The organism is Blastococcus sp. MG754426 (genome assembly GCF_021699055.1).
Lineage (GTDB): Bacteria > Actinomycetota > Actinomycetes > Mycobacteriales > Geodermatophilaceae > Blastococcus.
The window spans coordinates 1-57311 of record NZ_SSXC01000005.1 but is presented as its reverse complement, the minus strand read 5'-3'; the positions used below and the strand labels follow the sequence as shown (position 1 = coordinate 57311).

The 57311-nt window shown below is 72.6% G+C and carries 54 protein-coding genes and 1 pseudogene (1 of these 55 running past the window's edge); 40 read left to right on the top strand and 15 right to left on the bottom strand.

Going from position 1 to position 57311, the window contains the following annotated elements:
* Positions 1–263: the beginning of a SulP family inorganic anion transporter gene (locus E9549_RS04030; protein ID WP_236825296.1), read on the bottom strand. Its footprint begins 1228 nt before the window's first position; 263 of the gene's 1491 nt are visible here — the first part of the coding sequence; it begins with the start codon at positions 261–263; the stop codon falls past the left edge of the window.
* 316 nt (positions 264–579) lie between these two features.
* On the opposite strand from E9549_RS04030, the gene pgi reads away from it, so the two are divergent.
* A complete protein-coding gene (gene pgi / locus E9549_RS04025; RefSeq protein ID WP_236825295.1) occupies positions 580–2211 on the top strand; it encodes a glucose-6-phosphate isomerase in 1632 nt (543 codons plus the stop codon).
* A 92-nt stretch (positions 2212–2303) separates the two neighbouring features.
* Here the strand turns inward: pgi and E9549_RS04020 are convergent, their stop codons facing one another.
* The 3 genes from E9549_RS04020 to E9549_RS04010 all read right to left on the bottom strand — a co-directional run bounded on the left by E9549_RS04020 (position 2304) and on the right by E9549_RS04010 (position 5842).
* Positions 2304–3635: an MFS transporter gene (locus E9549_RS04020; RefSeq protein WP_236825294.1), complete on the bottom strand. Its 1332-nt coding sequence runs from the start codon at positions 3633–3635 to the stop codon at positions 2304–2306.
* Between the two features lie 174 nt (positions 3636–3809).
* Positions 3810–5426 (bottom strand): peptide chain release factor 3, encoded by a 1617-nt coding sequence (locus tag E9549_RS04015; RefSeq protein ID WP_236825293.1) that lies wholly within the window; start codon positions 5424–5426, stop codon positions 3810–3812.
* Positions 5423–5842 (bottom strand): MerR family transcriptional regulator, encoded by a 420-nt coding sequence (locus E9549_RS04010; protein WP_236825292.1) that lies wholly within the window; start codon positions 5840–5842, stop codon positions 5423–5425. Before E9549_RS04010 ends, E9549_RS04015 begins: the two co-directional genes overlap by 4 nt.
* A gap of 122 nt (positions 5843–5964) precedes the next feature.
* Here E9549_RS04010 and E9549_RS04005 point away from each other — a divergent pair, with 122 nt between their 5' ends.
* The 9 genes from E9549_RS04005 (at position 5965) to E9549_RS03965 (ending at position 11679) form a co-directional block, all read left to right on the top strand.
* Positions 5965–6888: a hypothetical protein gene (locus E9549_RS04005; RefSeq protein ID WP_236825291.1), complete on the top strand. Its 924-nt coding sequence runs from the start codon at positions 5965–5967 to the stop codon at positions 6886–6888.
* A 112-nt stretch (positions 6889–7000) separates the two neighbouring features.
* The gene (locus tag E9549_RS04000) at positions 7001–7339 is read left to right on the top strand and encodes a hypothetical protein (protein ID WP_236825290.1); all 339 of its coding nucleotides are present in this window, start codon (positions 7001–7003) and stop codon (positions 7337–7339) included.
* A gap of 24 nt (positions 7340–7363) precedes the next feature.
* Positions 7364–7570: a DUF2795 domain-containing protein gene (locus E9549_RS03995; protein ID WP_236825289.1), complete on the top strand. Its 207-nt coding sequence runs from the start codon at positions 7364–7366 to the stop codon at positions 7568–7570.
* 124 nt (positions 7571–7694) lie between these two features.
* On the top strand, positions 7695–8225 hold the full coding sequence (locus E9549_RS03990) for a hypothetical protein (protein ID WP_236825288.1): 531 nt from the start codon (positions 7695–7697) through the stop codon (positions 8223–8225).
* The gene (locus E9549_RS03985; RefSeq protein WP_236825287.1) at positions 8222–9013 is read left to right on the top strand and encodes a GGDEF domain-containing protein; all 792 of its coding nucleotides are present in this window, start codon (positions 8222–8224) and stop codon (positions 9011–9013) included. The genes E9549_RS03990 and E9549_RS03985 overlap by 4 nt, the downstream gene beginning before the upstream one ends.
* A 27-nt stretch (positions 9014–9040) precedes the next feature.
* Positions 9041–9325, top strand: coding sequence for a hypothetical protein (locus tag E9549_RS03980; RefSeq protein ID WP_236825286.1), 285 nt, complete (start codon positions 9041–9043; stop codon positions 9323–9325).
* Between the two features lie 203 nt (positions 9326–9528).
* Complete coding sequence (locus E9549_RS03975) at positions 9529–10029, top strand: phosphatase PAP2 family protein (protein WP_236825285.1); 501 nt, start codon at positions 9529–9531, stop codon at positions 10027–10029.
* 218 nt (positions 10030–10247) lie between these two features.
* On the top strand, positions 10248–10586 hold the full coding sequence (locus E9549_RS03970) for a hypothetical protein (RefSeq protein WP_236825284.1): 339 nt from the start codon (positions 10248–10250) through the stop codon (positions 10584–10586).
* Between the two features lie 163 nt (positions 10587–10749).
* Entirely contained in the window at positions 10750–11679 is a 930-nt protein-coding gene (locus E9549_RS03965) for an ADP-ribosylglycohydrolase family protein (protein ID WP_236825283.1), read from the top strand.
* Between the two features lie 306 nt (positions 11680–11985).
* Here the strand turns inward: E9549_RS03965 and E9549_RS03960 are convergent, their stop codons facing one another.
* Both E9549_RS03960 and E9549_RS03955 read right to left on the bottom strand, forming a co-directional pair.
* Positions 11986–12222 (bottom strand): helix-turn-helix domain-containing protein, encoded by a 237-nt coding sequence (locus E9549_RS03960; RefSeq protein WP_236825282.1) that lies wholly within the window; start codon positions 12220–12222, stop codon positions 11986–11988.
* A complete protein-coding gene (locus E9549_RS03955) occupies positions 12219–12413 on the bottom strand; it encodes a hypothetical protein (RefSeq protein ID WP_236825281.1) in 195 nt (64 codons plus the stop codon). The genes E9549_RS03960 and E9549_RS03955 overlap by 4 nt, the downstream gene beginning before the upstream one ends.
* Positions 12414–12902: 489 nt before the next feature.
* Between E9549_RS03955 and E9549_RS03950 the strand changes: the two genes are divergently transcribed.
* The 27 genes from E9549_RS03950 (at position 12903) to E9549_RS03820 (ending at position 38579) form a co-directional block, all read left to right on the top strand.
* Positions 12903–13355, top strand: coding sequence for a helix-turn-helix domain-containing protein (locus E9549_RS03950; protein WP_236825280.1), 453 nt, complete (start codon positions 12903–12905; stop codon positions 13353–13355).
* Positions 13356–13551: 196 nt separating this feature from the next.
* Positions 13552–14148 carry a hypothetical protein gene (locus E9549_RS03945; RefSeq protein ID WP_236825279.1) on the top strand — a complete coding sequence of 199 codons (597 nt, stop codon included), beginning with the start codon at positions 13552–13554 and terminating at the stop codon, positions 14146–14148.
* An 11-nt stretch (positions 14149–14159) separates the two neighbouring features.
* Positions 14160–15044 (top strand): ATP/GTP-binding protein, encoded by an 885-nt coding sequence (locus E9549_RS03940; protein ID WP_236825278.1) that lies wholly within the window; start codon positions 14160–14162, stop codon positions 15042–15044.
* Positions 15044–15730 carry an SAF domain-containing protein gene (locus E9549_RS03935; RefSeq protein WP_236825277.1) on the top strand — a complete coding sequence of 229 codons (687 nt, stop codon included), beginning with the start codon at positions 15044–15046 and terminating at the stop codon, positions 15728–15730. Before E9549_RS03940 ends, E9549_RS03935 begins: the two co-directional genes overlap by 1 nt.
* A 9-nt stretch (positions 15731–15739) precedes the next feature.
* Entirely contained in the window at positions 15740–16543 is an 804-nt protein-coding gene (locus E9549_RS03930; RefSeq protein WP_163206294.1) for a hypothetical protein, read from the top strand.
* Entirely contained in the window at positions 16533–17954 is a 1422-nt protein-coding gene (locus E9549_RS03925; RefSeq protein WP_236825276.1) for a CpaF family protein, read from the top strand. Before E9549_RS03930 ends, E9549_RS03925 begins: the two co-directional genes overlap by 11 nt.
* A complete protein-coding gene (locus E9549_RS03920; protein WP_236825275.1) occupies positions 17951–18856 on the top strand; it encodes a type II secretion system F family protein in 906 nt (301 codons plus the stop codon). Before E9549_RS03925 ends, E9549_RS03920 begins: the two co-directional genes overlap by 4 nt.
* A complete protein-coding gene (locus E9549_RS03915) occupies positions 18853–19767 on the top strand; it encodes a type II secretion system F family protein (RefSeq protein WP_236825274.1) in 915 nt (304 codons plus the stop codon). The genes E9549_RS03920 and E9549_RS03915 overlap by 4 nt, the downstream gene beginning before the upstream one ends.
* A gap of 34 nt (positions 19768–19801) precedes the next feature.
* On the top strand, positions 19802–19999 hold the full coding sequence (locus E9549_RS03910) for a hypothetical protein (protein WP_163206302.1): 198 nt from the start codon (positions 19802–19804) through the stop codon (positions 19997–19999).
* A gap of 85 nt (positions 20000–20084) precedes the next feature.
* Positions 20085–20471 carry a TadE/TadG family type IV pilus assembly protein gene (locus tag E9549_RS03905; protein ID WP_308113044.1) on the top strand — a complete coding sequence of 129 codons (387 nt, stop codon included), beginning with the start codon at positions 20085–20087 and terminating at the stop codon, positions 20469–20471.
* Entirely contained in the window at positions 20468–20893 is a 426-nt protein-coding gene (locus tag E9549_RS03900) for a TadE/TadG family type IV pilus assembly protein (protein ID WP_236825272.1), read from the top strand. Before E9549_RS03905 ends, E9549_RS03900 begins: the two co-directional genes overlap by 4 nt.
* Positions 20890–21330: a TadE/TadG family type IV pilus assembly protein gene (locus E9549_RS03895; RefSeq protein ID WP_163206306.1), complete on the top strand. Its 441-nt coding sequence runs from the start codon at positions 20890–20892 to the stop codon at positions 21328–21330. The genes E9549_RS03900 and E9549_RS03895 overlap by 4 nt, the downstream gene beginning before the upstream one ends.
* Positions 21327–24566 carry a LysM peptidoglycan-binding domain-containing protein gene (locus E9549_RS03890; RefSeq protein WP_236825271.1) on the top strand — a complete coding sequence of 1080 codons (3240 nt, stop codon included), beginning with the start codon at positions 21327–21329 and terminating at the stop codon, positions 24564–24566. Before E9549_RS03895 ends, E9549_RS03890 begins: the two co-directional genes overlap by 4 nt.
* Positions 24567–24614: 48 nt before the next feature.
* The gene (locus tag E9549_RS03885; protein WP_163206310.1) at positions 24615–24869 is read left to right on the top strand and encodes a helix-turn-helix domain-containing protein; all 255 of its coding nucleotides are present in this window, start codon (positions 24615–24617) and stop codon (positions 24867–24869) included.
* Between the two features lie 123 nt (positions 24870–24992).
* Positions 24993–25685, top strand: coding sequence for a hypothetical protein (locus E9549_RS03880; protein WP_236825270.1), 693 nt, complete (start codon positions 24993–24995; stop codon positions 25683–25685).
* A 294-nt stretch (positions 25686–25979) separates the two neighbouring features.
* Complete coding sequence (locus tag E9549_RS03875; protein WP_236825269.1) at positions 25980–26852, top strand: hypothetical protein; 873 nt, start codon at positions 25980–25982, stop codon at positions 26850–26852.
* 29 nt (positions 26853–26881) lie between these two features.
* Positions 26882–27232, top strand: a complete 351-nt coding sequence (locus tag E9549_RS03870) for a hypothetical protein (RefSeq protein WP_236825268.1) — start codon at positions 26882–26884, stop codon at positions 27230–27232.
* Positions 27232–28041, top strand: a complete 810-nt coding sequence (locus E9549_RS03865; RefSeq protein ID WP_163206318.1) for a hypothetical protein — start codon at positions 27232–27234, stop codon at positions 28039–28041. Before E9549_RS03870 ends, E9549_RS03865 begins: the two co-directional genes overlap by 1 nt.
* A gap of 85 nt (positions 28042–28126) precedes the next feature.
* On the top strand, positions 28127–29644 hold the full coding sequence (locus tag E9549_RS03860) for a hypothetical protein (protein WP_236825267.1): 1518 nt from the start codon (positions 28127–28129) through the stop codon (positions 29642–29644).
* Entirely contained in the window at positions 29641–31155 is a 1515-nt protein-coding gene (locus E9549_RS03855) for an SCO6880 family protein (protein ID WP_374201388.1), read from the top strand. Before E9549_RS03860 ends, E9549_RS03855 begins: the two co-directional genes overlap by 4 nt.
* Complete coding sequence (locus tag E9549_RS03850) at positions 31152–32660, top strand: ATP-binding protein (RefSeq protein WP_236825265.1); 1509 nt, start codon at positions 31152–31154, stop codon at positions 32658–32660. The genes E9549_RS03855 and E9549_RS03850 overlap by 4 nt, the downstream gene beginning before the upstream one ends.
* On the top strand, positions 32657–33826 hold the full coding sequence (locus tag E9549_RS03845; protein ID WP_236825264.1) for a M23 family metallopeptidase: 1170 nt from the start codon (positions 32657–32659) through the stop codon (positions 33824–33826). Before E9549_RS03850 ends, E9549_RS03845 begins: the two co-directional genes overlap by 4 nt.
* A gap of 64 nt (positions 33827–33890) precedes the next feature.
* Positions 33891–35801 carry a type IV secretory system conjugative DNA transfer family protein gene (locus tag E9549_RS23975; protein WP_163208247.1) on the top strand — a complete coding sequence of 637 codons (1911 nt, stop codon included), beginning with the start codon at positions 33891–33893 and terminating at the stop codon, positions 35799–35801.
* The gene (locus E9549_RS03835; RefSeq protein ID WP_236825263.1) at positions 35798–36370 is read left to right on the top strand and encodes a hypothetical protein; all 573 of its coding nucleotides are present in this window, start codon (positions 35798–35800) and stop codon (positions 36368–36370) included. The genes E9549_RS23975 and E9549_RS03835 overlap by 4 nt, the downstream gene beginning before the upstream one ends.
* A complete protein-coding gene (locus E9549_RS03830; RefSeq protein ID WP_236825262.1) occupies positions 36367–36960 on the top strand; it encodes a hypothetical protein in 594 nt (197 codons plus the stop codon). Before E9549_RS03835 ends, E9549_RS03830 begins: the two co-directional genes overlap by 4 nt.
* A complete protein-coding gene (locus E9549_RS03825; protein ID WP_163208253.1) occupies positions 36957–37253 on the top strand; it encodes a hypothetical protein in 297 nt (98 codons plus the stop codon). Before E9549_RS03830 ends, E9549_RS03825 begins: the two co-directional genes overlap by 4 nt.
* A 3-nt stretch (positions 37254–37256) precedes the next feature.
* Positions 37257–38579 carry a hypothetical protein gene (locus E9549_RS03820; RefSeq protein WP_236825261.1) on the top strand — a complete coding sequence of 441 codons (1323 nt, stop codon included), beginning with the start codon at positions 37257–37259 and terminating at the stop codon, positions 38577–38579.
* Positions 38580–38687: 108 nt separating this feature from the next.
* Here the strand turns inward: E9549_RS03820 and E9549_RS03815 are convergent, their stop codons facing one another.
* The 7 genes from E9549_RS03815 to E9549_RS03785 form a co-directional block, all read right to left on the bottom strand.
* Positions 38688–40598, bottom strand: a complete 1911-nt coding sequence (locus E9549_RS03815; RefSeq protein WP_236825260.1) for an AAA family ATPase — start codon at positions 40596–40598, stop codon at positions 38688–38690.
* A gap of 326 nt (positions 40599–40924) precedes the next feature.
* Positions 40925–46420 (bottom strand): MobF family relaxase, encoded by a 5496-nt coding sequence (gene mobF / locus E9549_RS03810; RefSeq protein WP_236825372.1) that lies wholly within the window; start codon positions 46418–46420, stop codon positions 40925–40927.
* A 608-nt stretch (positions 46421–47028) separates the two neighbouring features.
* Complete coding sequence (locus E9549_RS03805) at positions 47029–48627, bottom strand: ParB N-terminal domain-containing protein (protein ID WP_236825259.1); 1599 nt, start codon at positions 48625–48627, stop codon at positions 47029–47031.
* A 62-nt stretch (positions 48628–48689) separates the two neighbouring features.
* Positions 48690–49043, bottom strand: a complete 354-nt coding sequence (locus E9549_RS03800; protein WP_236825258.1) for a hypothetical protein — start codon at positions 49041–49043, stop codon at positions 48690–48692.
* A gap of 14 nt (positions 49044–49057) precedes the next feature.
* Entirely contained in the window at positions 49058–49618 is a 561-nt protein-coding gene (locus E9549_RS03795) for an ImmA/IrrE family metallo-endopeptidase (protein ID WP_236825257.1), read from the bottom strand.
* Entirely contained in the window at positions 49552–50085 is a 534-nt protein-coding gene (locus E9549_RS03790; RefSeq protein ID WP_236825256.1) for an ArdC family protein, read from the bottom strand. The genes E9549_RS03795 and E9549_RS03790 overlap by 67 nt, the downstream gene beginning before the upstream one ends.
* A gap of 575 nt (positions 50086–50660) precedes the next feature.
* Positions 50661–51086, bottom strand: coding sequence for a heavy metal-responsive transcriptional regulator (locus E9549_RS03785; RefSeq protein ID WP_236825255.1), 426 nt, complete (start codon positions 51084–51086; stop codon positions 50661–50663).
* Between the two features lie 87 nt (positions 51087–51173).
* Between E9549_RS03785 and merA the strand changes: the two genes are divergently transcribed.
* Together merA and E9549_RS03775 are read left to right on the top strand one after the other, a co-directional pair.
* Positions 51174–52541, top strand: coding sequence for a mercury(II) reductase (gene merA, locus E9549_RS03780; RefSeq protein ID WP_236825254.1), 1368 nt, complete (start codon positions 51174–51176; stop codon positions 52539–52541).
* A 186-nt stretch (positions 52542–52727) separates the two neighbouring features.
* Positions 52728–54254, top strand: coding sequence for an MFS transporter (locus E9549_RS03775; protein WP_236825253.1), 1527 nt, complete (start codon positions 52728–52730; stop codon positions 54252–54254).
* A gap of 95 nt (positions 54255–54349) precedes the next feature.
* Here the strand turns inward: E9549_RS03775 and E9549_RS03770 are convergent, their stop codons facing one another.
* Positions 54350–55669, bottom strand: a complete 1320-nt coding sequence (locus tag E9549_RS03770) for an alkaline phosphatase (RefSeq protein ID WP_236825252.1) — start codon at positions 55667–55669, stop codon at positions 54350–54352.
* Positions 55670–55884: 215 nt separating this feature from the next.
* On the opposite strand from E9549_RS03770, the gene E9549_RS03765 reads away from it, so the two are divergent.
* Positions 55885–56688 carry an STAS domain-containing protein gene (locus E9549_RS03765; RefSeq protein WP_236825251.1) on the top strand — a complete coding sequence of 268 codons (804 nt, stop codon included), beginning with the start codon at positions 55885–55887 and terminating at the stop codon, positions 56686–56688.
* A gap of 179 nt (positions 56689–56867) precedes the next feature.
* Here E9549_RS03765 and E9549_RS03760 read toward each other — a convergent pair.
* Positions 56868–57311: pseudogene (locus E9549_RS03760) on the bottom strand (hypothetical protein); the annotation flags it as partial.

Here is a 57311-nt window from a genome sequence, read left to right as displayed (position 1 = left end):
ACGACCAGGGCGATCGCCCCCGTGGCGGCGGTGATCATCGCCGGCCGGCCGCCGGTGAAGGCGATGACCACGGCCATCACGAAGGAGGAGAACAGGCCTACCCGCGGGTCGACACCGGCGAGGATGGAGAAGCTGATCGCCTCGGGGATCAGCGCGAGGGCGACCACGATGCCGGCCAGGATCTCGGTGCGGGCGACCTTCGGCGAGAGCCACGAGGGTCGGGTCAGGCGTGGCTTGGGCAGGGCAGGCAGGACTGAGGACATGGATCCGTCTCGTTCGGTGCGCCGTCGTCGGCGCAGGCGGGAAGCACCGGAGGGCGGTGCCGAGTCAGGGTGGGTGCGGCGGTGCACCCGGAAGATCGACGCTCGCTCCGCTGACCACGATGTCCGTCGGGATCGCCGGCGGGATCATCGGTGCGCTCGGGCGGCGTCGATGGCGTCAGGGACAGTCTGCCGGTAACTCGCCCTTCACGTCAGTGTTGAGTGGTGAGCCGTTGGTCACGTTCCCATCACTCGACGCGACGACGGCCACCACGACGGAGGCGTCAGTGACGTCGGACCACACCGAGACGGAGGCACCATGGACATCACCGCGACAGCAGAGTGGCGCGCTCTCACCGATCACCACAGAGCCCTCGAAGCCATCCATCTCCGCGCCCTGTTCGCCGACGACCCCGGCCGCGGCCGGCGGCTGACCGGCCGGGTCGGGGACCTGCACGTCGACTACTCCAAGCACCGCGTCACCGACGAGACGCTGCGCCTGCTGATCGCCCTCGCCGAATGTGCGGGGCTACGCGAGCGCATCGCGGCGATGTTCCGCGGCGAGCACATCAACACCACCGAGGACCGCGCCGTGCTCCACGTCGCGCTCCGCATGCCGGCGGACGAGGACCTGGTGGTCGACGGCCAGCAGGTCGTCCGGGACGTGTACGAGGTGCTGGGCCGGATGCGGACCTTCGCCGACCGGGTGCGCTCGGGGGAGTGGCGCGGGCACACCGGGCGGCCGATCCGCGCCGTGGTCAACATCGGGATCGGCGGCTCGGACCTCGGCCCGGCGATGGCCTACACCGCGCTGCGGCACCACGCCGACCGCGACCTGACCGCCCGGTTCGTCTCCAACATCGACCCGACCGATGTCGCCGAGGCCACGCGCGACCTCGACCCGGCCGAGACGCTGTTCGTCGTGAGCTCCAAGACCTTCACCACACTGGAGACGCTGACCAACGCCACGGTCGCCCGCGACTGGCTGCTCCGCGGGCTCGGCGGGGACGAGTCCGCGGTGGCCAAGCACTTCGTGGCGGTGTCGACCAACACCGAGGCCGTGCGCGCGTTCGGCATCGACCCACAGAACATGTTCGAGTTCTGGGACTGGGTCGGGGGCCGATACTCCATGACCTCGGCCATCGGCCTGTCGCTGATGGTGGCGATCGGGCCGCAGGCCTACGACGAGATGCTCGCCGGCTTCCACGCCGTCGACGAGCACTTCCGCACCGCTCCGCTCGAGGCCAACGTCCCGGCGCTGCTGGGCCTGCTGAACATCTGGTACCGCGACTTCTTCGGGGCCCAGACCCACGCCGTGCTGCCCTACAGCCAGTACCTGTCCCGGCTGCCGGCCTACCTGCAGCAGCTGACCATGGAGAGCAACGGCAAGTCCGTCCGCGCCGACGGGCAGCCGGTCACGACCGCCACCGGCGAGGTCTACTGGGGCGAGCCCGGCACGAACGGCCAGCACGCCTTCCACCAGCTGCTGCACCAGGGGACGACGCTGATCCCCGCCGACTTCATCGGTTTCGGGGAGCCCGCCCACGACATCGGCGAGATGCACGACCTGCTGATGGCGAACATGCTCGCGCAGGCAGCAGTCCTCGCCTTCGGCCGCACGGCCGATGAAGTGGCCGCCGACGGCACGCCAGCGTCCCTGGTACCGCACAAGGTCATGCCCGGCAACCGGCCCAGCACGGTGATCCTCGCCCCGCGGCTGACCCCGGCGACCCTGGGCCAGCTCGTGGCGCTGTACGAGCACGTCGTCTTCACCCAGGGCGTGATCTGGCAGATCGACTCCTTCGACCAGTGGGGGGTCGAGCTGGGCAAGGTGATGGCCCGCGAGCTGGCCCCCGCGCTGACCAGCCGGGAACCGATCGCGCTGGAGCAGGACGCGTCCACGGCCGCGCTGGTGGCCGAGTACCGGCGGATGCGGGGCCGGACGGCCTGACGGCTGCTCGCGGTGGCGACCGACGTGGGTGGTGACCGGGAGCGGCCGCGCGTCGAGCAGCGACCGCCCCGGGAGCTCGAGGGTCGGCTCCGTCAGGGGAGAGGACTCGCGGCCGGCCGGCGTTCGTCGACGGCGTGTCCGGTGGCGGTAGGCGCCGGAGCGTCGACCGGTGGTGGCGCCGCCTCTGCACCCGGCGGCGCGTCGCCGCTCTGGGGTCCCCGGTCGGTGGACGTGCCGTCCAGCGGGCGGGGGACCGGCAGGAACAGCGCCGCGGCGGCGACGAGCAACGGGAGGGCGGCGGAGCCGAGCAGCGCCGCGGTGTAACCGCCGGTCGCCTCGTGCACCAGCGCGAACGCCACGGGACCGAAGGCGGTCGAGCCGACGCTGACCGCCGCGACGACACCGCGGATCGACCCCAGGTGCGTGGTGCCGAAGTAGCGGGGGAAGGCTGCCGCCTCCAGGGTGCGGATGGCGCCGGCGGAGCCCCCCAGGAGCAGGCCGAATCCGATCGCCGACCAGCCCGGGTCCACGGCCACGCCCCAGACCAGGCCTCCCGCCAGAGCGAGCATGCACGCCGCGGTCAGCCAGCGGGGGCTGACCCGGTCGATCAGGGCTCCGACGGCGAGGGTGGCCAGCAGGGACGCGGCGGTCTGCGGGAGGAAGTTGGCCGCGGCCTCGGTGGCCGACAGGCCGCGCTCGCCGAGCAGATCGATCTGGTGGAAGGCGACCGCGGTGCCGAGCATGCCGGCGACGGCGACGCCGGCCACGACGACCCAGAAGAACGCCGTGTGGGCGGCGTCGCCGAGGGTCGCGCCGACCGGCGGGGTGATCTGTCGGTGATCGGTGGGTGTGTCGCCGTCGGTGCGCTGACCGAGGTCGGCGGGGGAGTTGCGGACACCGAACAGCGCGAGGGGGATCACGATCGCCCAGACGGCCAGTCCCTCGATCGCCCAGGCGGTGCGCCAGTCGGTGGCCGAGATGAGCGCCTCCAGGCCGATGGGGGCCAGGGAGATGCCGGCGGCGCCGACGGCGGACACGAGGCCGACGGCCACGCCGCGGCGGCGGGAGAACCAGACGGCGACGGCGGTGGTGGCGGTCAGCCCGAGGGCACCCTGGCCGGCCATGCGCACGCCGACGAACCCGGCGGTCAGCCCGACCAGGTTCGACACCGCCGACAGCGCGAGCAGGATGGCGCCGAAGGCGGCGCCGATGGCGGCCATGGTGGCGCGGGTGCCGTAGCGGTCCAGCGCCCGGCCGACGACGGGCATGGCTGCGGCGCCGAGGAGCGTGCCGATGAGGTAGGCGGTGGAGATCGCCGAGCGGCTGATCCCCAGGCCCTGGGTCATCGGGTCGATGAAGGCGGAGATGGCCGCGGTCTGCCCGGGGGCGGTCATCGCCAGGGCGAGGGCGGAGACGCCGACCATGTGCCAGCCGTAGAAGCCGCCGGGACTGCGCGCGCCGGAGCGTGGCGTGGCGGCGGGAGCGGGGGAGGGGGGCGATGCCGGCGTGGAGCGGTACGTGGGAGGTCCTTCCGAGGTCGTGCCGGCGTCGCTGGCGGCGGTGCGGGGACGGGAGCGGCAGGTGGGGGGTCTGGCCCGTCAGGCGAGCTGGGCGGCCACCAACGGCTCGAGGGTCAGGTCGGGTTTGCCCTCGCGCACCACACCGGCGACCCATTTGGTGGTGAACAGCGCGAGGAGTTCGCCGTCGGATCGTCGCATGACCTCGGTGCCGCTGCTGGCGGTGATCCCGGCGACGGAGGCCTCGTCGGTGCGCATGGCGAGGCTGTACGGGAGCGGCTCGAGCTGCACGGGCGCGCCGAACTCGTGCTGCATGCGGTGGGCGGCGACCTCGAACTGCATCGGGCCGACGACGGCGAACACCGGGGCGGCGTCGCCGCGCCGATCCGACCGCAGCACCTGGACCACGCCCTCGGACTCCAGCTGGGCGATGCCGCGGCGGAACTGCTTGTGCTTGGCGGTCTCGAGGCTGCGGGCGACGGCGAAGTGCTCGGGGGCGAAGGTGGTCAGCGGCGGGAAGGTGACCGGCCGCTCGGCGTAGAGGGTGTCGCCGACTCCCAGCGCCGAGGCGTTGACCAGACCGACGACGTCGCCGGGGTAGGCGGTGTCGATGCTCTCCCGCTCCCGGCCGAACACGTGCTGGGCGTACTTGGTGGTGAACGGGCGGCCGGTGGCGGCGTGGGTGACGACCGCGCCGCGCTCGAAGACGCCGGAGCAGACGCGGATGTAGGCCAGCCGGTCGCGGTGGGCGGCGTCCATGCCCGACTGCACCTTGAACACGAAGGCGCTGAACGGTGCGTCGACCGGTCGCACCGTGCCGTCGGCGTCGGGACGGCCGGTCGGGGCCGGTGCCAGGTCGACGAGGACGTCGAGGAGCGCGCCGACGCCGAAGTTGGAGATCGCGGAGGCGAAGAGCACCGGGGTGGTGACGCCGGAGAGGAACAGCTCCTCATCGTGCTCGCCGGCGGTGGCGGCCAGAAGGTCGGCCTCCTCGTGCGCCTGCTGCCACGCCTCGGGCTCGCGGGCGGCCGCCGTGTCGGCGGAGAGGTGCTCCTCGGGAGCGACGGTGGCCCCGCCGGCGGTGCGGGTGTAGCGCCGGTAGGTGCCGTCGCGCCGGTCGAGCACGCCACGGAAGTCGCCGGCGATGCCGACCGGCCAGGTGAGCGGTGTGGGGGTGAGCCCGGTGCGTTCGGTGATCTCGTCCATCAGCTCGAGGGCGTCCTTGCCCGGGCGGTCCCACTTGTTCACCACGGTGATCACCGGGATGCCGCGGTGCTTGCAGACGGCGAACAGCTTCATCGTCTGCGCCTCGAGGCCCTTGGCGGCGTCGATCAGCATCACCGCGGCGTCGACGGCGGTGAGCACCCGGTAGGTGTCCTCGGAGAAGTCGGCGTGGCCGGGGGTGTCCAGGAGGTTGATCACGGCGTCGCGGTACTCGAACTGCAGGGCTGCCGAGGTGATGGAGATGCCGCGGGCCTTCTCCATGTCCATCCAGTCCGACACGGTGCCGCGGCGGCCGGCTTTGCCGTGCACCGCGCCGGCCTGGCCGATCACGCGGGCGTGCAGGGCCAGGGCCTCGGTGAGGGTGGACTTGCCGGCGTCGGGGTGGCTGATCACGGCGAACGTCCGCCGACGCGCCGCCTCGCCGACCACGTCGGCGGCGGCGTCCGCGCCGGGGCGAGTCGGGGCGACGGTCATGAGCGAATCCTCCCGGGGTGGCGCAGTCTCTCCTCCTGCCCGCGCAGGTGAGCGGCGAACTCGGCGGCGTTCGACCAGCGCGCGTGCAGAGCGGCCACCCGTTGATCGGCCAGCTCCCGGTACATCGCCAGCCGCTCCAGCAGCTCCGGCCGGGGCTCTCCCGCGGAGTGCAACCGGTCCACCAGTTCGTCCAGCAGGAGCAGCACCTCTCGCATTTCCTCGATCGTGAAGTCCAACGGCTTCAGCCGGCGGATGAGCTCCAGCCGGGCGACGTCGTCGTCGGAGTACAGCCGGAACCCGCCCGGGCTGCGGGTCGACGGCGCCACCAGGCCGCTCTCCTCGTAGAAGCGGATCGTGCGCACGCTCAGGCCGGTGCGCTCGGCCACCTCGCCGATCTGCATCCGTCCCTCGGTCATCGCTGCCCTCCTGTGGGGATGTCCCCGGGTCGTTCACTCGACTCTAACGTAAGGTTAGAGTAATTGCCGCGCGACTGACTCGGTCGTGGACCCCGGCACCTCGGACCCTGACGGAGAAGCCCATGGACGACCCCGCCTTCCCACGACGGGCGGCCAGTCGCTACGAGGACATGCGCCGGGAGGCGGAGGGGCTCGTGCACTGGTGGCGCAAGCGCCTGGCCGACGAGATGGCAGGGGCCGACCCGGTGGGCGGCGCTGCCGGCGAGGCCCGGATCGATCCGCGCGCCGAGGAAGCGCTGGTGCGGATCCTCGGCGACCTGGAGATCGTGGCCGAGGTCTGGACGCGCCCCTCGGCGGACCATTCCGAGCGCCCCGAGGATGGGGGTGGCGCGATTGTGGGCGGTGTGCGGTCGTGGGCCCCGGCGGGCCTGCTGCCCGACGACCCCGACCTCTATGCCCTCCTGGACCGGGTGGAGCACCGTCTTCTCCAGCCGCTCGCGCTCGCCACCTCCGATTCCATGATGGCCCGGTCTTTGCCCGCTCCGCTTTCCGATGGTCGGGCCGTTCTGGCGGCCTACCGCTCGGCGCGGCGGGCGATCCCGGTACCCGGTTCCTCACGGGCCATCACGGCCGCGAACGGTCGATGGAGACTGGTCGGCCTGCACGTCGTCGATCCACCTGAGGACGCGCTGGGCGTCCTGCAGGCCGCCCTGATGGAACTGTCGGCCGCGTTGGCCTGGCCGTCCATGGACGAGGCCGGCGACGCCGCCAGGCGCATCCTGCTGCGCTCGGCCGCCCGCGCCGCGACCACCCCGGACGCGCTCGTCGGCGATCTCGCCCGCGTGCTGGCCCTGCTGGACATGCCGGCGGACCGGGCAACGCTGGAGTTGAGGTCCCTGCTGGCCGCGGATCGCTGCGGTGAGGTTCGGCTCGACCTCCGGCAGGCGGAGCTCTATCGGTGCTTCGCCCAGCGCACCATCCCGCTCGTCCTGGACTTCCATCGGGTGACGCCGTCCCTGTTCGACGACCCGGGTCCCGGCTGCTGAGCCCGCGGCTCCAACCCGACGTGAAATCAACCCTTACGTCAATGTAGAGTTATCGGGGATGAGGATCGCTGCCCGACGGAGCGCGGCTCACCTGCACGAAGGAGGACCGGCCATGCCCATGCACATCGAGTGCCCGCGCTGCGGGGAGACCGAGGACTTGATCGGCGCCCGCGGAGTCGACGGCATCCGCATCGCCTGCGGATCATGCGGAGCGTCCTTCCTCCGGGACCAGCGGCTGCGCTGTGCCAGCTGCCACGGCACCGACCTGGTCCTCCGACCACAGGTGCTCACGCAGTACTCCCGCGGAACACAGCTGTCGGTGGTCGGCTGGACGCAGACCCACTGCTGCACCGCCTGTGACGCCGACGCACTGCTGCGCTCCGAGCGGGCCAACGCGCCGATCCCCGCCGAGTACCGCCCCCGTGCGGTGACCGCACGGACTGCTCACTGAACGACCAGCCAATCGGAGGAAGCCATGGCACTGACCCGGATGCAGATCCTCGACTTCGTCGGGGACGCCTTCGACCGCGGCCCGATCACCACCGAGGAAATGCGGAAGGTCGCCTCTCGCAACGGCGCGGACCCCGACATCTTGATCCTGCTCGAAGAATTGCCGGCGCGGAGCTTCACCAGCCCGCGGGAGATCTGGCCGTACCTGCCCGATCTACCGGTCGGGGCCTGAGGGACGTCCTGCCGCCCACCTGTCCATTCACGTCATCCGACAAGACCGGAGCCGACCCATTCCACTCGATCCGACCACGCGAATCATCCGAACGGCCGGCGGAAACGCCTCCCGGCGTGCCGGCGTGAAGCTACCCGGCGACGCCTCGGCTCTGGCAACGGAGGACATCCAAGCCCTCCACGACCTGGCCGATCAGGCGGTCGAACAGCTCACCGCGCTGGACGTCCGGCCCGACAAGGCAGTCATCGGGATCTATCGCCAGTTCAACCGCTCCAGCCGGATCGCCGCGCGCATCCTCCGCACCCTGCTGGGCCCCGCGACCTGCCACACCCTGACCGTCGCCTCCTCCTCGACCGGAACCGCCGAGGCCGGTGGCGCGGCACCGGGTGGGGTCCGTCCCGAACGGCTGGACCTGGTCGTCGACGTGAGCCGCCTGCCCCACCCGCAGGCACGCACCATCGCCGACGCCGCCGGGGCACCCCTGATCACTCGGGCCTTCCCCGGGATGCGGCAGGAGAGGCCCGACCGGCCGCAGCGCACGGCGCTCGAACACGGCACGGCAACGGGAAGAGCCATCGCCCTCAACCGCAGTGGCCTCACGGCCCGCGTGACCTCGGTCATCGCGCGCGGTGCCGTCGCCCCCCAGGGCCGGTGAACCGCACCGCGACCGCGCGGCTGGTCGGTGGGCGATGGCCCATGGCGGCGCTCGCCATCGGCCAGCTCGTGGTGGCCGCCGCCCGTCCCGGTGGGGGCCCGGGGGCCCGCACCGGTCGTGGTGACCGCCCCCGGCAGCGGCAGGTCCCTCTCCGCCTGTCGCTGCCGGCCACCGTCGCACTGGTGAGCCTGGTGCTGGAGGTCCGCCACGGCCGCGCCGTGCAGCGCGTCATCGCGGAGCTCGAGCACCGCGGGCACACCGATGCCCTGACCGGTCTGGGAAACCGCTGGGCGTTCGACGACGACCTCGCCGGCCGCCTGTCCAGCACGGCGACCAGCCGGCGCCGCCGCTGCGATCCGGAGCCCGCCACTCTGCTGCTGGTCGACATCGACCACTTCAAGCGCTACAACGACCGGCACGGCCACCCCGCCGGTGACCAGGCTCTCGTCCGCGTCGCAGCCGCCATCCGCGGCGTCTGCCGCCGCGGCGACGGCATCTACCGACTCGGCGGCGAGGAGTTCGCCGTCCTGCTCACCGCGGATCACCGGGAAGCCGTCGTCGTCGCCGACCGGATCCGGCAGGCGGTCACCTCAGCCACGGGCGGAGCCCTCACGGTCTCCCTCGGCGTGGCCGGCGCGGAAACGGACGGGCCGCAGGCGCTGATCGCCCGGGCCGACCGGGGCCTGTACGAGGCCAAGAGCCGTGGCCGGAACCGCATCAGCGTCCAAGTGCCGGAAGCGACCGGCCCAGGGCCGGCCCTCGAGACGTCGTCCCCTTCCCACGCCTGAACCACCATCCCCGCAAGGCGGCGTCCGATGTGCCCCCTTCCGCAGAAACCGCTCGTCGGCGGCCGCGGCGTGCTGCTCCCCGACCTGCACGGTCAACGGTCACAGCCCCTGGAGGTCCTGGTCGACCTGCTCACCGACGTCCGGACCTGGAGCGACGAGCAGCGAGGCGTGCCGACCACGGTCGTGCTGCCCGGGATGCCCATCGCCCACAGCACGCTGCAGTCCCCCGAGGAGGCGGCATACCGGGCGGCGCTGGACCACAGCAACCTGCTGGGGACCGCGAGCAGTTCCAGCCACCGCCCGCTTCGGTGAGCGATGCAGGCTCGGGTGATCGCCTGGCTCGCCCCGTCCCGCGTTCGGTCGTGGGCCAGGGGGCACTGCTGGGGCTCGCGGCCGCCGGTGCCGCGCTCGTTTTCTGGCTCGCGACTGCTCCGGCGGCAAGTGTGATGGTGCAGCGGTCCGTGGTCAGCCACACCTCCGGCTGGCCGGCTGCGGGGCGGACGACGGTGCAGCTGGTGAGTGAGCTGGGCGTGCCCGCGCTGCTGGTGCTGCTGATCGCCGGCGGAGCGACCCGGCGCACCGGATCAGGTGCGTGGGTTCGTGTCGCCGCAGGGGTCGCCGCCACGCTGTCGGCCTACCTCGTCAGTGAGCTGCTGAAGACCGTCGTCGACCAGCCCCGCCCGTGCCACCGGGCGATGGCGCTGCGGAGCCTGGTCACCTGCCCTCCCGACGGTGACTGGTCCTTTCCCAGCAACCACGCCACGCTGGCGGCGGGCCTGGCCGTCGCAGCCGTGGCGGTGGCTCCCCGGCTGTGGGTCCTCGCCCTACCGGTGGCGGCCATGGTGGCCCTCAGCCGCGTGGCCCTGGGCGTCCACTACCCGCACGACGTCCTTGCGGGCGCCATGATCGGCACGGTCACGGTGGCGGCCACGTACCTGATCCTTGGACGGTTCCCAGCCGGTGGGCTGCGGCGGACATTTCCGGCGCGTCCATCAGGAAGGGGCAGTCCGCAGTGACCGGACCTCGGCGCCGGCGATCCATCCGCCCTCGCCACGATGGTGTCGGTGTCCCGCCCATCTGCACGGCGAAGGCCACGACAGCCATCGGGCCCCGCAGGTGGGGGAGCACCCCGGGGGACGCGCTGCTCGACCCTCACGTGAGGGTAGATTATGGGACTCGTCGCGAGGGTCGCTGCCAGCGCGGCGTTCGCTCATCCTCGAAGGAGGTTGATCCCATGCCCTTGCACTTCGAGTGCCCCCGCTGCGGCGAGACCGAGGAACTGGTCGGCCGACGCGGCGCCGGCGGCATCGAGCTGCACTGCGAGCGCTGCGGGCGCACCTTCCCGCGCGACGAACGGGTGCGCTGTGCCACCTGCGGGGGCGACGACCTCGTGGTGCGCCCCCAGGTGCTGACCCAGTACTCGCGGGGCACCCAGCTGTCGGTCGTCGGGTGGACCGACACGCACTGCTGCACGGTTTGCGACGCCGATGCACTTGCCCGATCCGAGCGCGCCAACGGACCGATCCCGGCCGACTACCGGCCCCGCGCCGTCACCGCGCAGCCCACGACCTGACCGCAATCGCCACCCCTGGAACGGGCGAGCTCGCCGCCCGGCTGCTGATCGTGCAGCGGTGTGGACGGCCCGCCCGTCCTCACCGCGGAGGAGGGAGCCCGCTATCCCGAATCGCAACCGTCGGGAGGAACAGCTGACCGAGCAGCCCAACGAAGAAGCCTGGTTGGACCGGATCCGCGGACTGCTCCTCGGCGGCGCCCTCGGCGACGCCCTCGGAGCCCCGTTCGAGGGCTCCACCGACATCGACCCGCGCCGGCTCCACGGGTTCCTGGAGTCGGACGAGGTGCTGTGCTGGACCGACGACACCGCCATGCAGCTGGCGTTCGCCGAGCACCTGGCCGACTCGGCGGGCAGCAACCACGTCGACGACGACCGACTCGCAGGAGCGTTCGCGCAGGCATGGCAGGCGGAGCCGTGGCGCGGCTACGGGGCCAACCCGCCGCGGATCTTCGCCACCGTGCTCTCCGGTGCCGACTGGCGCACCGAGGCGGGACGGTCCTTCGGCGGGCAGGGGTCGCTGGGCAACGGTGGTGCGATGCGGGCCGCGCCGGCCGGCGCCCTTCCCGGCGGCCTGCCCCGTGTGGCCGAGGTCGCCCGCCGCGGCGCGGCCATCACCCACGCCCACCCGGTCGGCCAGGACGGAGCCGCGGTGGTCGCCGTGGCGGTGCACAGCGGCCTGCACGACACAAACCGGGGGGAAGTGACCCCCGAGATCGTGCTGCAGGACTGCGGCCGGGCGGCGACCACCGCGGAGCTGCGCGCCGCCGTCGCCGCGGCCGGCGCCCTCCTGGACACCTCCGACCCGGCCGAGGCCGCACGCCGGACCGGCAACGGGATTGCCGCGCACGAGGCGGTCGGTGCCGCTCTGTGCGCCGCCGCGCGCCACCCCGACGACCCACTGACCGCCGTCCTGTTCGCGATCCGCATGGGCGGCGACACCGACACCATCGCGGCCATCGCCGGCTCCATCGTCGGCGCGTGGGCGGGCGCCACGGCGATCCCGGAGCGACTGGTCGCCCGGATCGAGCAGCACTCCCGCATCGAAGCGGTGGCCGCACGCCTGGCCGACGCCACACTCAGCGCACGCCGCTGAGCGGACCGCGACGGCGCACAAGAGCCGGTGGCCGCGGTCGGCACCTGGTCACCGTTTTGGCCCTCTTTAGAGACGCCGAGACGACCTAGAATTGCATCCAGATACCCCCGAATGCGCGGGCGGCAGTATCACGCGGAGTATCACGCGGCGATCCTTCGCAGACCCGACTGCCGACCGGTCGGCCAGCTCAGTCACGGGTATGCCAACCCTACCCAGACGACGCGTTGTCGGCTGGGCGGCGACTTGTCGGTACGGGGCCGCTGGGCGTCCTCGTAGCGATCAGCTGGGTCGTTGTGGAGTGCGTGGCTAACGGCTACCAGCAGAGGTGTCGTTCAAGCCTCCGACAGCGTCGTCGACTGCCACGCCCAGGACGGCCAACAGGGGCAGGCGTGGGATCAGTACTCGTCGACCCAACCGGATCACCGGCAGCTCGCCGTTCTCGATGGCCCGGGTCACCGTGCGGACGTCGACACCGAATACCGAGGCCGCCTGCGCGATGGTCACAACGGCGGAGCCGCTGGCCCTGAGGTCCTCAAGGTTCACCGCAATCCCTCCCAACCAGCGATGACGTCGGGCTGGAACGGAAGCGCCTTAGCACCGGCATCCGCCCGTGCCGGAGGCCTTTGACGGATGGTCGTCCCACAGCCGCCCTGGAGCAGGCGCACCGCCTCCTCCGGCGTCAGCAGCAGGGAATCGGCGCCCAGCAAGTCGTGGAGCAGCTGCGCATCGCCCATGTCGCTATCCTCCGGAACTGTCCCGCTCCGCAGCCACGGGCTCGAACCGTGCTGGAGCGGTTGCTGCCTGCCGTCCAACGGTCGCGAACGAGGCTCCAGAAGTTCTCTCGTTCCAGTGAACGGGAGCACCGCCCGGCCCGCTGTCATCAGATGGGCCGGCGCCTCGGATGGGTCTTCGGCTACTGGGGAATCCCTGGAGAAGTACCGGAGCTCAGCCTCGTGTACGGGGCCAGTAGCTACTGCCCGGGTGCTCCTCAAATGGTGGGGCGCCCTCACGGACAGCGCAGCGAGCTCGGCCGCGCAGTCCCGCCCGCATGACCTCGACCCGCTCCGCTCCGAGCGCGTTCTCCGGTAGTGCTCCTGTAGTTCTCCGGTCAACGAAAGTGGCCTCGTGCCACGACGAGGCCCGTCTGACGGAGTCGAGGTTGCGGCTAGGGTTCAGCGCCACCGGCGGGGTCCACCGAACGGGTGATGTGGGGGAGAGCTGCCATGGCGCGGCCACTGCTTCGAGGTGACCGCTTGCAGGCTGCCCGTGAGGCCGTGGGGCTGACCAGAGAAGAACTGGCCATGAAGCTTGAGCTCTCCGGCCCGGCGCGCATCCGGGTCTGGGAAACCGGGCTTGAGCGCCCGCGACCCCGCTTCGTGCCGCGGCTGGCGGCTGCGCTGGGCGTCGACCCGTTGTACCTGCTCGACGTCGATGCGGATGACCCGCCCTTGGCCGCCCTCCGCCTGGCGGCCGGATTCGCCACGAACCAGGTGACTGCGCCCGGCCTGTCAGTCATGACCTACGTGCGCCTGGAGGACGGTCGCCCCGGTGTGGATCACTCAGCCAAGGTGATCGCAGCCGTCGCCAAAGTCCTCGGTGTGGACGTCGCTCGTGTGGAGGCGGCCGTCCGTCGTTCGCGCAGCGACCACGCGGCCTTGGCGTCTCCTGGCGGCTGAACAGGAGACTTACGGGAGGAAAGGCTTGTCTCCTCGGGCGATCTCGGTGGTAATTTCCCCCACCACCGCCCGGGAGGTGCCCATGGCCCGCACGACAGAGTCGAGCGTGACAGCGGCCAGCGTGCCTGCAGCCCGCCCGCTTCCGGGTCATGCTCATGCCGAAGCGTGGCCTGCGGCCCCGGCGAGGGCAGTCGCGATGACCACACGGCGGTGGACGGTCGCCGTACTCCTGTCGCTGCTGCCCCTCGCCGGCTGCGCGGCAAGTGACGCCAGTCCGGACTCCTCGCCGAGTACGACGACGTCCTCGTCTTCGCAGACTCCGTCGCCCTCTCCGCTGACGAGCGACGCGCCGACCGCCGAAGACGAGGCGGCAGAGGCCGCGACCACGGTGGTCAACGAGATGCTGCGCGTGACAGACGCGGCCAAGCAGGACCCCGGTGCCCGGGACTGGGAACCGGAGATCCGGCGGTTCTCGGGCGACCCCGCCGCGCTGCTCGCGGTCACGGCAGTACGGGACTACGCGACGATCGGCCTCCGCCAGGAAGGCGACACCGTAGTCGAGCTGGAGGTGACCGACGTCGATCTGGCGGCTCCCGGCGGGCCGACCGTGAGGATCACGGGCTGCTACGACAGCCAGAGCACGCGCGTGGTGAGGGTGGAGACCGGCGAGGTCGTGCCACCCGGGACTCCGTCTCGCTACGTCTGGGACATCACCGTGACCCGCTACGAGGCCGAGCCCGGATCCCCGTGGCTGGTCAACCAGTTGGATCCGCTGACGGACCGAGCATGCTGAGGACGGTCGGCGTGGTCCTGCTGGTGGCCGCGATGCTCGCGGCCCCTGGCGGGGTGGGCAACGCTGTGGCAGCACCCGCCGCGTGCGCCAAGCAGGATGCGCAGACCGGCGTCTGCCTGGTCGAGGCGACTTCTCCCGGTCAAGCTTCGGACGCAGCTCCCGTAGTCGACGGCGTCAGCTCCGGTGGAGTACAGGAGACCGGCGGAGAGGCCTCACCTCAGAACCCGTGCACGTACACGGTGGCGCAGCCGCAGCCGGCACCGACGAGCCATCTGTGGCAGGGACGATCTCCGGCCGACGGAGCGATGTACGTGCAGGTCTGTCCACGGGTGGACGGCTCGGGCCTCACCACGATGCTCGTGTTCGTACCGAACGGCTCGGCTCCGCCCGCTGGCCCGCCGGTGGACCCGCGCGTTTTGGCTGAGCAGGCGATCGCATTGCTCGTCATGCGTGCACCAGAGATCCGGATGGCGCCGCCACCCGGGTCTACCAGTGGTCTGGTGGGTCTGCCGGTGTGGATGTGGACCGAGCGCGGAGAGCAGTTCCTCGGACCGACCCGGCAGTCGGTGTCGGCCGGTGGCGTCACGGTTGCGGCCGTGGGCCAAGTCAGCCACGTCACCTGGGACATGGGGGACGGCACCACGGTTGTCTGCGGCGCCGGGACGCCGTACGCGCCCGGGGTTCAGGGTGAGTCGCCGGACTGCGGCCATGTCTACGCGCAGACGTCGAGCCGACACGTGGCGGGCGGTGGCCCGTGGCCGATCACCGCGACGAGCACGTGGACGGTCACCTGGTCCGGCGGGGGGCTGTCAGGAACCGAGACGCTGGAGCTGTCCTCGTCGTCGGAATTGTTCGTCGGTGAGCTGCACGTCCTCAACCAGGACCGGAGTAGCTGATGACTCGCACCCAGCCGCCGGGGACCAGCGCGGCGCCCCCCTTCGGGGCGGGCACCGGGCTTTCCCGGGCACCGGTGCTGCCGCCGCCGCGTCGCCGGCGCCGTCCGGCGCTGCTGGCGCTGGCGGTGACCATGGTGGTCCTCGGAGCGCTGGGGGCTACCTACCTCGCGACGTCGTTGGGTCAGACGTCCCCGGTCATCGCGCTCGCCCGGGAGGTGCCCTGGGGTCAGGCCATCACCGCTGCCGACCTGGTGGAAGCGAGGATCTCGCCCGATCCGGCGTTGCAGCCCATTCCGTACGGCGACCGCGACCAGGTGATCGGCATGGTGGCGGCGACCACCCTGACGTCGGGTTCCCTCCTCACCCGCGACGCGCTGACCGATCAGCGCCTCCCGGCCCCTGACCAGCATCTGGTCGGGGTCGGCGTGTCGACGGTGCAGCTGCCGACGACCGCGCTGCGGCCCGGGGATGACGTTCTCCTGGTGCCCGTGGCCGCCGGCAGCGCTCCAGTCGCGCCCGAGGCAGGGGCTCCAGGCGGGGTGGAGGCGACCGTGGTGCAGACCGGTCCGCCGGGAACCGACGGTCTGCGAGTGGTCGACGTGCTCGTCGCCGCGGCCGACGGGCCGGACGTCGCCGCCCGCGCCGCTGCAGGACTGGTCGCCATCGTCGTGGTCGCCGGCGAGTAGGCGGCTGCCGTGTTGATCGCGCTGTGCTCGACCAAGGGCGCGCCCGGGGTGACCACCAGCGGCTTGGCGCTGGCGCTGTCCTGGCCGCGGCCGGTGGTACTGGCCGAACTGGACCCGGCGGGCGGGGACGTGCTGGCGGGATACGGCCGAGGTGAGTTGTCCGCTGGCGGGCTGGCCGACGTGGAGCTCGCGGCGCGGCGGGGCGGGCTGGCACGACACCTGGACAGCCAACTGCTGCGGCTCGACTCCGAGGGGCGGGCGCGGCTCCTACCCGGCCTGGCCGATCCTGCCGGCGCCCGACACGTGGACTGGGATCGACTGGGCGCCACGTTGGCGTCGGTGGAGGACGGCGCGGTTGACGTGATCGCCGACTGCGGTCGGTTGCGCGCCGAGCACTTCCCGGCCGCCGTCGTGCGGCGGGCTGCCGCCGTGGTCTTGGTGACCGGCTCGACGCTGCGTTCCGTACGTGCCGCGACGCAGGCGATAGCCGAGCTCCGCGGAGGGGACGGCCACGTCGGCAGGGTGGCCACGCTGGTAGTCGGGCCGGGTGAGCCGTACGGCGAGCGGGAGATCGGCGAGGCGCTCGGCGTTCAGGTCATCGGGTCGCTGCCGCGCGATGCCAAGGCGGCGTCGGTACTCAGTGATGGTGCGCCGGCCGGTCGGCTGTTCGCTCAGTCAGCGCTGCTGCGGGCTGCGCGGACGGTCGCGACCTGCTTGGTCGAGTTCGCCGCGGCGCACGAATCCCGGTTGGCACCACCGCCGGCGCCCGTTCCTTCGACAGCGACCACTATCGGGGGCGGCCGTGTCCGCTGACCTCGCCACCGACCACTTCGGCGCCGGGGCCGTGCCTCGCCGACGTGACGCGTCACCGGCCTCGGTGGACTGGGCGCTGGTGCGCCGACTGCACGAAGCGACGGCGACGGCGCTGGCCGCAGAGCTCAAGCGCCGCCCGACACTCAGTGCGGTGGCGCAGCAGGAGCTGGCTCGCACCCTCGTCCAGGACGGCGTCGATGAGCTGGTGCGCGAGCGGATGCGCGCGGGGCAAGCGGTGCCCACCCCGGAGGACGAACGGGCGATCGCCGAGGCGGTCTTCGCTGCACAGTTCGGGCTCGGCCGGCTGCAGCCCTACGTCGACGACCCGCTGGTGGAGAACATCGAGGCGCACGGGCACGACAACGTGTGGATCGGCTACGCCGACGGCCGCGACATCCGGGTCGACCCGATCGCGGACTCGGACGAGGACCTCGTGCGACAGCTGCAGCACATCGCCGCCCGGCTGGGCCGCGCCGAGCGGACACTCACCACAGCGAGTCCGCTGCTGACCATGCGGCTGCCGGACGGGTCGCGGTTGGCGGCGGTGATCGAGACCGTTCCGCGTCCGCAGTTGGTGATCCGCCGCCACCGGATCCGCAACGTCGACCTCAACGACCTGGTCGGCCTGCGCGCGATCGACCGGCCGCTGGCGGAGTTCCTCCGGGCGGCGGTGCGAGCGCGGAAGAACATCGTGGTCACCGGCGCGCAGGGCGCCGGCAAGACGCTGATGCTGCGGGCGCTCGCCAACGAGCTCCCGATCGAGGAGAACCTGGCCACGATCGAGAAGCACTTCGAGCTGCTGCTGCACGAGCTCCCCGACCGGCACCCCCGGGTGGTGCCGTTCGAGGCCCGGGAGGGCACCGGCGAACGGGGCCCGGACGGCCGCCGCCTCGGCGAGGTGACGCTGACCGAGCTGGTCGAGCAGGCGCTGGTGATGAACGTGTCCCGGGTGTGGCTGGGAGAGGTCCGCGGTGAGGAGGCCTGGCCCCTCATCGAGGTGATGGAGGCCGGCGAGGGCGGGTCGTGCTGCACGCTGCATGCCCGCTCGGCACACCACGCGTTCGAGCGGCTGGCCAACTTGTGCATGCGCGGGCGCGTTGCGGTCACCCCGGAACACGCCTACCGGTCGTGCGCGTCAGCGATCGACCTGGTCGTGCACATCACCACCGTCGACGAACGGTGGATCGGGGGTGAGCGGCAGCGGTTCGTCAGCCAGGTCGTCGAGTGCAACGGCATCGGCGAGGGCGGTCGCCCGGCGGTAACCGAGGTTTTCGCTCCGGGACCCGACGGTCGGGCGGTTCCCGAGCACGATCCGGTCGACCTCCCCGACTACGTCCGGGTCGGCTTCGACCCCGGCTGGTTGCGCGTCGACCAGGGGCCTTGGGCCGGCACGATCGGGGGACGACGATGAGCGGCGCAGGTCTGCTGGCCGGCGTGTGCGGAGCGCTCTTGGTCGCCGGCCTGCTGCTGTCGGCGTACGCGCTCACCGCCCCGGAACCGCCGGCTCGGCCGCGGCGCAAGCCGCCTCCGATGGCGCAGGGCGACCGGCCGGCGGCACGGCGACAGCGGGCGCTGTGGGCGGCCGCCGCCGTGGCAGCGGCCGCCGTGTGGCTGGCCTCGGGCTGGCCGGTGGGCGGGGTGCTGGTCGGCCTGGCGGTGGTCGGCGTGCCGTGGCTGTTGGCGCAGTTCGCCGCCGGCAACGCCGCGGTGGAGCGGCTGGAGGCGTTGCAGGAGTGGGTGCGTCGCACCTCCGACGTACTGGCCGCGGGTGGGGGCCTGGAGCAGACGCTGATCCGCTCAGCCCGTACCGCACCCGCGCCGATCCAGGTGGAGGTGGACACGCTGGCGGCGCGGCTGCAGGCGCGCTGGCCGACGTCGCGGGCGCTGCTGGCCTTTGCCGACGATCTCGACGACGCCGCCGGGGACCTGGTCGTCGGCGCCCTGCTGCTCGGTGCGGAACTGCGCGGGCCAGGCCTGGCGCGGGTGCTGACCGAGCTGGCGGGAAGCCTGAGCGAAGAGGTCACCATGCGCCGCAAGGTCGAGGCCGACCGCGCCAAACCTCGCGCGAATGCCCGCTGGCTGCTGCTGATCACCGTTGCGGCGGCCGGCCTGGCGGCGCTGAACGGCGACTACCTGGCGCCCTACGGCACCGGGTTGGGGCAGCTGGTGCTGGCGGCCATCGCCGGGTTGATGGTCGCCTGCCTGCTGTGGATGCGCCGGCTCACCGTGGCCGTGCCGTCGACCCGATTCCTGGTCGATCGCGACGGCGGCCGGCGGAACAGTCTCGAGCCGGAGGAGGTGCCTGCCCGGTGAGCGGCACCCAGGCGTTGCTGATCGGCTCCGGCGCGATCGTCGGGCTCGGGGTGTTCCTGCTGCTACGCGCCGCATTCGTGGTCGAACAGCCGCAGCTGGCCGATGCGTTGGTCCGCCTGGACGGGCGCGCGGTACCCACACTGGTCGGACCGGTTCCGGCGGCGAGTGACCGGTGGGCACGGGCGGCCGGCCGCGCCGGCACCTGGGCCGCTGACCGGTTGCCGGCGACGGGGCGGCGGGCGCCGTCCCAGGCGTTGCGCTTGATCGGCTGGACGCCGGAGGGCTACGCCGCACGAAAGGTGGGCCTGGCCGCATTCGGCGCGGGCTTCGTGCCGCTGCTCACCGCCGTGCTCGGGACGGTCGGCGTCCGCATGCCAGTGGTCATACCGGTGGTCGGATCGCTGGCGCTGGCCGTCGTCCTCTTCTTCGTCGTCGACCTCGTCGTGCGCGATCAGGCCGCCGAGGCTCGCTCACAGGTGCGCCGGGCGCTGTGCTCCTATCTGGACCTGGTCAGCCTGCGCCGCGACGCCAGCGAGGGTCCCACCATCGCCCTGGAACGAGCCGCCGCGCTCGGCGACGGGTGGGTGTTTCAGCGGATCACCGACGCGCTGGTCGCCGCCCGGCTGGCCGGGGAGCCGCCGTGGGATGGGCTGCGCCGGTTGGCCGCCGACACCGGGGTCGGCGAGCTGGCCGACGTCGCCGACATCGCCGCGGTCGCCGCCGTCGAGGGCGCCTCGATCGCCCCGACGCTCCGGGCCCGCGCCCAGTCGCTGCGGGTGCAGCTGCTGGCCGAGGAGGAGGCGGCAGCCAACACCGCCAGCGAGAAGCTCACCGCTCCCGTCGCCCTGCTGTCGATCGCCTTCCTGCTGCTGTTTCTCTACCCGGCCCTGGCCCGACTCATGGCCACCTGACCTGACCCAGAACACCGACCTCTGAGGAAGTCCCATGATGCCCCTGATCACCACCCTGATGGCCCTGGGCTCAGACCTGCGCGAGCGGCTCCGCGATCTCCGCGACGAGCCGGAGCGGGGCTCGCTGTCGGTGGAGCAGGTGATCATCACGGTGGCGCTGATCGGCATCGCCGTCGCGCTGGTCGCGATCATCGCCAACGCTGTCACCTCCCGCTCGGCCCAGATCCAGTAGCCACCCCGTGGCCCGCTCCGCCAGCCCCCACGGCCCCACACCGCTGTCCCGGCTGTGTCATGCCTCTGGCCGCCGGACCAGCGGCGTGGTGGGTCGACGGCTGTCGGGGGAGCGCGGCGCGGCGTCGGTTGAGCTGGCAGTCACGTTCCCCGTCGTGCTCCTGCTGGTCATGACGCTGATCCAGGCGGCCCTGTGGTTCCACGCCCGCTCGGTCGCCCTCGGCGCTGCTCAGGAAGGCGCCCGCGAGGGCCGGGTGCAGCCTGCCTCGACCGCGCGCGCCGAATCGGCGGCCGAGGGCTTCCTCGACCAGACCGCCTCCGACCTGCTCACCGGCCGGACCGTCACCGTGGCCGGCTCACCGACCAGCATCGAGGTGACCGTGACCGGCACCTCCATCAGTCTCTTCCCCGGCCTGTCCGGCTGGTCGGTCACCCAGAGCGCCGTCGGCCCCGTGGAACGGCCCACCCCATGAACCGCCGGGCAGTGGAGCGGGGTTCGGTGTCGGTCGAACTAACACTGCTGGCCCCGGCGCTGCTCCTGCTGCTGTCCTTCGCCGTCGTCGCCGGACGCACCCAGATCGCCGAGGGCGCCGTCGCCGAGGCCGCTCGCGCGGCCGCCCGGGAAGCCTCCCTCGCCCGCGATCCCGCCACCGCCACGATGCTGGCCAGCGCGCAGGCGCAGCGGACCCTGACCGCCCAGGACCTGCGGTGTCAGAGCACCACGATCGACGTCGACACCGGCGGCTTCCAGGCGCCACCCGGCCAGCCCGGCGACGTCACCGTGTCGATCACGTGCGTCGTCGGCATGGCCGACCTTCTGGCACCCGGCCTACCGGGTTCTGTGACCGTTGATGCGACCTTCACCAGCCCCGTCGACGCCTACCGCGAACGATGACCCACGGACAGCGCCTTCGAGACCAGGATGCCGAGCGCGGGGCGCTTGGTGTCTTCCTCGCCGTCCTTGTCCCCGGCCTGCTGCTCATCATCGGCCTGGCCGTCGACGGCGGCGCCAAGGTGGCCGCCACCCAGCGCGCCAACGCCGTCGCCGACGAAGCCGCCCGCGCGGGTGGCCAAGCCCTCGACGTCTCCGCCGCTCTCGCCGGGCAGGTGCGGGTGGACCCGGCGGCCGCGGTCGCCGCCGCCCAGGACTATCTCGACCGCAACGGCGTGCAGGGCGCGGTGACGGTTGTGGACGGCGACACCCTGACGGTGACCACGACGATCACCGAGCCCACCGCCTTCCTCGGCCTCATTGGCATCCAGACCATGACCGTGGAGGGCTCCGGGACCGCCGACCTCATTACCGACCAGGACGCGGGAGCGGAGCCATGACCACTACGCCGCGGGCGCTGGACGTGCTACGTCGACTGCTCGCATTGCTCGCCTTGGTTGCTGCGGTCGCCGGCGTTCCGATCGGGCTGTGGCGGCTCGGCAGCGCCTACCTACCCGATGAGCTGCCCTCCGGGGCGCAGGTCACGGGCGCGTTAAGTGGGCCGGACAGCGGTGCAGTCTTCCTTGGCCTGCTCGTGGTGATCGGCTGGGCCGCGTGGGCGGTGTTCGCCTTGTCGGTGGCCGTCGAGCTCGCCGCCCAGTTGCGCGGTCTCCCACCGCTGCGGCTGCCCGGCTTGGCGGCACCGCAGCAGCTGGCCGGGCTGCTCGTTGCCGCCGTCGTCGGCGTCGGGGGCGCGCCCCTGTTCGCCGCCCCGGCGCTCGCCGGACCGCCCGTGGTCGCGGAGCAGCCGACCGACGAGCCGCCACCGATACCTTCCACCGCACCGGATGCCGAGCCTGCCGCGCCGGCCGAGCCTGCCGCGAACGGCCCCACCTACACGGTGCAGCCGCGCGACACCCTCGGCCGTATCGCCGCCCGCTTCCTTGGGGACTGGACGCGGTTCGAGGAGATCCTCGAGCTCAACCGCGGCCGGCCCCAGCCCGACGGCGCCGTCCTCACCGACCCGGGAATGATCCGCCCCGGCTGGGTCCTGGTCCTCCCATCCGACGCGACGCTTCCGGAGCAGGGAGTGGCCGCCGGCGAGGTGACGGTGCGGTCCGGCGACACCCTCGCCGACATCGCCGCGCTGCATGGCCTGGAGCACTGGCAGCCGATCTTCGACCTGAACGCCGGCGAACCGCTTCCCGGCGGCGGCCGGTTCACCGACCCCGACTTGATCCGACCCGGGCAGGTCCTCGACCTCCCGTCCGCCGGCCCGGAAAACTCCGGCCCGACGCCTCCGCCGGCCGCTTCGGAATCACCGGCCGAGGACGCGCCGCCGTCGCCGCTCCCGCCGCATGAGGCTGAGGCACCCCCGCCGACTGGGCCCCCGCCGACACCACCGGCCTCGACATCGGAGAGTCCGTCCGACGAGCAGGAGCAAACGGCAGTCGACACCGACAGCCGTGATGCCGATTCCGATGCCGACCAGTTCCCGTCGGAGCTGGCGGTTGTCCTCGCCGGCAGCGGCGCGCTGCTGGCCGCTGGCGTGGGCGCGACGTGGCTCGCCCATCGCCGGCAGCGACAGCGCCGCCGGCGCCCCGGCCGACGGCTGGCCCCGGTGCCGCATGCGCTGTCGGCCACGCAGACGGCCGTGACTGCGGCAGCTGACGCGGGCACGGCTGACTACGCCGCGCTTGACCGCGCCCTTCGCAGCTTGGCTGTGCGGCTATCGGAGTACCCCGACGGACGTTTACCGGACGTCGTCGCCGCCCGGCTGGATGGCGGCCGCCTGAAGCTTCTTTTGGACGCCCCTGCCGACCGTCCCCCGCCCGAACCATGGACCGCCGACGACACCGGCCTGTGGTGGTCGGTGCAGCTCGATCAGGACATCAGCGTCGCTCCCGAGGTGGCCCGGGCACGTCTGGCCCCCTATCCGACCCTGGTCACTATCGGCACCGACGGCACAGATCGATGGCTGCTGGATCTGGAACGCATCGGCACGCTCCACGTCAGTGGGCCGGCCGAGCGATGTGAGGACTTCGTCCGGCACCTGGCTGCGGAACTGGCCGTCAACAGCTGGTCGGACTTGCTCACCGTCACCACCGTCGGCTTTGGCGAGGAGCTGGTCGACCTGGCGCCGCACCGCATCCATCCCGTGGGCACTGCCGCCGACCCCGCGCTGCACACCGCCCTGCGGGAAGCCATCGACCGGGACACCGATGACGTGCTGGACGGGCGACTGCGCGCCGGAGCCGGCGACGGCTGGATGCCTCAGATCGTCCTCACTACTCATCAGCCGCAGGACGGCGGTGAGCTGGCCGAGACCGCCGCCGTCCTGCGAGCCCGCGAGCGGCGTGCGGCGGTCGCCTTGGTGCTTGGTGTTGAGTCGCCCCAGGTCAGTGACGAGTGGCTGCTCACGCTGACCGACGACGGTTCGCTGCTCGTCCCGGCACTCGGACTGTCACTCCCGGCCCCAGCGCTGAGCGCCCAGCAGGGTTACGACATCGCCACCCTGCTGGCCTTCGAGCGCGATGCGATGGACGACGCCATCCCCGCATCCGACGGAAACCGGCCGTGGCAGATCCACACCGACGCCGCCGGCGCGCTGCTCGATGACGCGGCGGGGAAGGAGCCCGGCGACGCTCCGGACCGCGTGCCTCCGGCACGGCGAGCCCGCCGGCCTTCTGCTGTTGGCGCTGCACTCGGGCCGGTGCCGCCGGAGGACCGTCTCAAGGCTGCGGATGGCAACAACGGTCAGAAGACGCCAGGCGAGTCGCGCCCGACCGAGCTGCGTCAGCGGATCGAGGACGACCTCGAGCAACTTGACCGTGACGTGGCGGATTGGTGGTCACCGGATTGCGCCCGGCCACGGCTGAGCCTGCTTGGACCGGTCACCCTGCGCGCGCACGGCGACGAGCACGCCGTCGCCAGGTCCGGGCGGCGGCGGCGCTACGAAGAGGTGGTCGCCTATCTGGCCACCCGCTCCCACGGCGCCACCGCCGACGAGGCCGCCACCGCTTTGCAACCGGCCCGCGGCGGCAAGACCGACCCGGTCAGTGTCCGCGCCTACGTGCACCGGATGACCGCCGGTGCCCGAGCCTGGCTCGGCGACGACCCGGCGACCGGGGAGAAGCATCTGAGCTCCGGCTATCGCGGCCGGTACACGTTGACCGGCGTGCTCGTCGATGCCGACCTGTTCCGCCAGCTGCGGGCCCGTGCCGCCGTCCGCGGCGACGACGGCTTGCCCGATCTGCTGGCCGCACTCGAGCTGGTGTCCGGGCCGCCGTTCGCCCAGCGCCCAGCTGGCTACGAGTGGCTGGACGGACTGGATCTCACGCTCACCGCGGCCATCTGCGACGTCGCCCACCAGGTCGTCACCGCCGCCCTCGCCGACGACGACCTGACTTCGGCCCGCACCGCCGCGGCCACCGCCCTGCTCGTCGCGCCGGACGACGAGCAGGTGCTTCTCGACGCGATGTGGGTCGCCTACCTCGAGGGCAGCCGCGCCGAAGCCGAGACCTACGTCGCGCGCATCGTGGCAATCCACGACGGCGAGGACGAGATGGACCTGCCCATGAGCACCGCGGAGACCATCAACCGCGCCCGCCGGCATTTCCTCGACCGGGCCTCGTGAGGACAGGCCGCAAGAGGCGCACACAACGAGGGAGGTGTCCCACCAGCCATGCCGTACCCGCCCCGGCCGCAGCTGCGCCCGCTGCCCGCGTTCGCCGGGACCGCCCGCACCGGCACCGTGCCCGGCCAGCGGCTGCAGGCACAGCTGGAGGCGTTCGTCGTCGCGGAGTATTCCGCCGGCCGCTCGCTGCGGCAGATCGCCGAGCTGATCGACCGTTCCCCGACGGCGGTCCGCCGTGTACTCGACAAGCACGGAATTCCGCGCCGCGCTGTCGGCGCTCCCCGGCAGACCGGTCACACATGACTGCGTCCGCCGACTTCGGAACGGCACGCTCCGCTCCCGAGCAGAACAAAACCCCGGCGATGTGGCCGAGGCCAGGGATCGTTCCGGGGTCTTCGCCGTCGAGTCTACGGGGACGGGTCTGACATGTCCACGCCTCCACCCGGAGATGGGCAATCGTCGGATGCGACCGACCAGCCCTCAGCGACCGCGCTGCTCGTCGAACGCCACCTGTCCGCGCCCCGTCTGGCCACCTACGTGCGCGCCACCGGTGGGGACCTGGACCGTGCGGTCAAGCTCTACCTGTGGAACGCGGCGGTCGCCGGTGCGCTGTGGGAGGTCCTCGGCCACGTCGAGGTCGTGCTGCGCAACGCCCTGCACGACGCTCTGACCGCTCGTCATCAGCGGCTGGACAGGGCCGGGCAGTGGTACGACGACCCCGCCCGAGAGCTCTCCCAGCACGCCCGCGACGACATCAGCCGAGCCAGGCAGCGGCTGCAGCGGGCCGACGCCCCGCTGCTGCCCGGCAAGGTCGTCGCCGAACTGGGGTTCGGATTTTGGCGGTTCCTGCTCGCCCGCCGCTACACCGCCTCCCTCTGGCCGGCGCTGCGACCCGCCTTCCCTTACCTGCCCGGATCCGATCGGCGCCTGCTGGAGGCTCCGGTCGCCCGGTTGCACGTCCTGCGCAACCGCGTGGCCCACCACGAGTCCCTGCTGACCGAGCCGCTGGGCGACCGCTACACCGACATTCTCGACGTCGTCGGATTCGTCCACCCGCAGCTGCGCAATTGGCTTGACACCCACAATCGCCTGCTGGCCACGCTCGCCCAGCGGCCCTGACCGGAACCGGAGCGCGCAGTTCGGACGGTACGCGGCGTCGGTTCTCCCGTAATCCTCCAGTAGTTCGCCAGCGGTCAGCCCACCGTCACCACCGCTGCGCGCCGCATGCCTGCCCTCGCCAGGAGACCTTTGTGCTGTAGCTGACTGGAGAACTACAGGAGGTTGGAGCGCAACGGTCGGCGCATGCAGACCGCAGCCCCGCGTCGGGGATCGAGGAGCGGCCGAACGAGCCGTGACCTGTCGTCGACGTCGTTGGCGATCGCCAACGACGTGCGTCCTTCTGAGGACCGACCGATGACGGTCGAGGCGCTGCGCGCGGCCGTGATCGCGATCCGCGCGGGGATCTTCGACGAGGTCAGCGGTGACGATGTCGCCTGCACAGGCCAGGCGTCCGGCGCTGCGGTCGCCGGCCGCACCTACCGGTCAGCTGCCGGTCCGCGTCCTTGGGTGGCAGCAGATGCCGGCGGTCCCGTCGTCCTGGTCGTGGCCGGTCACGCCGGGGCCGGCGCTTCGACGGTCGCGTTGGCGGTCGCCGAAGTGCTGGCGGAGAGCCGGCAGGTCCAGCTGATCGACTACGCCGAACCGGTCCGGTCGGGGCTGACGACGGCCTCGACCATCGAACTGGGCACGGACGGCGTCGGCTGGCGACGCGGCCGGCGCGGCCGACTCGACGTGGTCCGCCTCGCCCGCCCAGGCGACGGCGAGCTCCCGCCGCCACCGGAGACCGACGACACCCATCGGCTGCTGGTGGTCGATGCGGGCTGGTCGCTGACCACCGCGCTGCTCGACACACCCGGATACCTCACCCAGGGCGCGAACGTCGTCGTCACCCGGGTGACGGTTCCCGCGGTCCGTCAGACCGAGCACGTGCTGGCCGCCGCCGACGGCGAGCCGGTGGTCGCCGCGGTCGGCCCGGCGCGATGGCCGCGGGCGGTTGAGGCCAGCTGCGGACCACGACTGCGTGAGCTGCGGTCGCGGGGGCGAGTGGTCCAGGTTCCGCTCGACCGCCGACTGGAGACCGCCGGTCTCACCGGCGACCAGCTGCCGAAGCCGGTGGCGGCCGCTGGCCGCGCCATGGCCGCGCTCCTGGTGCCGGCCGCGGAACCGCAGCCTCGCCATTGGCGCCGAGCAGCCCAGTCCCGGAACGGCCCGAAGGGAAGCCGATGAGGAGCGGACGCGGGACCGCGCCTGCGGCGGTGCGGGCAGCGTTTGCCGTCGTGCTCATGCTCGCCGGGATGCTGGTGCTGGGCGCCGGGCCGGCGACGGCGGCGCCGGTGGAGATCACCGCGGCGGTCTGCCCGGAGGCGCCGCCGGGGATGCAGGCCTTCGCCGACGACGTGACCGCCTGGGTGAAGTGGGGCGTGCTGGCGCTGATCGGCATCGGCGCGGTGATGTCGCTCGGCTCGATCCTGGTGGGGCGGATCTTCTCCCATCCGCACGCCTCCCGGTACGGGGCGATGGGTGTCGCGGTGGTGGTGATGGTGGCCATTACCTACACGGTGATCCTGACGATCCTCGGCTCGATCACCGGCAGCGGGTGCACCTGATGGGCCGCCGTCAGAGGCACCAGGCGAGCGGTGCGGCGGAGTGGGGTCCGGCTCGGCTGCTGACGCTTCTCGTGGTCAGCGCCCTGGTGGCGCTGGCGGTGCTGGCCGGACTGGTCCTCGCCGTCATCACAACGTTCGCCGACGACGACCCTGCCCCTGCCGGGGCCGGACCACGGGTCGCCGCTCCGGCAACGGACATGTCTCGGCAGGATGCGCTGGCCGCCGCTCCCATGCCGCCCGCCGAGCCGGAGGCCGCGCTGCCCGGCCCGCTGGCGACCGAGGCAGCCGGCGTGATCGAGCTGCCACGGCCCACCGGCATCGGTCCGGCAGAGGTGCCCACCGGCTTTCCCCGCACTCCCGAGGGAGCGATGGCCCAGCTGGCGGCGATCGATGTGACCGCGATGGAGAGCGGATCGGTCGACGGCGTGCGTCAGGTCATCGCAGAGTGGGCCGCACCGGGCGGCCCCACCCCCGAGACGTGGTCCGGGGTGGACGGGATGGCGCGGCTGTTATCGGCCGCCGGTCTGTCGAGCGCCGGGTCGCCGCAGCTGGCCATCGTCGTCCGCCCGCTGATGGGGCTGGTCAAGGGCACGGTGGGACCGGACTTCGCGGTGGTGTGCGTGGACTTCGAGTTCACGGTCACCGTGGAGCAGACCTCTCGGATCGCGATCGCCGACTGCCAGCGCATGCAGTGGACCGGCGACCGCTGGCTGATCGGACCCGGGCCGGAACCAGCCCCGGCGCCCTCGGTCTGGCCGGGAACCGAGGCCGCGGTCGCGGCCGGCTACCGGGAGCTGCGCTATGTCTAGGCCCTCGCTCGGAGGGCGCGGCGGGCCGATGCCGCCGCGTGTGCTGGTCGTTGTCTTCATCCTGAGTGCGCTGGCTTGGGTGGCGATGGCCTCTTCGGCGTCTGCCGACTCGACGGTGCTGGCGTTCCCGGCCGAGCCGGCCGGTGACGACGGGGTGCTGTCGTGTCTGCCGCTCAATCCGTTCTGCGTGCTCGGCGAGGCCGCCGGTGCCGTGGTCGCCGACGTGTGGGTCAACGCCATGCTCTCGCTATGGGGCGCCGGCCTGTGGCTACTGGGCCTGGCCTTCTCGGTGATCGACGCCCTGGCCACACCGGACCTGTCCGCCGACGGACCGCTGGCAGCGGTGTATCCGGTGACCTTCGGCATCGGCGCCACCGTGGCCGCGCTGATGGCGCTGGTGCAGCTGGGCGTCGCGGTGGTGCGCCGGGACGGGCAGACCCTGGGGCGGCTGTTGGTCGGTCTGCTGCAGTTCGGGCTGGTATGGGCTGGCTACGTCAGCGTGGCCGCACTGCTGGTCACCGGCGTCTCCGGACTCACCACCGCCCTGCTGCGCAGCCTGCTGGGCATCGATGACATGGCTTCATTCGACCTGTCGATCAGCGTGGGCCGTGACCTGGTCGACGGCGCGGTCGCCACCGTCCTGGGCGTCTGCTCGATCTTCCTGCTGGTGCCGGCCAGCGTCGGCTTCCTGCTGCTGATGCTGGTCCGCGAGGCGGCGTTGATCGTGCTGGCGGCAACGTCGGCGATCTCGGCCGGCGGGCTGCTGGCGCAGACGTCGAGCTCTTGGTTCTGGCGCAGCCTGCGCTGGTTCCTGGCCGCGCTGCTGGTCGCTCCGGTGGCCGTGCTCGTCCTCGGGGTCGGAGTCACCATCACCGAGGGCATCGTCACCGGAGCCGAGGAGACGAGCACCGAGCAAGCGGTCGGCATGGCGGTGGTCGGCTGTCTGCTGATCCTGCTCGCCGCGATCTGTCCGCTGGCGTTGTTCCGGCTGCTGGCCTTCGTAGACCCGGGAACATCCAGCGGCGCGTCGCTTCGTTCCTCGCTGGCCGCCTCCGGCGGCGTGATGGGCGCGCTGGGCAATCTCGGTGGCCGGGGTGGTGGACGGGCCGCGGGGGCCGCGGCCGTCGCGGCCTCCGGTGGGGTGGCCGCCTCGGGTGCCGCAGCCCAGCTGGCCGGGGACCGAGCGCAGGGTGAGTCGACCGCGGACTCCGCTACGCAAGGCCGGTTCGCCGGCGTGCTGCACGGACTCACGGTTGGCACCGCCCAGGCGGGCCGGCTGGCCGCGGGGGTTGCCGCCTCGGCAGCTGACGTGCTCTCCGGCGCCGGGATCGGGCACTCCGCGCACTACTACGGATCGCCGGTACCCGGCCCGGCTGCTACCGGTTTCAACGGACACGGCGGAGCAGTGCCCGGCTCGGTGGGAACGGGTCGCTCAGCGCGAACGGAGGACGGCGACCTGCCGCCGGGTGCCGCAGGTCGGGCCGCCTACGGGTCGACGGGCATCGAACGAAACGACAGCCCGGCCGACCGGGGTGATGCTGCCCCTCCGGCTCCCCGGCCACCTCGTCGAGACGACGGGCCTGCCGATGGAGGTGCGCGGTGAGCGTCCACCGCTACGGCGACTACTCCCGCGACGTCTCGGGCTGGTTCCTCGGGATGACCGGCGCCCAACTGGCCCTGGTGGCGCTCTCCGGAATGCCGGCGCTGCTGGCGCTGAACGCCCAGGCCTGGGGGCTCTTCTTCGGCTGGCTGCCGGTGTGGGCGCTGCTGGCCGCGGTGCTGCTGGTGCCCGTCCGGGGCCGCGCGGCCGGCCGCTGGTTCACCGACCTGCTTCTGCACGCGATCGGAGTCCTCATGGGATGGACGGCATTCGGCTCACGCGCTGCCGCGGGAACCGCCGACGACGTGGCCGAGGCGGATCTGCCCGGGGTACTGGCCGGCATCCGTACCCATGACGGGCCGCCCTTCGGGCAGTCGTTCGACCGCCCGGTGATCGTGCAGGACTGCACGGCACGCACCTGGGCCGCGGTCGCCCGAATCACTCATCCGGGCATCGGGCTGGCCGAGCCGGGTGAGCGGGACCGGATGGGCGCCGGGCTGGCCGAGCTTTGCGAGCTGACCGCCCGCACCGAACTCGTCGACCTCCTCGCCGTGCACGTGCGGAGCGTGCCCGACGACGGCGCTGAGCGCGCTGCCTGGGAACGCGCGCACACCCGCGGCGAGGCGCCGACATTGGCCACACGTGTGAACGCGCTGCTGGGCGCGATGCTGACCCCGGCGGCAGTGCGCACCGAGGCCTTCGTCACCGTTGTCGCCGGCGAAAGCCGGATCGCTCGCGCCGCGAAAGAAGCCGGCGGCGGCGTGGACGGCCGCGCCCGAGTGCTGCACGGAGTGATGGCCGAGGTCGAGGCCGCACTGCGCGGCCCGGTCGGCTGCACCGCGGTGTCCTGGCTGGACTCCTCTGCACTGGCCGCCGCTGTGCGTACCGGCTTCGCTCCCGGCGACCGCGGCCAGCTGGTCGCTGCTGGCCTGGCCGCCGCGTCCGGGCAGCGGTTGGCCGCCGGGGTGCCGATGGCCGCCGCAGGCCCCACCCAGGCCCGAGCCGAGGTACGGCACTACGTGCACGACGCCTGGGCGTCGGTCACCGACACGATCCTGCTGCCCGACCAGGGGGCGGTGCTCGGCGCGCTGGCGCCGGTTCTGGTGCCGACCACGGCGGGAGAGCGCCGCTGCCTGACGGTGTTCCTCGCCCCGCTGCCGCTGGAGCGGGCCACCCGGATGGTGGGCCGGGAGGAGATGAGCGCCACCACCGGCAATGAACTGCGCGCCCGGATGGGCTTCCGGCAGCGGGCCCGCCAGCGCCGGCAGACCGAGCGAATCGGTGCCGCCGACGAGAAATTGGCCACCGGCCGGGCACTGGTTCGCCTTGCCGCCGCCGCCTGCGTCACCGTGCCGGCGTCCTGGCCGGTGGCCGAGCACGGCCGCAGGTTGTCCGCCTCCATTCGCGCCGCCGGATTCGTGCCGCTGCGGCTGGACCTGGCGCAGGATGCTGGTTTCGCTGCCGCCGCCATTCCCCTCGGCGTGGGCCTGCCGAACCGGCGGGGACGACGATGACTCGCCGCCATTCCCGCCGCGGGCGCGATGTCGCCGTCCTGCTCGATGACTTCGGCCACCGCCTGCCCACCGCTCTCCCCGCACCGGCGGCGCCCCGCGAGCGGGGGCCGTTTCCCGTCCTGGTGCCCCGCCGCGGCCCCCGCGGCCGCGGCCGGGGCCGGGCCGCGACACCGGCGCCGCTGTCGGTGTGGCGGATGACGTCGGAGCAGACTCCGGTGGCGTGGCCGCTGATCCCCACGCCCGGCTTGCCACCCACCGGCGCACAGATGGGCATCGATCTGCTGTCCGGAGGGACGTTCTACTGCGACCCGGTCGGCTGGGTCACCGACGACGCCATCCCGGTCACCAATCCCAACGTCGTCGTCTTCGGCAAGCCCGGCCGCGGCAAGTCCGCCACCGTCAAAGCGTTCGCGCTGCGGATGCTCGGCTACGGCTACCGCACCCTGATCCTGGGCGACACCAAGGACGAGTACGAACCGCTGTGCCGCGAGCTGGGGGTGGAGCCGTTCGTCATCGGCTCGGGCCTACCCGCCCGGGTCAACCCATTGGCCTTCGGCCCCCTCGGCTACCGCTGGGAGCACCTGGACGCCGCCGAGGCGCGCCGCCGTGAGGCGATCATCTTCGCCCGCTGGCTCGTGCTGCTGCGCGGCCTGGTCGGCTCCCAGAACGTGCCGTTCGGCCCGGTGGAGGAGACCGCCGTCGGGGAGGCGCTGCGCCTGCTCACCGGCTACCGCAGCGCAGCAACCCGGCTGACCGAACCCACGATCCCGCAGTTGTGGCGGGCGCTCGACGAGCCTCCCGACGAGTTGGTCGCCGGCTGCCGGTACGCCGACCGGCGGCACTTCCTCGACGCCACCCGAATCCTGCGTGACGCCCTCGGCGCTCTGGTCAAGGGTTCCCTGGCCGGGTTGTTCGATGACCACACCAGCATCGACGTCGACTGGCGCGCGCCGATCCAGTCGCTGTCGCTGTCTCGGCTGGAGCCGCTCGGTGATCAGGCCGTCGGCATCGCACTGACCTGCCTCAACTCCTGGGGTCAGGCGATGCGCGAGATCGCCGACCCCGGCGACCTGCGCATTGTCGTCCGCGACGAGACGTGGCGGCAGATGCGCCTAGGCGTGGAGGCGATGAAGAGCCTGGACGCCAACCTGCGGCTGTCCCGCCGCGACGCCGACGTGCAGATCCTGCTCGCCCACAAGCCCTCGGACATGCTCACCGCCGGCGACGCATCCTCCCAGGCGGTCGCCATCGCCCGCGACCTGCTGCACCTGTGCGACACCCGGGTCTTGCACGGTCAGGACCAGGCCGTCGGGGACGAACTCGGCACCCTGCTCGGCCTCACGCCAGTGGCGCAGCGGGTGGTCACCGACTGGGCTCTCGCCGGCAAGGGCCGGGCGCTGTGGCTGGTCGGCGACCGCGCGTTCAAGGTGCAGACAGTCCTCACCCAGCCCGAGCTGCGCCTGACCTACACCAACGACGCCCTCACCGCTGGAGGACCGGCGTGAGCGGGACTGCAGAAGGACTGGCGCAGGCGTACGCGACACGATGGCTGTGGAAGGCTGCCGCTCCCGTCGCCGTCCCATTGGTCGGCGCACTGACCCTGCTGCTGATCCCCCTCGCGGTTCTCGCCGCTCCGGAGGCATCGACGCAGACGGCGTCGTCGTCCTGCTCGACCGGTGGTACCGGCGCCACCGTCGCCGGCATCGCGCTGGACGCCGTCCAGATGGGGCAGGCGCAGACCATCGTGAACGTCGCCGCGGCACGCGGACTCGGGCCGTACGCGGCCACCGTGGCGCTGGCCACCGCCTACCAGGAGTCGCGGATCCGGATGCTGGCCAACGACGGCAGCAGCCCGGAACTGACCGCGGAGCAGGCCGCGGTGACCGCCACCAGCCTGACCTACGCGCACGACGGGCTGGGCTCCGATCACGACAGCGTCAACACCTTTCAACAGCGCTGGATCGCCGGCTGGGGCACCGTCGCCCAGCTGATGGACCCCGTCTACGCCGCCGAGGCCTTCTACGCCCGGCTGCTCGAGGTGCCCAACTGGCGGACGATGCCGCTCACCCGGGCAGCGCAGGCCGTGCAGGTCTCAGCCCACGGGGGCGCCTACGCCCGCTGGGAGCCGCTGGCCCGGGAGCTGACCGCCATGCTGTGGCCGGCCGCCCAAGCCAGGGCCGCCAACCCCGGCGGTGCGGCGGCCGGTGTTTGCCCCGGCCTGGCGGTCCCAGCTGGATCGTGGGTCCGACCCAGCACCGGCGCCCTCACCTCCGGCTATGGACCCCGCTGGGGCAGCCTGCACGCCGGCGTCGACATCGCCGGCCCCCGCGGCACCGCCGTCTACGCGGCCGCAGGCGGCACCGTGATCACCGCCGCGTGCAGCAGCGCCTACTGCGACCGCGACGGCAGCCTGAACCTGGCCGGTTACGGCAACCTCGTCGAACTCGACCACGGCGCCGGCGTGACCACCCGGTACGCGCACCTGTCCGGCTACACCGTCACGCCCGGCCAGCGGGTACCCGCCGGGGCACTGCTCGGCTACCAGGGCTCCACCGGCAACAGCACCGGCGTCCACCTGCACTTCGAGGTCCGCATCGACGGAGCGCCGATTGACCCCGTCCCGTGGCTGGCCGACCGCGACGTCGACCTGCATGCCCCCAGTCCCGCATGAGCCCGCCACCGATGCCGCGAGACCGAGGGGAAGCCATGAACGCTGCATGTCCTAGAGGCCGGCGGTGAGTGCCGGCCGCCCGCGGCCCGACGTCGGCCCGGCCAGCTGGGAGGTTCCCGCGGCCGCCGTCGTGGTCTGGCTGACCGCGGGCGCACTGATGCTGCCCGTCGCCCGAGCGGCCGCGGCGCTGGCGACCGGTGGCGGCTGGGTGTGGCCGACCGGGTCGTCCGCCCTGCTCGCCTCCGTCGGCGGGCTGCTCACCGGCGACCCGGCCGCCGGTCTTGGCCACGCACAAGCCGCAGCGCTGCCTGGAACGGGCGCCGTGTACGCCGCCGTCATCACCGTCCTGGTGCTGTTCCTGACCGGCAGTGGGGGAGCGGCGTGGGCCGTGCATCGATTCCTCGGCGGGGGAGCGGGCATGGCCAGCCGCGGCCAGGTCGCCGAGGTCCTCGGCCGCGCCCGGCTGCGCCAGGTCGCTGCCGTCGTCCGCCCGGACCTGCCGGGCGGCCGCCGACGCCGAGTCCGTCCGCCGGTCGAGCGTGAGGTCGGGTGGCGGCTGGGTTCCGGCGCCGTTCCCGCCGCCGGTGAACTGTGGGTGCCCTTCGACCGGACCACCGGCGTCTACGGGCCCCAGGGGTCCGGCAAGACCCTCGACCTGCTCGCCCCCGCGCTGCTCGGTGCGCCCGGCGCGGCGCTGGTGACCCTGACCAAGGCCGAGGATCTGCTGCTCACCCTCGACGCCCGTGCCGACGGCGAGCGTCCGGTCGCCGTGCTCGATCCCTTCGGCACGGTGCCCGGCCTGTCGGAGCTGGTGTGGGATCCGGTCGCCGGCTGTGTCGATCCGATGGTCGCCGAGCGCCGCGCCAAGGCATTCACCGCCGGCACCGTGACGGGCGCGGTCACCGGCGGTGCCAGCGACGGCGCGGCGCGGTTCTACGCGTTCGAGGCGGCCAAGGTGCTGCAGGCCTACCTGCACGCCGCCGCGCTGACCGGGCGCACGATCGAGCACGTCCTGGAGTGGGCCGCCCAGCCGCAGGCCGCCAGCCAGCCGGCCGACATCCTGCGCGCCCACCCGCACGCCGCACCGTTCTGGGACGGGCTGCTGCACGGCGCCCTGCAGGGTGATCCGCGAACCGCCGGCAACACCGCCACCACGGTGCAGCAGGCCCTGGCCTTGTTCTTCCAGGCAGACATCCGCCGCCGTTGCGTCCCCGGACCCGGCCGGGCGGCCACCGATGTCGCCGGCCTGCTCGCCGCCGGCGGCACCGTCTACCTGCTCGGACGCGAGGATCCCTACGCCTCGGCGTCGCCGCTGATGACCGCGCTGGCCGAGCACGTTCTCGACACCGCTCTGCAGCTGGCTGCCGCCGCGCCCACCGGGCGGCTGTGCCCGCCGCTGCTGGCCTGCCTGGACGAGCTGCCCTCCACCGCGCCGTTGCCTACCCTGCGCACCCGGATGGCCAACGACCGGGCTCTCGGGGTCAGCTTCCTCTACGCCGCCCAGACCTGGCGGCAGCTGGTGCTCATCTACGGCGAGGACGAAGCCCGCGCCCTGTTCGGGCTCACCAACGTGATCGTCGCCTTCGGCGGCGGCAAGGACGGCGGCTTCTACCGCGAACTCTCCGAGCTGCTCGGCACCACCCGGGTGCGGCGCACCTCCTACACCTACCGCGGAACCGGGTGGAGCCGATCCACCCACGGCGAGACCGTGCCGGTGCTGCGACCGGAGGAGATCCGCCAGCTGCCGCCCGGTCGCGCCCTGGTCGTCGCCGAGAATGCTCCGCCGCTGATCGCCCGGCTCACCCGCTGCCTCACCGGCCGCCGCGGCGCGGCGCTGCTCGCGGCCCAGTCCGCGGCCCGCGACCGCGTCGCCGCCGCCCGCACGAAGGCCTTTCCGCTGGCCGAGCGCGCCGCCCTTGCCCACGAGGCGGCCGCCAACGCCGGCCTGGCCCCGACCGGACAGGACCCGCGATGACCGACACCCAGCTCGCCGTCCCGTTTCCCAAGCCGCCGCACGAGGTGCGCCGCGCCCTCGAACAGCTCCGGCTGGCCGAGGACGCCGGCCTCGAACCCACCGGCCTGCCGCTGCTCGACCGCCCCTGGGACCCGGCCACCTGCTCGCCGTCCGTACGGCAGCAGCTGTGGCCGTGGCTGGACGACGTCGCCGCCTGGCTCAACCACACCTACGCCTGGCAGACCAGCCATGCCATCCCGTCCTGCTGGCCCACCCACCCCCACCTCGTCCAGGAGCTCGCCGTGCTCGCCTGCCTGCGCATCACCGCCGCCGCCGCCCTGACCCCGCACGGGCTGGAGGAGTGGCACCGCTACGCACTACCGACCTTCCACGCCCGGATGAGCGAACGACTCGGTACGGGCTGCCCGCCCGGCCGGCACACCGACTGGCCCGCCCGATCCCGGGCCGCCGACTACAACAGCCCGAAGGCCACCGAAGCACGGCGGGCACTGTTCGCCCGCGACCTCGGCACCACCCCGCCCGCCGGGAGCAAGCCAGGACCGGCCGGCAACGAGGCGGGCAGGCCATGAGCCGCCTGGCCGCGCACGGCCGCGGGGACTGGATGTCGCTACTCGACGGCGTGCGAATCAGCCGCTGCTGGATGACCCACCACACCCCACAGCTGCTCGCCGCGTGGTGCGACGCCCCCACCGCCGAACACCGGCGGGAGATCGCCGCCCGCATCCTGCAGATCGCAGCAGACCTGGAAAGCGAACCGGACGACCCCGACGACATGCCGACCGAGTCGGCCTGGCGGGCGTTCGCCGTCCAGATCGACCCGCGCCTGGTGGACGGCCCGGACTGGCTCCCGCTGGCCGCCGCGCTGACCCGGGCCGCGGCCGCCGGCTACGACGTCGCCGCCCGGCTGCCCGCGCTGGCCGCCGCCGCGCCACTGCCCGCCCGTCACCCGGCCCGGGAGCTGCACTGGCGACTGCTCGACGACTGCCCGGACGCCCTGCCCGCACTCAGCCCCACCGGTGACCCCACGGCGACCGCCGAGAAGACCCCGACCGTCCACACCGGCCCAGGCCGTCCACAGGTCTTCCGCGGCAAGCCGCCCGGTCGGCCGCACCCACTCACCCTCGACACAGCCCACCCTCAGGACAGGAGACCGTCATGACCGTCGACGTGGCCAGCGACCCGCTCAGCTATGCCGCCTCCCTCCTCGACGCCGTCGGCGCCGACCGAGAACAGGTGCCCGCCGACATCGCGCTGGAGTGCCTCTACGCCGCCGAACTGCTCGAACGCGCCGGCGCCCGCACCGAACCGACACCGCTTATCGACGGCGACCCGCGGGCCAGCGTCCGTGCCGCCATGGGAGCACTCGGCCTGCTGGACGAGGCGGCCTTCGCGAACCCCCCGGTGCTCGACGCCGCCCGGGCCGCCCGGCACGCCCTGCGACGACTGGGCTGAGCAGTGGCCACCACCCTGCAGCAGCTCCTCGACGGCCTCACCGGGCGGGCCACCGAGCCGGAGCCCTCGGCAACGATCGAGGACATCACCGGCGCCTTGTCCCACCTCGGCCGGGCGCTCACCGGCCTGGCCCACGACGGGCTCACCCCCGGCAACAGCACGCGGCAGCGCACCGCCACCGAACTCGCCGCAGCCTGCGCCACCGCCGGTCGGCTGTGGCCGCACACCGGCGGACCGCTCACCGACCTCGCCGGCACAGCCGCCGACCTCATCGGCCGCGACCGCGGCATCATGGGCCGCTCACACCGGTGGGCGGTCACCGTGGAAGTGGCCGAGGTGGCCGACCACTGCGCGCAGCTCGGCCGCCGCCTGCTACCACAAGCGGCGGCCCCGGAGTTGGCCATGGTCGGCAAGCTGGCCGTCGCCGTCGAACGGGACGCGCAGACCGATCCTCCGACGGCGATCGGTGCGGTGATGCTCGACCGCCTGGTACCCATGCCAAGCGATCCGCGGGCGGCCGCGCAGCTGACCGCCTTGGATGCTTCCGGGGCGCTGGCGGCAGCAATCGACCGAGCGCAGGGACGCAACGAGTTGACCCTGCGTGACTTCCGCGCCGCCGTCGCCGCCGCCGAGATCACCAGCCGAAGCGCGGCCACCGTCACCGCAGGCGCCACCGGCAACGATGCGGGACCGCTGCTGGTCACCGGACTCGCCTGGCAGCTGGTCGGCCGCGCCAGCACGGTCTTCGACGATGGCCGAGGAGCTCGGTCCACCGATCCCCACGGAGTCGTCCCGTGGGCGCTGACGTTCGTGGGCCATCTGCGCGCACAGGTCGCCTTCGACACCGACATCGCGGCCCTCCGCGACCGCGACGATCTGGCGGCCGTCGCCGGCAGCATGCAGCAGGTCACCAGCCAGCTGCCGCTCCTCGCCGACCAGCTCACCGCGGCAGTCGACCGCTGGTCCCGCACCGGACAGCTGTACGCCAACGCGCGGGACCTGCCACCCATGGAAAACATGCCGGACGACCGGGTGGCCGCGGTGATCGCCGGACGACACGTGCAGGCCCGCGGCGCCGATCTCGACCGCCTCCGGCAGGTCGTCGGTAGGGCGGCGGAGCTGTCGACCGGACTGGCCGACGCGCTACACCGCGCCGCCGCTGCAGGCCCGCCCGTTCATCGACACCAGGCCCGCCTCTACGCGCAGACAACGCGTACGCCCGGTGCGGCCGAACGGCTGCTCGACCACGCCCAGGCTGTCCATCGCGACAGCACCACGATCCGATCCCCGCATCAGGTCGCGCGCGAAGCTCCACCATCCCGATAGCCGATCGACATGCGGAACAGCTCGCAGTCTCGACCGTCGCGTCGGTTCAGAAGTGACTGCGGCGCTGTCATCGAGTTCAGAACCTGAGCAGAACTGATTGCCGTCAGATTACTTCGGACCCGCCTTGAATGCGTTTGTGAACTTGTCGTGCAAGGCGACCAGGGCACGCTTACCGGACTGCGTGAGCCGGACGTCCGCGCGGACGAGCGCATAGGCCATCTCGACTTTGCTCGGGGTGCGAACCTTGTTCCGCGTCGCCCAGTCAGCGAACGCCTTGGCGATGGGTACCCCGTCGGGGACGTCGGCTGCTGTAAATCGCTTGACCTGCCCCATCAGGTCGAGGAACCCATTGACCACCGTCACGTAGTCATCGCGGTTGATGAGATCTTCGACCGCGTGTGCCGTGGGAAGGCTGAAGATGCGGCTGCCGTCCACGCCTGCGGCCTTGAGAGCGGCCTTGTGATCGTCGCCGCCCCTGTCGCCGTCGGTGAGGTAAACAACCTTGGCCGCGACTTCCTCGACGCGGATCCCTGAGCCGTGTGCGTTAGCAAGGCCCGGCGCTACCTGGTAGTCGAGGTCGTCAAGCCTGGTGGCCTTACGGACGAGAGTGGGCAGGAGCACCATGTCGGATGCTCCTTCGGCCAGTACGGCGTTCCGACACATGGAGAACGCTGCGGCTCCTGCTCCCATGGCGAATAGGAGCGGAGAGAATCCCGGACCTTCACCTTCCCAGAAATTGTTTTTGATGACGCTGGCATCCGCGTACTCGGGGTCACGGGCGAGGACGCGAATTCCGGTGCCGAGATCGCTGGGAAGGCACCCCGGCGAATGGGTGGAGTAGAACACCTGGGCCGCGTCAACGCTCTTAAGCAGTACACTTACGAGGTCGGCCTGAGCGTCGTAGTGGAGGTGAGTCTCGGCCTCGTCGATAAGCAGCACAGGCGGCACCTTGTGACCGCCGGATGCGAGGAACGCGACGAGGGCGACGAACGTCTTGAGCCCATCGCTTCGCTCGGCGATGTTCGTGACGTCGCCGTTGCCGTGGAGTTCCTTCAGCAGGACTTCCATCAGAGTGCCGTTGATGTTGAACCGGACGGTGACCTTGCTCTGATTCCATGATTGGTCGAAAAGCTCCCGCAACCGGTCGTTGCCTCTTTCAAGGGTAGTCTCCCGCTTGGTGGAGTCGCCGGTCTGGATATGACTCCACATCTCGTCGAGGTCGATGCCCGCGAGGGTCAGCAGCCGCTTGACGGCCGGTGAGATAGCCCGGTTCTCCGGCTGGAGGTTGTAGGACGTTTCGAGGGCACGATCCTCATCTTCGAACAACACGAAGTCAGGGACGCGGTCCGCGATCGCGTTCCAAACGGCCTCCGACGGATGCTCCTCGGTGAGGCATTCATAGAGGTCGTCGAGCATTTGCGCAAGTCGCACGTCGCGTGGCTGCTTGCGACCAGCCGGGGTTTCCTTCAACCAGGCAGCGAGAGACTGGACCGCGCCGAACCATTGAGAGGACCATTCTCCGTCTGAGCTCGAGAGTGCCTCGCTCACGGTCGCGGCCCAGTCGTTCGGATCCTGCTCGTCTTCGTCGGCGGCTGCCGCGAACTGAGCCGCCAGCTTGGTGGTGACTTTCGGCAGTCGTTCACGGACCAGTTCGAACGGCTTCGCCGGGCGGGTGGGATGCGGGGACAGCGAGCGGATGCGGTTGCCGTCCCGCTTCCTGTACAGCGTCAACGTCGTGGGCTGGTTGTCCATCGCAATGTCGGCGAAGGCGTCTTTATCATCGTCATCGAGTTCGTAGAACACCTTCACGACGGCGGAGTGGTCCGACGCGGGCGGACGGCTGCGGTTGTGGTCGATGGGCGAAATCTGCCCGCCTTGGGTGAACCACCGCAGCCCACGCAGCACGGTCGTCTTGCCCGCTTCGTTGAACCCGACAAACGCAGTCAACGGGCCGTCGATGCCGGTGGCCGTCCTCGCGAGGCGGCGATACCCGTTGTACTCAATCCTGCTAACTCGCACGGAGGCTCCTCTTGCGGTTACCCACGCTCGATGGGCGATGCCCTAGGAGGGTCGCCACCCCCGTCGTGTTCCCAGAGCCGATCATCTGATGCGCGGCCGTCGAACTGACCCTCCAGTCGAGGAGGTCACCCCAGCTCGGCATCGATCAGGAACCAAACTCGGTATCGGATCGGAGTTTGCATCAGGACCCCAAGTTTGTGATCAGCCTCTGCCGCCCGACGTGACGACGTTCATGCACCGTATCGGCGCACACGGCGCTCGTCGGCACGCCACCGGTGGCAGCCGTCCGCTCATCGGCATGTGCAGATGTCCCGCAGGCCGAACTCCTAACGGGAAGGGTGCACGTCCGGCTGGGAGCCAAGTGAAGGCCTTCCCGTATGACCTGCCCGGTGAAGATCTCCGTATGGGGGCGTCAACCGGGACGCCTGCTGGGTGCCGGGCGTGGACGAGCGGTGGGGCGCGGTGCTCGGTTCGGTGTCGAGCACGGCCTGGTGGACAACCCCGGGCGGCACGCCGAGGACCTCGGTGACTCGGTCAATGTGGCCCAGCCAGCGGCCCGGTGGCAGAGCGACGATGACGGCGGCCACGTCGTGAAGTCTGGCGGGGAGGTCCGAGACGCTCCGGTCGTACGCGGAAGGGCGAAGGCGCGCGTCGAGCAGGGCGTCGGCGAGGCTGGCCGAGGTGTCGATGGCCGTCCGGAGTCCGGCGGCGCCGTCACGGTGGAGGAGGTCGGCGGGATCGAGCCCGTCGGGGAGGGCGAGGCGGCGCGGGTCGTCGCCGCGGGTGGTGAGCTGCCAGTAGATGCGCTCGGCGGCCTGCTGCCCGGCGGGGTCGTTGTCGGTGGCCACCAGGATGCCGGGGCCGTCGACGCTGATGTATGGGTCCAGCAGGTCGGCCTGCCGGTCGGTGAGGGCGGTGCCGAGGGTGGCGACGCCGACGGTCTGCTCGGCGCCGGCCAGGGTGAGGGCGATGGCGTCCAGTGGGCCTTCGACGAGGGCCGGGGTGGCTCCGGCGGCCAGGTCGGCCCGGCCCTCGTGGAGCCCGAACAGGTGCTCGCCCTTGCGGTACAGGTCGGTGCCCGGGGTGTTGAGGTATTTGGGCCCGGCGCGTCCGTCGTCGGGTGCGGTGGGGTTGCGGCGGGCGATGAAGCCGACGACGACGTCGTCCCGGTCGTGGATGGGGAAGGTGAGGCGGTCGCGGAACCGGTCGATCAGCGTGCCGGTGCGGGCGCGCTGGGCGAGGCCGGCGGCGAGCAGTTCGGTGTCGGTGGCGCCGTGGCCGCGCAGGTGGTCGACGAGGGCGGTCCAGCCGGCGGGGGCGTAGCCGGGCGCGAACCGTGGATCGCCGGCGAGGTCGGAGCCCAGCCGCTCGCGCAGGTAGCCCGGCGCCCAGGAGCCGGGGTAGTGGCCGGTGTAGAAGGTGGCGGCCTGGGTGTTGAGCTCGATGAGCCGGTCGCGGCTGACGGCGGCGGTGGCCCAGAAGTGTTGCTCGAGCAGGTAGTCGGCGTCGTCGGTGGGCGGTTCGTCGAGGGTGAAGGGGTCGGGGGTGAGGTACCGCGGGCCGGCCGGCGGCGACTCGCCGTCGTGGGGGACGGGGGGCACTTGGTCCGCGCCGGTCAGGTCCGGATGGTCGGTGACCGCGGACGCCGTGTCGTCCTCGGCCGGGGGGAGCTGGTGGGCGTCGTCGGGTGGTTGCAGGTCGGCCGGCAGCGGCTCGGGGGCGTCGATGGGTGCGGGGTCGGTGAGCGCGGCGACGCGGAACACCAGGGCCTCGGCGATCTCGTCGCCGGCCTGCGCGGTGACCGCCGCGGGGAGGCCAGCGACGGCGGCGCCGAGCAGATCGGTCGGCGTCCAGCCGGCGCGGATGCCGGTGGTGACTGCGGCGACCAGGGCCGGCCAGGCCGGGGCGCCGAGCAGGCGGTGGCGGTGCTCGGCGGGCAGCAGCTCGAGGAGGGTGGTGCACCACAGGGGGTGCAGCGCTCCGGCGTCGGGACCGGTGCCGGGCACGGTCGCGGGGGACAGGTGCGGTGCGAGCCGCCACCACAGGGCGGCGGCGGGCAGGTCGTCGGGCAGCGGTCGCTGGGCGGCGACGGCAGCCAGCAGGCCGGCGGCATCGAGGCCGGCGCGGTCGGCGGCGGCTAGCCGCTCGGCCAGGACCGGCCAGTGGGTGTCGCGGCGGATGCGCGGGTCGAGGCTGTCGGCCAGCGCCGCCCACACCGACCGGCCCGGGGACGGGGTGACGGCGACGGCCTGGTCCAGCTGGGTCTGGTGGTGGCGTTCGGCGGCGGGGAATCGCGGCGGGCCGGTGGGGCGGCGGTCCTGATCCGGGATGTCCAGGGCGGCCCGCCAGACGGCGAGGTCCGCGCGCAGTGCGGCCTGCTCGGGGGCCAGCAGGGAGCGGGCCCAGCCGGGTGCGGTGGTCGGGGTCATGGTCGCGGCCGTGGCGGCGACCCGGGCCGCGCAACCGGCGAGGTGGCCGGCGCGGGCGGCCAGGTAGGGGCCCCAGTGCGGATCGTCGGCCAGCGCGGGAGGGACGGCGGGCAGCCACGGCAGCGGACCGGACGGGCCGACGGCGGGCAGTCGCCAGTCCAGGACGGCGGCGGGGTCGGCGGCGCTGCCCAGTTCGCGCATCCCGGCGGCGTGGGTGAGCGCGGCGAGAGGGTCGGTGCCGGAGAGGGCCAGCAGCGCCAGGTGCCCGCGCAGGGTCGGCCAGGCCGGTGCCGCGGTCAGCCCGGGTCGGAGATTGTCGGCGGCGTTCTCCAGTTGTTCTCCGGTTCCCGGTTCGAGGCGGTGCTCGGCGGCGAAGCGCAGCGTGTCGGCGTAGCGGACGGCGGCGGTGTGCAGCTGCCCGGCCGGATCGGCCAGCGCCCGGCGGATGGCGGTGGCCGAGGTCTGGGCGTCGTTGCGGGCCAGCATGGCCACCAGCAGGTCGGTCGCCGTCGGCGGGGAGACGGCGGCGGGGGTGATGATGCTGTGCGGGTCGCCGTCGGCCACGGTGGAGAGGTAGAGGTGGTTGGCGGAGCGGCCTCGGGAGAGCGCGACGTAGAGCAGCTGCCGGCTCTCGGTCCCGGTCAGGACGGTGTGGCAGGTGTCTGCGGTGACGCCCTGGGCGCCGTGCACGGTGGCGGCGTAGCCCAGCTGCACGTGCTCGCGGACATAGGCCGCCGGCAGGGTGAGGCGCCGGCCGGTGCCGGTGTGGGTGACGGCGAGGGCGCCGTCGTCGCCGACGGCCCGCACGGTGAAGCGGTCGCCGTTCTTCACCCAGTCGGTGGCGCCCAGCGGCAGGGTCCGGTCGTTGCGTCGGGTGAGAACCGGATCGCCGGCGCCGGCCCGGGTGCCGTCGGCCAGCACCACCTCGGGGCCAGTCGGGCCGGGGGAGGAGGCCAGCCGGTCGGCGCGGGCCCGCTCATTCAGGCGCGCCACGACCTCGCGGGTGGCGGCCAGCAGCAGCGCGTCGACGCCGGCGGCGCGGTCGGCCGCCCAGGTGGCGTAGGCCTGTTTGGCGCAGGTGGCCAGGTCGCCGACGTGCACCCGGCCGGCGTCGAGGTAGAAGCCCAGCCCGGTGGTGTCGCCGTCGCGGATGGCGACGGTGGCCGCGGCCTCGGCGGGGTCGGTGAAGCGCACCAGCTGGGTGAGCGTCACCGCCCCGTGCGTGGCGGCGATCTCGCTGAGCACCCCGCCGGCGGCCACCGCGGTCAGCTGCCGCGGGTCGCCGACCAGCCGGAGGCTGCCGCCCCGGCCCAGGACGTAGTCGGTGGCGCGGGCCAGCTCCACGGTGCCGGCCATCCCGGCCTCGTCGACGATGACCAGCGTGCCTGGCCCGATGCCGGCCACCCAGTCGGGCAGCTGTGCTTCGTCGAGGGACCAGACCAGCTTGGCCAGGGTGTCGCAGCGGCCGGGCAGGGAGGAGCGCAGCGTCGCCGCGGCGACCGCGGAGGGGGCCAGCCCGAGCACGCTGCCCCCGCTGGCGGTCCACGCGCGGGCCAGGGTCGCCAGCGCGGTGGTCTTCCCGGCCCCGGCCGGGGCGACGGCCAGCTGCAGCCGGGCGCCGCTGCCGGCCAGCTGGCGGACCAGCTGCGCCTGCCCGGGGTTGAGCTCGGTGCCGTTGGCGGTGGCCTCCAGCAGCGCCAGCTCGACGACGGCCGCGTCGGCGCGGCGGCCGCCGCCGTGGCCGGCGGCCGCCACCAGCCGGGTCTCAGCATCCAGCACCGCCTGGCTGGTGAACAGCTGGGCGCCGGCGACGGTGTAGACGCTGGCGCCGTCTGAGCGGCGTAGCTCGGCGGGCTCGGCCACCGGATCCGGTGCGCCCAGCGGAACGGACATCGCGGGGGACAGGGCCGTCTCGGTCACCCGGGACACTGCGACATCGACGTCGTCGGGGGCCAGGTCGGCGGCGCGGACCAGCCGCTCAGCCTCGGCGCGCACGTGCCAGAACTGCCAGCTCGCCCGCTGCCCGCTCACCGTCTCCAGCACCCGGGTCGCCGCCGAGTGGACCCAGGCCTCGGTGATCCCCGGTGGGCGCGGCGGCGGCCGGCCGCCCAACACGCGGTCGAGCATGCCGGCGAGCGCCGCGGGGCCGCCGAGCACGTCGAGGGCCTGCCGCCGCCAGGTCGCCCGCTGCTCGGCCAGCGAGCGCGGCTCGTGCTTGGCCTCCCGGGTCTCCAGCGTCGCCTGCTGGGCCAGCGCGATCGCCTCGGCTGCCGTGGGCGGCCGGCCGTGCTCGGCCTGAAAAGCAGTCGCCAGCTCGCCGCGGCGGACGTCGATCACCCGTCGCCGGGAGGACCAGGCGGCCAGCAGCCCGGCGTCCAGGCCGGCGATCTCGCGCACCGGCCGCTTGTCGGCCTCCCGGCCGGGACGCTCGGCGAAGCGCACCCCGAGCCCGCTGGTCAGGTGGGCCTCCAGCCGGGTGTTGTAGTGCTCCGAGGCCGCGACGTTGGCCTTGTACAGCACCCGCCCGTCCAGCGCCCGCCACCGTCCGTCGCGGGTCTGCACCTTGTTGCTGACCGCCACGTGGGTGTGCAGGTCCGGGTCGCCCGCGCGGGAGTCGCGGTGGGTGAATACCGCCGCGATCAGCCCGCGAGTCTCCACCTGCCGCGCCCCGCCCGCGCCCAGCCGGGTGAAGCAGGCGTGCCGTTCCAGCCAGGCCAGCGTGTCGGCGACCGCCGCCGCGTGCGCGGCCTCGATCTGCTCGGCGACCTCCCGTGGCGCCAGCGCCCACAACGCCGACACCGACTTCACCGGCGAGAAGGTCAGGTCGTAGCCGGCCACCGCCGTGGTGGCCGGCCGGGACGCCCGGGCGATGAACCCCGACAACTCCCGGGCGTCGGCCGGGGGCCGGCCGTGCTCGGCGCTGAACATGCCGCGCGCCACCTCGCCGCGGATCCGAGTCCGCTCCGGTTCGGGCAGCGGCGCGTCGAACGGTCGCCCCTGCGACACGTTGGCCGCGCCGAACTCCTGCGCACAGCGCGCCCGAAAGCCGTCAGCGGCCACGGGGTATGTCAGGAACGGCAGACCGAGGGCGCCCGCGGCCCGCGCCTGATCGCCGGTCCGCCCGGCGGCCAGAGCCTCCCGCTCCAGGCGCTCCGCGTCGGGATGGCGCCCCTGGCCGAACAGTGCCTTCATCTGCGCCTCACCGACCGGGTGCCCGGCAACCACCCCGGTGACGCCGGCCAGGCCGCTCCCGGCCCAGACGCCGGGGGACTCGCCGCGCTGGGAGTAGTAGTCGCCCAGGCCCACATGGCCCCGCTCGGTGGCATCCAACGCCGCCACCTGCCGCGTCAGGTACGTGTACCCGTCCCCGGCGGTCAGCTTGTGCAGCGACATCACGGGCGCGGACGCTAGGAAGACGACCTCCTGTTTCTGCCGCGCAATCCTCCCGTCCGGCGGTCCCACCGGCCGAGCGGCCTCTTCCGGAGAGCGACGCATTGCACCGCCGCGGCGCCCAGGTCACCAAGGGCAGGCAAGACAGAGTCGACGAAGCCGGGCGCTTCCGGGAGGGGCCAAGACCCACTGATCCTCGAGACCAGTCGAGCTGCACCGCACCTCGCCAGGGAGCCCGGACCAAGCGTCAGCCACCGGGGCAGTCGCCCCGGCGAGGTAGCGCAGGGCCGTCATGGAAGCCAGGTACCTGTCGCATCCAATGCGACTCGCTTCGGTCTCGTATCCGACAGTGCATGAGGTGTGTCGGCTCGTGATCTTGGTAGGTCGGGCGGGTCTCCGGTGGCTGGTCGTCGTCGTCGTCGGTCGGTCGGGTCGGCGGGTGCCGGGGCCGGGGCGTCGTGGGATGGGCTTCTGGCAGGACGTGGGAGTTCTCGGAGTGGGTCAGTGGAAGCAGGGGTGATCTTGCCGGGGTCGGCGGGCGGTGGGCGCTGGCGAGGTGCGAGCTGGTGCGGCTGGCCGCCTCGTACGGGGACGAGGCGGCCAGCCGGGTATCAGGGCCGGTCAGCCGCGTCGAGTTCGCCGTCCATGTTCTCTCCTTCGGACGGCGCGTCCGGGGTCACTTGCTGCCCGCAAGCGCGTTGCTCGACCGGGGCCAGGGTGTAGCCGCAGGTCTGCAGGAACTGCAGGTAGCGGGTGGTGTGCCCGCGCACGTTGCGCCAGTCGGAGCGGTCGGTGCGGTTCTCGTAGCCGGCCAGCACCTGCGCCAACGTCAGGACGAGGGCACGGGCGTCGCTGGCCTGCTCGATGAGTGCGCCGAGTGCGGCGGAGCGGCCGTATCCGGTGCGCTCGGTGCAGCCGAGCAGATCGGCGGCCAGGTGGTTGCCGTCGATGCCGGCGACGATCTCCGCGTCGTGGGCCAGAGCGGCGGCGAGGAAGGAGTTGCTCCCCTTGGGCGCGGTCTTGCGGGTGAGCAGGCCGCGCAGCCAGTCGCGGCGGACGGTCTCGGCGCTGGCCCACGCCTTGTTGGACTCGATGACGTCGCGGCGCTGCGCTCGGGCGGCCTCCCGCTCGGCCTCGTCCATCTCGCTGGCCTTCTTGCGGTCGGTGCCCGAGTCGTACCCGCGCCAGCGGTCGAGGTGGCCGTGCGTGGCCGGGTCGGTGCACACGTACCGGACGCCGGTCCAGGTACGCCACACCGGCTCCGTTCCCTCGTCGTCGTCGGCGTCGTCGGAAGGTTTGTCGTCGAGGTCGCCGGGAAGGTCGGCGTCGTCGGCGGGAGGTTTGGTGCCGGGCGGGACCCATCCGGACATCTGGGTGAGGTAGGCGGCGTGTCCGGGACACGTCGCGTGACCGGTCTCGGTCAGCTCGGCGCCGTCGGGGTCGGTGAGCCGGTGCAACTCCCGGACGGGGGTGTCGCCGTAGGGCGGGCGGTCGATCACGGTCACCCCGGCCGCCCGCAGCTCGGCGGCCACTTGCTCCCGCTCGGCGGCCTCCGCGCGGGCGTCGCGCAGCCGCTGGGCGGTGTGGTCGAACTGGCCGGTCTTGGCTGAGGCGACCAGGGCCTTGACCGCTTCGGGATCGTCCTCGAACTCGGCGACGGTGGCGGCCTGCGTCAGGTCGAGGAAGTCGTAGCGCACGGTCGCGGCCTGGGCCAGGTTCGACCCGGCGACCGCGAGGGCGGCGGTGATCTCGTTCCGCTTGGCGCGGGTTCGCTTGCTGATCTGGGTGGGGCTGACGCCGAACGCGGAGAGTTGGGCGATCACGCCGACCCTTTCCGCGGTGGTCAGCCCGGCCCGGTGCTCGTTCTCGGCCCACTGGGTGACCAGTCGCTCGACCTGCGCGGCGTCGTCCTCGGCTTCGTCGGCGACCACGACGACGGGCACGGTGGGCCGTCCGGCCTCGATGGCGGCCAGGGTGCGGCGGTGCCCGAAGCGGACCCGCAGCGGTCCCTCGGAGGTGCGCACGGCGATGATCGGGACCAGCACGCCGAGGTCTCGGACGCTGGCGATGAGGTCGGCGTCGACGCGGGCGTCGCGGCGCACGTTGGCGTCGACCAGCAGAGTGCGCGGGTCGATTTGCTGCACGCTCAGCTCGGCACCGGCGTCGGCGGCCGCCGTGCCGTCGGTGGTGGGGGTGCTGTCGATGGTCATGGCATGTGCTCCTTGCCCGGTATCGGTGTTGGTGTCGATGGGGTGGGGGATGCGCTGCGTGCTCACGACGTGCCGCCGGAGGTGCGGATGGTCCAGAAGCGCCACCAGCGGCGACCGGACAGCGTCGGCAGGACGGCCCGTAGCTGGCAGCCGTCCGGCATGGGGTGGACGGCCACGCCGACGGCGACGCCGCTGGCGGCGGCCAGCCGCGCGAGCACGCCGATCAGGACGGCGGCGGTGTCGCGGTCGGGGCAGTCGAGAACCAGCGGGCACCGGTGGTCGGCGGGTCTCTGCAGGGCCTCGGTCAGAGCGGCCTCGGTGACGGCTGCGCTTATCCGCAGCTCGGTGGCAGTCCAGTCCGGGGACAACCCCGGATCGAGGACGGCCGCCTGGCTCGGGGGGAGAACGGCGAGCATGGCCGCGCCCCCGTTCACGCCGCGACCAGGAGGGCGCCGGAGGCGTCCTGGCCGGCCGGGCTGGTCGGTTCCGGGTCGTCCTCGCCGTCGCCGTCGAGGTGGGCAAGGATGCGCCCGGCAGCGGCGGTGACCGTTGCGGCGGCCGCCCGCAGCACGGCGGTGTCTCCACCGGACCACGCGGCGACGTAGGGCACGGTGTAGGCGCCGGAGTCCAGCCCGGCCCAGGCCGTGACGATGTAGGCCACCGACTCCGCCTCGGCCTCCGCCCGGCCTCGGCAGCCGGTGTAGTCGAATCCGTCGGCGGTGTGTCCGCACTCGATGTGGGCCAGTTCGTGGGCCAGGGTCTTGAGCGCCTGCGCCCGGTCGACGTCCGGGCGGACCCGCACGGTGCGGGTGGCCGGGTCGGTCATCCCGTTGGCCGTCCCGCAGTCGACACGGGCCAGGGTGTAGCCGTGCGCGGCGACCTGAGCCGCGAGCGACTCCCACAACGCATCCGGGCCGTCGCCGGTCAGGAGCTGCGGCCTGACCTCGGGCAGCGGCTGGCCATCGGTCTGGGATACGTCGAAGACGTGCACGACCCGAAATCCGCGCAGTGCCCGTCGCGGCGGTCGGCGGGCTCGCCGCAGTTAGGCCCTGCGGCGGTCTCGCCGGCCCCCTCCGCGGCCTGCTCGTCGTGGTCGCTGCCGGCCCGGTAGGTGCAGGGCGCCAGGATCGCCAGGCCGCGCTGTCCTTTGACCACGGAGCGGCCGAGGGACTTCCAGGTGCCGAACCCGGCCACCCGGGTAGGGGTGAATCCCCGTTCGGCGCCCTGCACCGCGATCAGCAGCTGGTTCCCCAGGCTGTAGCGGTGGAAGCGGGCGGCGGCGTCGAGCATGGCGCGCCACTGCGGATCGGCAGTGAGCCGCTCGACCTGCGCACCGATCTGTTCGTGTAACGCGGATATCCGCGCGGCGCGGGCGGTCTCGGCCGCCTGCCGGTCGGCCGGGTTGCGCTGTGCCCGGCTGTCCTGCTGCTTTCTTGCTCTGCTGGTGGTGCTGGTCATCTGAACCCCTCCTGTGAACCGGAGCCGACGCCGGTACGGAGGGACTACGGAAGGGGTGTCTGGCCACCCATTCCCCCGGCCCGTCCGGCAAAGAGCTCTGCTCAGGGGCCGGGAGCGACGGCGGGGGACGACCGGACCAAGATGCTTCCGCAGCGAAGCGTCCGAAGGACGGAAGGATCTTGGTCCGGTCGGGAGGAGACGGCGCGGGAGGCCCCTATGCTGAGCTGCCGGACGGGTCGGGGGATGAACAAGACAGCCCGCCGTAGGCGGACCTTGATGCCGGCGCAGCCGGCGCCACGCGCCAGCGTGGCCCGTCAGGGTGTTCTGCACCGCAGCCGTCGGGACGTTGTCGCCCGCTCACTGCCAAGTTCGCCGGCAACGCCAGCTCCGCAGCTGTACCGGCTCACCCTGGAGTGAGGCCTTCACCTCACTGGGAGGATCAGCCTCGGGCGGGACAGTGCCCCGTCACGACGCAGGGGCAGGGCGCTAGGCATGAAATGGATGACTCACCATCCTGTCGTCTCACCTGCGGCCCTGCAGAGCAGGGCTCGCGCGTCGGGAGCCCTGACCCGGCGTCAGGTGGTGGGCACGGGCTGCGCAACGACGTCGGCGGGTATCACCTGGCAGACGGCGGCGGGGCTGCACGTGGCCGGGTCCAGGGTGCCCGCCCGGGAGCGGAGCCGTTCGACGTCCGCTCGTAACGCGGTCAGTTCGGCGATGCGCCGGTCGAGGTCGGCGGCGTGGCTGTCCAGCAGGGCAAGGACGTGCTGGCACGGAGCTCCGCTGCTCGCCCGGACCGTGATGATCTCGCGGATCTCGGCCAAGCTGAGCCCGGCGGCTTGGGCCGCTTTGACGAATGCCAACCGGTCGACGGCGTCCTCGTCATAGTCCCGGTAGCCGGAGGGACGCCGAGCCGGTGCGGGAAGTACGCCGGCGGATTCGTAGAACCGGATCGTCTTGGTCGTCAGCCCGGTTCGGGCGGCGAGCTGGCCGATTCGCACCGGCGCAGCCTACGACTTGACCTTCCAGCGCAGTGGAAGCCCTAGCGTCGGCTACCAGGTCATCGAGCCAAGCGGAGGAGCGGCACCATGGACGCAGTCGATCTGGTCGTCATCGGAACCGGCGGGGCGGCGATGGCCGCCGGCATCGAGGCGCGCTCACGAGGCAGGTCCGCCGTGCTGGTCGAGCATGGACCGCTGGGCGGGACCTGTCTGAACATCGGCTGCGTACCGAGCAAGAACCTGCTCGCCGCCGCCGGCCGGCGGCACCGTGCACAGGCCAACCCGTTCCCGGCCGTACCGACCGGCGCCGGCGACGTGGACATGGCCGCACTGACCGAGCAGAAGCAGGAGCTCATCGACCGGCTGCGGCACGTCAAGTACGCCGACGTCGCCGAGGCGCACGGTTTCCCCGTCCGGTACGGGAACGCCCGGTTCGTCGACGAGCAGACCCTCGAGGTCGACGGGCAGCCACTGGTGGCGCCTGCGTACGTGGTGGCCACCGGCGCGGCCCCGCACATCCCCGACCTGCCCGGCCTGGCCGGCGTCGACTACCTGACCTCCACCACGGCGATGGAGCTGACCGAGTTGCCGGAGTCGCTGGTCGTGCTGGGCGGCGGCTACGTCGGGCTGGAGCAGGCGCAGCTCTTCGCGCACCTGGGCGTGCAGGTCACCGTCGTGGGCCGGTTCGCGCCGCACACGGAGCCCGAGATCGCTGCGGTGTTGCGTGAGGTGTTCGCCGACGACGGCATCACCGTGGTCGAGGAGCGCGGGGTGGCCGTGGCCGGCAGCGCCGACGGCGTCGTGGTCACGACAAGCGGCGGCCGGGCGGCGACAGGGCAGCGACTTCTGGTGGCCACCGGCCGGTACGCCGACACCGGGGACCTGGGTCTGGAGGCGGCCGGGGTGAAGACCGATGAGCGGGGCTTCATCGTGGTCGACACCCATCAGCGCACCACGAATCCGCGGATCTTCGCTGCCGGCGACGTGTCCGGCGCGCCGCAGTACGTCTACGTCGCCGCGCAAACCGGGCACGCCGCCGCCGCAGGAGCGCTCGGTGCGCCGACAACAGTGGACTACCGCGGATTGCCCGGGGTGACGTTCACGACGCCGCAGCTGGGCGGCGCCGGCCTCACCGAGGAGCAGGCGCTGGCGCGCGGTCACGTTTGCGACTGCCGGGTGCTCGGCGCGCAGGACATCCCGCGGGCGCTGGCCAACCGGGACACCCGCGGCGCCCTCAAGCTGGTCATCGACGCCGACACCGGGCAGGTGCTGGGCGTGCACGCCGCCCTCGACGGCGCTGGCGACGTCATGCTGGCCGCCACTTACGCGATCAAGTTCGGGCTGACCGTCGACGACCTGGCCGACACGTGGGCGCCGTACCTCACGATGAGCGAGGCGCTGCGTATCGCCGCCGGACTGTTCCGCACCGACAAGCCGACCAGCTGCTGCGCATGAGCGGAGACATCGTGCTTGGGCACTGCGGGTCGCTTGCGTTCGCTCAGGTGCCAGTGCCGGAGTGCCTGGACGGCAGCACGGGGAGGCCCGGACGTCCACGAGGACGGCCAACCCGGCGAGGGCTGAGCGAGGCTTAGCCGCGGACGGTCGGGCAGTGGAACCCCGGTGACGAAGGACAGGAGGGGCGTGGCGGAGGATCAGCGGCGGCCGGGGATGCGCGCCGTGCTGGCCCAGCCGGACTTCCGGCGGCTCTGGACGGCGCGGACGGTCAGCCAGTGGGGCGACATCTTCAGCTTCGTCGCGCTGGCCATCCTGATCTACCGGCTGACCGGCTCGGGGCTGGGCGTGGCCGGCCTCGTGGTCGCCGAGATCGTCCCGGTGCTGCTCATCGCCCCGATCGCCGGCGTCGCCGTCGATCGGCTGCCCCGCGTCCAGCTCATGGTCGCCGCCGACGTACTGCGCGCCGCCCTGGCCGGCGTTCTGGTGGTCTGGCACGACGACCCGCTGGTCATTTACGCCGTCGCGTTCTGCCTGTCGGTCGGCGCGGCGTTCTTCAACCCGGCCGCCAACAGCGTGCTGCCCTCGGTTGTGGCCGACCGGGAGATCGTCGCGGCCAACAGCGCCGTCTGGACGGCGGCGGTGCTGTCACAGATCGTCCTTGCGCCGCTGGCCGGAGGCCTGGTCGCCCTCGTCGGCCCGGGGTGGGCGTTCGGCCTCAACGCCGCGAGCTTCGTCGTCTCGGCGCTGGCGCTACGCGGACTGCGGCTGGTCGCGCCTCCGCGTGAGGTCGGCCGCCGCCGGCTGCTGGCCGAGGCCCGCGAGGGTGTGGCGATGGTCGGCCGGGACCGGCTGCTGCGCGCGCTGGCCATCGGCCAGCTGCTGGCCGCGCTGTCGGCCGGGGCGACCAGCGCGCTGCTGGTGGTGCTGGCCGCCGAGCACCTGCGGGCCCCGGCGAACGCCTACGGTCTCCTGCTCGGCGCGATCGGCGTGGGCGCCGCCCTGGGCCCCACTCTGCTGCTGCGGCTGATTCCCGACCCGCGCCGCCCGCTGTACGTGTTCGGCCCCTATGTGCTGCGCGGCCTGGTCGACCTGGTGCTCGCCTCGGTCCGCTCACTGCCGGTCGCCGCCGCCGCCCTGGCCGTGTACGGCGTCGGAACCTCCACCGGCGCTGTCACCTTCAACAGCCTGCTGCAGTCGCACGTCACCGACTGCACGCGCGGGCGGATCTTCGCCCTGATGGACCTGCTGTGGCAGAGCGGGCGCCTGGCCCGTCTCGGCGTCGGCGGGCTGCTCGCCGACACCGTGGGCATCCGCGCCGTCTACTACCTCGGCGGCGTGCTGCTGTTGCTGGCCGCCACCATCGGCTTCGCCGCCAGCCGCACACCCGCGCCCTCGCGCCCTCGCGCCCTCGCGCCCTCGCGCCCTCGCGCGAGGCAACCCCCCAGAGTCCGGACTGAGCAACGGCCAGGCCCGGGTGAGTTCGCCGATGCGGAGCTCAGTAGGCGGGGCGTAAGCACACCTGCAGCCCGGGGAGCAGCCCGCGGGTGCCGGTTCCGTCGACACGTGCCAGTCCGCGGAGCAACACCTTTGTCCGACGATCACGGGTCGGTGGTCGGCTACCCGCACGGGACTTCTCACGATGGTCGCCGATCAGGTCCGGTCCTGCCCCGCGACCGCATCCGCCCTGGACATCGGTGGCAGGGGACAGCCTGATGGGGGCTAGCCACCACGTCCGGCCCAGCGACCCGCTCGGGGTCACTGGGCCGAACGGTTCTGCAGTTCAACGGCCGCCCGTCGCGGCCCGCCCATCACTCTCGGTCGCCCCGGCCGGCGTTCCCAGCGGGCTTCTGGCGCCCGCCGCCTGCCTCGCCTCGCAACAGCGACTCCTGGATGACCTGGTGCACGAAGGTGTTCTCGAAGTAGCCCGTGAGCCGCTCCGAGCCCGGGCCCATCGCGGTGAGGGGGACGTCGGCGTTCGTGTGGCCGGTCGTGGTCCAGTCGACCACGATCTGGAACGGGGAGTCCGCGACGTCGAAGGGTCCGTCCTCGGTGGACGGCGGAGTGCCGCTCTCATCGCGGGTCCCGGTGTCCTCGATCGCCATGCCGCCGGTCTCGTGGTCGGCCGTGGTGATCAGGAGGGTGTCGTTGCGCTGCTCGGCGAACTTCTTGGCGACCGCCACGGCCTGGTCCATGAGCTGGACCGCCTCGATCGTCATCGCGGCGTTGTTGGCGTGGGCCTGCTCATCGACCGCCTCTTCCTCCACGATGAGGAGGAAGCCCTTCTTGTTCTGCGACAGGATGTCGACGGCCTTCTGGGTCATCTGCTCCAGCGAAACACTCCTCTCGTTCGTGCCGACCGGCTCGGGCTCGGAGACGAACATCGTCCGGTTGGCGAAGAGGCCCAGCAGCTGGTCGCCCTCGGCGGCGGCCAGACCCTCGCCGTCGCTGACGTACTCATAGCCGAGCCCCTGCGCCCGCTCGACCAGGTTGCCCTGGTCGCTCCGACTCTCGCCGCCCTCGACCGCGCCCTCGTCACCGGCGGGGTACCAGAAGTCCTCGCCGCCGCCGAGCAGCACGTCGACCCCGGTCTCCTCGATGTACTGGCGGGCGATCTCGGTCTGTTGCCCGCGGTCGGCGACGTGGGCGCCGAAGGCGGCGGTCGAGGCGTCGGTGATCTCACCGGTCGTCACCAGGCCGGTGGACAGTCCCGCAGCCTCGGCCTGCTCGATGAGGGTCTCGACGTCGTTGCCCCCCGCGTCCTTGCCGATCGCGCCGTTGTAGGTCTGCACCCCGGTGGCGTAGGCGGTGGCCGAAGCGGCGGAGTCGGTGATGAACTCGGTGGAATCGGTCTGGACCAGGGCGGCGTAGGGCAGGCTGTCCATGGCCAGCTCGCCGTCGAGGCCGACGCCGGCGAGCGCCCCGGCGTTGCGGTGCGCTGTCCCCATGCCGTCGCCGATGAAGAGGATGGCGTTCTTCGCCTTGCCCTGGTCCCGGGCGCCGTCTCCGCGATCGCCGCCGGCAGCGGCGCTGGTCACCCCTGTGGCGGTGAATGCGACGGTCGCCGAAAGGGCGCCGACGGCGATGGCCAGCGGCCAGCGCCGGGCTCCGGTCGTGTGGGTCTGATGCATGACTCTCCCGGTGGGTGGTTCGGACTGTCCCGCCGTTGCCGACGGTGTGCCCGACGCTAGGAAGGCCGGGTGAGGCCCAGCGGTCTGCCAGGTGAACGTGGCTGTACGGTCGGCCGACGGGCTTGTCTGCGATGGCCGGTGCGGTGCGCCTTCCCTACTAGTCCCACTAGTAGCCTGGGTGTCACATGGTCTCTCCTCCGAGCTGAAGGAACGGGATGACGACCGCTTCAGGCACCCGCGAGCTGCCGTTCGCTCGACCCATCGTGTGGGCAGCACTGGCCGCCCTGCCTCCCTACTGCCCGGTGTGCGACGTCTCCTACGTCTGTACCGAGACCGGGGACGAGGAGGAGGCCGGGGCCATCGGCGAGGGCACCACGTTCGTGTGCGTGCGGGGCCGCCTGGACGGCTCTCCGGTGCCGGCGAATGCGGTGGACGGTGAGGTCGTGGAGTGGACCGCCGAGCGATCCATCGGGACGCGACTGGAGCTTGCGACCGAGACCTGGCAGACCCGTGTCGAATTGTCCGACGTAGCGGGGGGCTCCACCCAGGTCACCGTCACGGTCACCCATGAGCCCAAGCGCAGCGGCTGGCTGCGGCGCACCGTCCGGCGGAAGGCTACGGAGCGGATGGTTCGGGAGACCGTCGACTCCGAGCTGGACAAGCTGCCGGACCACGTCGAGCGGATGGGCGAGGGGCGGCCAGGCTCCAGTGCCGTGGCGCCCGCTTCCGCGTCCGTGGACGAGGAGGAGTGCGGCTGGGTGCTGCATCTCGTCGGCACCGTGAATGCCACAGACGTCAGGCGGCTCCAGTTGCAACAGCGCCTCGAGGAGGTCCCGATCGTGGCGATCGACGTCCGGGATCTGACGTACCTCGACTCGACGGCGCTTCCGGCCCTGGCGCGATGGGCGCGGCGCTCCTCCCAAGCCGGCCGTCAGGCGGTCATCCGGGGAGTCAACCCCGACTTCGATCAGATGCTCAACGTCATGGGGCTCACCTCCGGGTTTCTGCGGGACGATTGAGCTGACGCCGGCGTCTCGAGGCCCCGGGCCGGTAGTTCCGTGAGAGAGACGTCGCGCTCTTTGCCGATCGGGGCACGATCGTGCCTGGGGCGCCGGTGCGCTGACCCGGAGTCGAGTTCGGCGCAGTGGGACGACGGGTGGTGGCAGTCGTTGCTTGCCCCGTCGTGGGTTTCTGCGTGTCAGAGACCACCGTCTCCGGGGACGAGCTCGAAGAACGCCACCTGGGGCGGGGCGTTGATGCGCAAGGGGACCGTGCTGAAGCCGATCCCACAGGTGACGAACATGCGGTTGCCATCGGCGCCGTACTTCGCCGGCGCCCAGCCGTCGGCGACGATCGCCTCGTCCTCGGTGAGCGCAAGGTAGGACCAGCGGGGCGTGCCGGGAAGGGCGATCTGGCCGCAGTGCGTGTGCCCAGCCAGGGTGAGCGGTGCCGTGCCGGCCGGCAGCTCGTCGAACGTCGTGGGGTCGTGTGTGAGGACGACGCGCGGCGCGTCGTCCGGGACGTCGGCGAGCGCCGCCTCCACGTCGGCTCGCCCGCTCACGTCGGGCACGTGGGGTGTCTCCGGGCCGATCCCCACCAGGTACAACGGGTCGGCACCGGCGGTGGGGGAGGGGACGGGGAG

Bases quoted from the DNA above. Each gene is read 5' to 3' on its own strand.
- E9549_RS03890 (WP_236825271.1), top strand. From the start codon at position 21,327: ATGACCACTACGCCGCGGGCGCTGGACGTGCTACGTCGACTGCTCGCA.
- E9549_RS03885 (WP_163206310.1), top strand. From the start codon at position 24,615: ATGCCGTACCCGCCCCGGCCGCAGCTGCGCCCGCTGCCCGCGTTCGCC.
- E9549_RS03970 (WP_236825284.1), top strand. From the start codon at position 10,248: ATGCCCTTGCACTTCGAGTGCCCCCGCTGCGGCGAGACCGAGGAACTG.
- E9549_RS03805 (WP_236825259.1), bottom strand. From the start codon at position 48,627: ATGACCATCGACAGCACCCCCACCACCGACGGCACGGCGGCCGCCGAC.
- E9549_RS04000 (WP_236825290.1), top strand. From the start codon at position 7,001: ATGCCCATGCACATCGAGTGCCCGCGCTGCGGGGAGACCGAGGACTTG.
- E9549_RS03770 (WP_236825252.1), bottom strand. From the start codon at position 55,669: ATGCATCAGACCCACACGACCGGAGCCCGGCGCTGGCCGCTGGCCATC.
- E9549_RS03995 (WP_236825289.1), top strand. From the start codon at position 7,364: ATGGCACTGACCCGGATGCAGATCCTCGACTTCGTCGGGGACGCCTTC.
- E9549_RS03900 (WP_236825272.1), top strand. From the start codon at position 20,468: ATGAACCGCCGGGCAGTGGAGCGGGGTTCGGTGTCGGTCGAACTAACA.
- E9549_RS03850 (WP_236825265.1), top strand. From the start codon at position 31,152: ATGACTCGCCGCCATTCCCGCCGCGGGCGCGATGTCGCCGTCCTGCTC.
- E9549_RS03895 (WP_163206306.1), top strand. From the start codon at position 20,890: ATGACCCACGGACAGCGCCTTCGAGACCAGGATGCCGAGCGCGGGGCG.
- E9549_RS03765 (WP_236825251.1), top strand. From the start codon at position 55,885: ATGACGACCGCTTCAGGCACCCGCGAGCTGCCGTTCGCTCGACCCATC.
- E9549_RS03920 (WP_236825275.1), top strand. From the start codon at position 17,951: ATGAGCGGCGCAGGTCTGCTGGCCGGCGTGTGCGGAGCGCTCTTGGTC.
- E9549_RS03980 (WP_236825286.1), top strand. From the start codon at position 9,041: ATGTGCCCCCTTCCGCAGAAACCGCTCGTCGGCGGCCGCGGCGTGCTG.
- E9549_RS03880 (WP_236825270.1), top strand. From the start codon at position 24,993: ATGTCCACGCCTCCACCCGGAGATGGGCAATCGTCGGATGCGACCGAC.
- pgi (WP_236825295.1), top strand. From the start codon at position 580: ATGGACATCACCGCGACAGCAGAGTGGCGCGCTCTCACCGATCACCAC.
- E9549_RS03865 (WP_163206318.1), top strand. From the start codon at position 27,232: ATGGGCCGCCGTCAGAGGCACCAGGCGAGCGGTGCGGCGGAGTGGGGT.
- E9549_RS03955 (WP_236825281.1), bottom strand. From the start codon at position 12,413: ATGGGCGATGCGCAGCTGCTCCACGACTTGCTGGGCGCCGATTCCCTG.
- E9549_RS03800 (WP_236825258.1), bottom strand. From the start codon at position 49,043: ATGCTCGCCGTTCTCCCCCCGAGCCAGGCGGCCGTCCTCGATCCGGGG.
- E9549_RS03950 (WP_236825280.1), top strand. From the start codon at position 12,903: ATGGCGCGGCCACTGCTTCGAGGTGACCGCTTGCAGGCTGCCCGTGAG.
- E9549_RS03835 (WP_236825263.1), top strand. From the start codon at position 35,798: ATGACCGACACCCAGCTCGCCGTCCCGTTTCCCAAGCCGCCGCACGAG.
- merA (WP_236825254.1), top strand. From the start codon at position 51,174: ATGGACGCAGTCGATCTGGTCGTCATCGGAACCGGCGGGGCGGCGATG.
- E9549_RS03875 (WP_236825269.1), top strand. From the start codon at position 25,980: ATGACGGTCGAGGCGCTGCGCGCGGCCGTGATCGCGATCCGCGCGGGG.
- E9549_RS03935 (WP_236825277.1), top strand. From the start codon at position 15,044: ATGACTCGCACCCAGCCGCCGGGGACCAGCGCGGCGCCCCCCTTCGGG.
- mobF (WP_236825372.1), bottom strand. From the start codon at position 46,420: ATGTCGCTGCACAAGCTGACCGCCGGGGACGGGTACACGTACCTGACG.
- E9549_RS03790 (WP_236825256.1), bottom strand. From the start codon at position 50,085: ATGACCAGCACCACCAGCAGAGCAAGAAAGCAGCAGGACAGCCGGGCA.
- E9549_RS04010 (WP_236825292.1), bottom strand. From the start codon at position 5,842: ATGACCGAGGGACGGATGCAGATCGGCGAGGTGGCCGAGCGCACCGGC.
- E9549_RS03860 (WP_236825267.1), top strand. From the start codon at position 28,127: ATGGCCTCTTCGGCGTCTGCCGACTCGACGGTGCTGGCGTTCCCGGCC.
- E9549_RS03910 (WP_163206302.1), top strand. From the start codon at position 19,802: ATGATGCCCCTGATCACCACCCTGATGGCCCTGGGCTCAGACCTGCGC.
- E9549_RS04005 (WP_236825291.1), top strand. From the start codon at position 5,965: ATGGACGACCCCGCCTTCCCACGACGGGCGGCCAGTCGCTACGAGGAC.
- E9549_RS03830 (WP_236825262.1), top strand. From the start codon at position 36,367: ATGAGCCGCCTGGCCGCGCACGGCCGCGGGGACTGGATGTCGCTACTC.
- E9549_RS04020 (WP_236825294.1), bottom strand. From the start codon at position 3,635: ATGGTCGGCGTCTCCGCCCTCGCCCTGGCGATGACCGCCCCCGGGCAG.
- E9549_RS04015 (WP_236825293.1), bottom strand. From the start codon at position 5,426: ATGACCGTCGCCCCGACTCGCCCCGGCGCGGACGCCGCCGCCGACGTG.
- E9549_RS03945 (WP_236825279.1), top strand. From the start codon at position 13,552: ATGACCACACGGCGGTGGACGGTCGCCGTACTCCTGTCGCTGCTGCCC.
- E9549_RS03825 (WP_163208253.1), top strand. From the start codon at position 36,957: ATGACCGTCGACGTGGCCAGCGACCCGCTCAGCTATGCCGCCTCCCTC.